Here is a 57,671-nt window from a genome sequence, read left to right as displayed (position 1 = left end):
TCGGCGGCAGCGTCACCGCGCCGTGGCCAGATACCGCGTTTGGCGCGGTTGGTTCGGCCATGCCGCGCACGGAGTTCGATGCGTTGTTGCTCAACCACGCGTTGGGCAACGAGTCGGTGCGGTTGCATCACGCTGCGGCTTCTGGGGTGGAGTTTTCCGATGGCGGTATCAGCACCGTTGTGCTTGACGACGGCACCCGCCTGCACCCGAAGCACGTGATCGTCGCCGATGGAGTTCGATCCACCTTTGGCAAGTTATTGGGTCGGGTCTGGCATAAGGAACAGGTCTATGGCATTGCCGCGCGGTCGTATTGCGCCACCCCGCTGTCGACGGAGCCGTGGATTCATTCCCACCTGGAGCTGCGCGACGAGTCGGGGGTTATTCAGCCTGGGTACGGCTGGATTTTCCCGCTGGGAAACGGCACTGCGAATGTCGGTTGTGGGGCGTTGAGCACCACCGCTCGGCCCGCGAAGATTAATACCAAGAAGCTACTGCACCATTACGCGGCGATGACACGTAACGACTGGGACTTTGGCCAGCCGGAGAAAGTCACGTCGGCGCTGCTGCCGATGGGTGGTTCGGTTAGCAATGTCGCAGGTAAAAATTGGATGCTCATTGGGGATGCGGCTGCGTGTGTGAACCCGTTAAACGGTGAGGGCATTGACTACGCGCTGGAGACGGCGCAGTTGGCCGTCGAAAAGCTCGCGGAGAGCAAGGACTACAGTTTGCTATGGCCTGCGACGTTACGCCACCACTACGGTGCCGCGTTCGTGTTGGCGCGTACCGCTGGCCGGTTATTGACCTACCCGAAGTTTTTAGCGACGCTCGGGCCGCTGGGGCTGCGTAAGCCCTTCGGCGCGGTGGTGATGCCTGCGGCGGCGCGGCTGATGGGCAATCTGGTCACTGATGCCGACCGGGATCTTATTGCATGGTTGTGGCGCAGAACCGGTGAGTCTTTGGCGCACCGCAGCGATTCCGCGCCGCTGTGGGGTGTTTCTTAGCGCGGTTTCGTGGCGGAATGCAGCGCCACGATGCCACCGGATAGGTTTTGCCAACCGCACTCCTGCCAACCGTTGTCGTTGATGATACGTGCCAGGGATTCCTGGTTCGGCCAGGCGCGAATCGTATCCGCTAAGTATTCGTAGCTTTCGGGGTTGGAGGACACCACCTTGGCGATCGCCGGGAGCGCCCGCATGAGGTATTCCATGTAAATGGTGCGAAACACCGGAATGACTGGGGTGGAAAACTCCGCGACAGTCAGCCGACCCCCCGGCTTGGTCACCCGCGCCATTTCCCGCAACCCGGCGGCGCAGTCGTGGATATTTCGCAGCCCATAGGAAATGGTCACCGCGTCAAACGTGTTATCGGCGAACGGTAATTGCATGCCGTCGCCGCAGACTTTAGGGACGTCTCGTTCCCGCCCGGCGGCCAACATACCGAGGGAGAAATCACAGGCCACGCACCACGCGCCGGAGGTTGCCAGCTCCACCGTCGATACGGCGGTGCCTGCGGCTAAGTCGAGGACTTTATCGCCTGGCTGCAGGTTCAGCCGTTCCCGGGTGCGTTTGCGCCACATACGATCTTGGCCGAAGCTCAAGATCGTATTGGTGATGTCGTATTTTGCGCCCACAGAGTCGAACATGCGGGCAACGTCGTGCGGGTTTTTCTCCATTGATGCCTTAGCCACAGGCAACAGTCTAACCGCAGTTTTATTGTTCGAGTTAGTTCCCGCTTCGGGCTAGCCGATGGCATTCAGTGCCGCCCGCGCCGCAACTACCTGGTCGCACTGCGTCAATAATTCCCCGCACAGCCTGTCCCAACCATTGTTCAGGACGCTTGCCCGCGCGGCCGCGCAGATGTCCGGATAGCTGGGGTTATCCCGGAGATTATTGATCGTGGTAATGATCTGATTGCCAAATTCTTTGGGGTCAATAAGAATGCCGGTTTCGTTAGTCCTGATAAGGTCCACCGGCCCGCCTGCCGACGTGGCAATCACCGGTACCCCCGAGGCCAGGGCCTCTTGGATGGTTTGGCCGAAGGTCTCGTGTTCGCCGGGGTGGACGAACACATCGAAGCTGGCGTAGGCGCGCGCTAATTCCTCCCCGCGGAGGGTTCCGGTAAACACCGCCTGCGGCAGCAGTTGCCGCAGGCGCTCACGCATCGGGCCGTCGCCAACGATCACCACTTGCATTTGTGGGTCAGAATCTACTGCGACCAGCCGGTGTAGGTTCTTTTCTTTCGCTAGCCTGCCGACGTATCCGACGATCGTCTTGTCCGGTGCACCCCAGGCGCGGCGCTGCGTTTCCTGCCGATTGGCTGGCCGGAATAGTTCCGTATCCACACCCCGCCCCCACTGCCGCACATTGGTGATGTTGTGGTGTGTTAAGGCCGCGATACTTGCGGTCGACGGGGCGACGGTGCAATCAGCCGCATTATGGATCATCCGAATCCACCACCAGACGATCGGCACCATAGCGCCCAGACGGTACGTGGTAGCGAAACCCGCCACGTCGGTTTGAAACGCCGCGACGCACGGAATGCGCAGCGACCGGGCAGCCGCTACTCCCGCCGCGCCCACGACAAACGGGCTGGCGCAGTAGACCACATCCGGCTGAAACTGGTCGATGGCGGTATAGATAGCAGTTGTGGGGATTCCCACCCGAAACGATGCGATTCCCGGAATCCGGATGGATCGGAGCCGAATCACCGGGAAACCATAGACACTATTGCTGTCCGAAGACGAATAACCAGGGGCAATGACCACAACATCGTGGCCGTGCGCGCGGCAAAATTCCAGCAATCGCGCAACCGAATTGCTCACCCCATTGACCTGCGGTTCAAACGACTCCGCAACGATAGCTATCCGCATCGTGATTACGTTCGGTTTCGGGGCGCAATGGTAATCGTGCGAGTACGCGGGGCCTTCGGCTGGGGCTTAATCCGGCGCACCAAAAAGACTCCGATGGCAGCCACCAGATTGATCACCGCAACCACCGATAACGTCGGAATGATCGCAAGCGTCCACTCCCGGCCCTGCACCTTGACCAGGTTCGGATTAGAACGAGCATATGTCACCCACACCCGTTGCCCCGCCCCCAACCCGGTGGGATACAACAAGCCAGATTCCGGGGAATGTACCCGACCTTGGTCGTCTTGAAATTCCACGATGGCCTTGATTTTCGTCACTGATGTCACCCGCGCCAACGCCCGGCCGGGGTCTTTATCGATCAGATAATCGTTAAGCCCGGCACCGGCCAACATGGCGCCGCTGCCCAGCATGGCGGTGACGTAGAGCAGAATCACCGCCTGCGCCACGCGCCGCTTCATGCGGTCGGCGCTGTAAATCGGGATGCGTTGGATCATCGTGGACATGGTTTAAATGGCGTTCTTCGCTTTCAATGCCTCGTGTAGTTGGCGTCGGGTATCCCGGTTGGTTACCGCCTCAATGACAGTAAACCCACCAGAATCGATAGTATCCAACAACGCGTCCACCAGTTCGGGCAACGTCTCCGCCCGGCGGTACTCGTGCCCGAATCCCGCACACACCGATTCGATGTCCACAGCATGAGGCGTGCCAAACGCCTGCTCAAAGCTCGGCTTGTACTCGGCGGCACCGATCTCCAGCGTTTCAAAAATGCCGCCACCGTTATCGTTGGCCACCACGATGGTGAGGTTTTCCGGCTGCGGCGAATCCAGCAACGACACCAACCCACCAATATCGTGTATGAAGGTCACATCACCCATAAGCGCCACCGTGCGCGGCGCACGCACCTGATCTGGATAGGCCGCTTGGGTTGCCAACGCCACCCCGATCGCTTGGGAGATATTGCCGTCAATTCCAGCCACCCCACGCGGCGTGACCGTATCCACCCCGTCGAACGGCAACCCCACCAACGAGCAATCCCTCACCGGATTCGACGGTCCGATAAACAACGCATCGCCGGTGCCTAACGTATCCGCCACCGCCGCAGCCACATGCAGGCCGGTAAACCCGAATTCCGGGTCGGCGAGAACTTCCCGAACCGTAGCCGCCGCCATATCGGAGGCCGCCGTACAGATCTTGAGCCATTCCGAAGTGGGTTGCCCCGTAGTCTTGACCCGGCTGCCAACCCGGACCTGCTTATGGAACGGGTTGGTAACAGTTTCCGTCCGGGTCACCACCACCACCGACACATCCGGATCGGCCACCAGTTTCATCACATCCCGGTGCAACGTCGGGTGCCCAACTACGATCACCTGCTCCACCTTGGTATCCACCACGAAACCCGCGCCCGAGACCTGCGTTTTAGCAAACACTGGGGCCGCTAACGGATGCACCGGATAGTAGGGGGTGGGCGCAGACGGCTCAGCGATGGTCGGAACGTCCTCTAACCCAGGAACCGCCCAGGCCTCATCACCAGCGATGACCAAGGTACGCACACCCAAATCGATATCCACCACCCCGTGGTCCACCAGGTTGACTGGCGGGAGCTGAGCGTCGCGCTGAACCGGCTCCGGTACCGGCGGAAGCCCCGCCACCAACGGCTCGGCGAACCGTGCGTTCACATGAACCACCGGGGTCGTGAAGGCGTCGACAAGCGCCGAAAGGTCCACGACGGTAGCAATATCAATGGTAGGAACCGTCAGCAATCCGCGCTGCTCGATTGTCTGATTCGCGCCCGTGCCCACCAAATCCGCAGGCCGATCCGCCGAAATGATCGCCAACGGAACATGCGCATACCGCGCCTCCGTCACCGCCGGCAGGCAATTCGCCACCGCCGTGCCGGAGGTAGTAACCACGCCCACATGCCGACCGCTCACCCGCGCCATACCCAAGGCCGCGAAGGCTGCCGAGCGTTCATCGATCCGGCTATGCACCTTGATATCGGGGCGGGCGATCAGCGCCAAGGACAACGGCGAATTTCGCGAACCGGGGCAAATAACAACATCGGTGATATGCCGGGCTAATTCTTCAGCTAAGGCCACGGCCAAAGCCGCAGCCGAATTTTGAGCAAAGGTCATGATTTACAATTCTAGTGTCACTAACAATTCCAGTCGGCGTGCCCGACTGGGCTAATTTTGAGGGCTTACCAGCAAAAACGATCTGTCCGCCAGCTAAACCCGCGCCGGAAGCGATAGCAATAACATTAACCGCTGGCACAAACTGGGACACATTTATACAGTCAGCCCCGCCGTTATGACAGCTCATTCGAGGATTCAGCCGACACGTCGATATAGAGTCAGCCGGAACCGCGACACAGATATTTCGGCACCGCATGCGGCTAGGCGAAGTCGTACCCGGCGGGGCACCCGCAAACCGGAACTCAACCTACGGCTCCGGCCACCGCGTTCGAGGGCAATTTCCCTGTGATGAGCATGACAAACCGGCGAAAACCGCCTTAGGGAGAAATAAACGCAATAGAATATTAGCGAATTTGATGTTTGCGAAATTAAGGCGCGTAATTAACCGATTCAGAATTATCTATATAGGAATATTTACTGAAAGATTTATCACAATTACGCAATTTAATACCAATCCTAAATGCTGCAAAAGTGCGACATAATTACATGAATGTAATTCATTTTGAATCGGTTTTACAATGCGTTTTTAATGAAGATAAACCTCCAAATACCCAAACAGCACACCCAAAAAGCCCCGTTTCCCAGCAAAAACCTTAAAGTATCATGAGTGATATTGCGGAGGCTCGCCACCCCAATCCACCGCAAAAACTCGCCACAATCACCCACCCCGGTTCCCGCGAAACGCGCCGTTGCGCACAACAAAAGCCGCCAGCGTGGACACACCCCACCACTGACGGCAACCAAAGTTGAGGCCTTTAAACCTCTTCCAACCAATCGTGCAATGCCTTCGCAATAGCCTGCGCCTGGTGCACCGCCATACCCAATTGCGTGTTGCGGGCAAAAAGCCCCAACACCAAATGCCCGACCGGCGGGTGCTCAATCCGAGCCATGCCCAAAAACTCGTTATCGGGCAGTTCCACAGCAACAACGGTTTCCCGCAGTTCACTCTTCAACGGGTCGATGACCTGCGCCTGCGCCAAAGAAACTGCCAACATAGAGGAGTTCAACGCGGCCATGCGGGAAGCATCGTCGGTGGAATTAAAGCCGATGGAACACACGTGGATACCATCACCGGTACCCAAAATGATGGAGTAAATCCCGGGATATTGGTTGCGCAACCGAGACAACAACGGCAACGCTGCCGCCGCAATATCGTTGGTGCCAAAATCGCGGCCACGCACGCGGCGGTGTCGTGCAAGAATCTCGTCAGTCATTAGCTACTCCTGATCGCCAGCTCGACAACGCGGGCTACATCATCTTTTCTACGTGGGTCTGCCGTAACAACAGGTACTACAGGAAGAATAGGAGCACCGGTGAAAATTCCAGGAACCGCCCCCTCTATGGGGGTGGAACTGGAGCCATCTCCTAATCCATTATCAGCCTTGGCTAATAATTCCGTCAGTAAAGATTTGGTTTTGGCCATAACTGCGCCCGCGTCCCCTTCCAGGAAATTCAGCGCAATACACAGCCGACCCCGCTTAAGAGCATTACCGACCGCAGGCAACCACTGCTCGAGCTGTTCCTCCAACAACGACTCATCGCCGTAGAGCCACAACACAACCCCGGCTTCTGGGTTTTTCAACGCCACCCGAGTCGACTCAAACCGATCCTGCCCGGCGGTGCCAAACAAACCAATTTCCGTCTTCTCATCCGGCTTCCAAATCCCGTAGTCAATGCCCACTGTAGTGGTAGTTTTCCACCGCGAGACGAATTCACCTTCGGCCGCAGCCTTCGCCTCAGTGGTGATAGGAAGCACGGTCGACAGGGTTTCCACCGAGGTAGTTTTACCCACCCCGACTGGCCCCACGAAGATCACCTCAGTGGTGGTGGGGGAACCAATGATCGCATCCTGCGGAATGCAGTGATATGGATCAAGATCAACAACATCTAATTCTTCGATCTTGCCGTGGCGTCGTTTACGATAGGTATTTGGAAGCATGCTCTTAATGATATTCCTAAAGGAAAATTGATTTAAGCCAATGACTTAAGTATTGATTAAAAGGACTTAGTTGTCTAATCTGATAATTGGTCGGGTTAACCCGACGGCCGTAACGGCTTACTTAAATGTAAAACAATCGGCCGTGAAATAGCATTGAATTGGAATAGGAACTGGCTAATATGTCCCAGCAAGAGCATCTAAACAACTTTCTGAATAATCTCGCAGAAGACATCGACGGCTTCATCGGCGCATCCGTTGTCGACCTCGCCACCGGCATGTCTCTGGCTTCTACCTCCCGGTTGGCCAACTTCGATCTCGACGTTGCTGCCGCCTACAACAGCGAGATGGTGAAAGCTAAGAATAAGACCATCCAGGCGCTTGGCATCCAGTCCTCGCTACAGGATATGCTGCTTACCCTTACCGATCAGCTGCACCTTATCCGCCTGATCAACGACGACCTTTTCGTCTACGTTGCAGTCCAGGCAGGTCAGACTAATCTTGCACTGCTGCGGACCACCGTTAACGCCAACGTCAACAAGTACAATCTGGCCTGAACTTCAACGGAACGGGCAGAACCCCCCAACGAGGTTACCGAGGAAAGCCCTTCCGCACCGATAGAAGAATCCCCCTCGGCACCAACCGAATCCCCCAGCGAAACTCCGGAACCCACCGTTGCCGCTGGGGTAACCCTGGCTCCGCAGACAAGTACCGGCGATATTTTGCCGCCGGTTACGGCTGTCGAGCCAGATGATGGTTCCGCACCCGCCACCGATGCCGATACGGCGGCGGAAGAACTTGATCCCGGCGATCATTCTCAGCGGAAATTCTGGCAACGGATCTTCGGAAATCCGCCGCAATCAACGTGAAGTACTCCCCCCACGATGGGATTTTTTAAGGAGTGCTTCGCGTTTTTGTTTTATCCCTGATGCTCAGCCGCGTCCCGGTTACTGTTTAGTACCTCCCAGGCATCAGCCAACCGCGCCAGCCAATGATCCCGGCGCGCAGGCTCGGCGGCGAATTCCGCCAACCTGTCCATATCAGGGGCTAGCGGTTCGGTGCTCAGGTGACCGTCGATAAGCTTGCGTTGCGGCGTAATATCCGCCACGAAAAGTCGCTGCGTCGCCAAACCTGCCGGGGCGGGCGGGACATCTAAATCTTCATCATCGACATGTGCAGGCAACGCCGCCACCGCAGCCAATCCGGCGTTCATCCCCACCCCGGTTTCCAGCGCACTGGAGACCGTGATATCCAGGCCTTTTGACCGCATGAATTGCGCAACTTCCAGAACCTTCGACGGCCCACCCAACGGCGCGGCTTTCACCACCGCAACGTCGGCGGCCCCGTGATTGGCAACCGCAAACGGATCTTCCGCCCGGCGAATCGACTCATCGGCGGCCACCCGCACGAATAAGCCCGCCCGCACCAGTTTGGTGCGCAGTTCCGCAAGTTCCGCCACCGTCGCGCAGGGCTGTTCCATGTAGTCCAATGGTCCCAGGGCTTCGGCTGCGGCCAAGGCTTCGTCGACGCTCCACCCCTTGTTCGCATCCACCCGAATCTTCGCCCCTGGCAGATACGCCCGGATAGCCTCGACCCGGGCTATATCGTCGATCAATTGCTGGCCGGGTTCCGCCACTTTCACTTTCACCGTGGTGCACCCCGGGTAGTGGGCTAGCACCTCATCAACTTGCCACGGCTTGACCGCAGGGACGGTTGCGTTAACCTCAATCTGCTCCCGCACTGCTGGCGGTGGCCCCGCATACGCCATTTCCAATCCGCAGCGCAGCCAAGTGGCGGCTTCTACCGCATCGTATTCCAAGAACGGCGAGAATTCGCCCCAGCCACACGGTCCGTTAAACACCAACGCTTCGCGTTCCCGCACCCCCCGGAATCGAACGCGCAGCGGCAAACTCACAACGTGGGCTTGTTCTTGAATATCGGCAAGCGGTGGAATGTTCATCTACCTAACTATAGAAGAAATCGACCACCCCCGACCGTGATATTGCTAATAAACCGCCAGTAAACAGCCAAACATTCCAGCCCAACGCCCTGGCTATTCGCCAGCCACCTGCCCGCCTCGCCACCCACCCTCGTTGCCCCTTCGCCGCCACATCACAGCCACCGCGCAGTACACTAAGTAACCATTATGAGTACAGAACCTACCCGCACCTACAGCACCGTAAATCCGTTTAAACCCGAGCTTTGGCGCACGGTTACCGGATTCGAAGACCTCACCGACATTACGTATCACCGCCACGTGGGCGCGGGCCGGGAAAACGGCATCGTTCGCATCGCCTTTAACCGCCCAGAGGTGCGTAACGCCTTCCGGCCGCACACCGTGGATGAGCTTTACCGCGCCCTTGACCACGCCCGGTGCACCCCGGATGTTGGCACCGTGCTTATCACCGGCAATGGGCCCGCCGAAAAAGATGGCGGCTGGGCGTTTTGTTCCGGCGGGGATCAACGAATCCGGGGCCGGTCGGGCTACCGCTACGCGGATGGCGAAACCGCCGATACCGTTGACGAAGTGCGCACCAAGGCCGAAGGTGGGCGGCTGCATATTTTGGAAGTGCAGCGGCTGATTCGCACCATGCCCAAGGTGGTCATCGCCGTTGTGAATGGTTGGGCCGCCGGTGGCGGGCATTCCTTGCACGTGGTGTGCGACATGACCATTGCGTCCCTCCAGGAGGCGCGGTTTAAGCAAACCGATGCTGATGTCGGTTCTTTTGACGCGGGCTACGGTTCGGCGTACCTGGCAAAGATGGTGGGCCAGAAATTCGCCCGGGAGATTTTCTTCCTGGGCCGCACCTATGATGCCGAGACGATGCAGCGGATGGGCGCGGTCAATATCGTCGCCGATCACGGCGATCTGGAAGACGAAGCCATCCAGGTAGCGCGGGAGATCAACGGCAAATCCCCGACCGCGCAGCGGATGTTGAAGTTCGCGTTTAATCTCACCGACGATGGGTTGATGGGTCAGCAGGTTTTCGCGGGCGAGGCTACTCGCTTGGCGTATATGACCGATGAGGCGGTGGAGGGGAAGAATTCCTTCCTGGAAAAACGCGATCCCGACTGGTCCCAGTTTCCTTACTACTACTAGGCTGCTGCTCACGGGTCACCGATCTGGGGTACCCACAGGTGGGCGTCGATAAGCAAAACGCCCGGTAAACGATACACTAATGGGCTATGGCGCTTCGTCTGCTTGAACCCTTCCCCGTCGCGGCGGCAAACCCGTATCCGTTTCTTGATGCCTTGGAAGAATCCATCGCCTCGCAACGCACGTTATTGCCGGTGCCTGCCGACGATCCGACCCGCGCCCGCATCTTGCATAACCACATGCGGGCGGGTGAGGAGATCAGCCCGGATATTGCGGTAGTGGTCGCTACCTCCGGTTCCACCGGAACCCCAAAAGGCGCCCAGTTAACCCCGGCGAATCTGGTGGCTTCCGCCGATGCTACCCATCACTTTCTGGGCGGGGCTGGCGCGTGGCTGTTGGCGTTGCCCGCCCACCATATTGCGGGCATTCAAGTGCTGGTGCGCAGCCTGGTCGCGGGAATCGACCCGATGGTCATCGATGTCTCCCGGGGCTTTGACATCAACGATTTCGCCCAGGCGGCAACGACGCTTCGCGCCGAATCGTCGCGCTGTTACACCTCGCTCACCCCATTGCAGTTGCTCAAGGGCATGGACACGTTGCAGGGGATCGAGGCGCTGCGGCTTTTCGACGCCATACTGGTCGGCGGCGGCCCACTGCGCAGTGACGATCGCCGTGCCGCGCGGGAATTGGGAATCTCGGTGGTTTCCACCTACGGTTCTTCCGAAACAGCTGGCGGCTGCGTCTATAACGGCCGTCCGCTAGCCGGGGTCACTGTCCGCGTCGAGGACGAACGTATCCTCATTGCCGGGCCCATGGTGGCGGCGGGGTACCGGAATTTCCCCGAGCACGAAGCCTTTTCGCGTCCTGGGTTTTATCTCACCTCAGACACCGGATACATCGACGACGGGTTACTCACCGTCACCGGCCGGATCGACACGATCATTGACTCCGGCGGGTTAAAAATACACCCAGAAGTGCTCGAACAAACCCTCTTAGACGTACCCGGGGTGGAAAACGTCTGCGTCGTCGGTATGCCGGATGCCCGGCTTGGTCAGGCCATAGTCGCCGCCTATGTCGGCACCACATCCCCGCACGACATCATCGCCGCCCTTGACGAACTTCCCCGGTGGCAGCTACCAAAACAACTCAAGCGAGTACCGGAACTTCCGCTCATCGGGCCGGGGAAAGTCGATAGGCTGAAAGTCGCGGAGATTTTCCACGCACGCTAGGGCGCGGGGTTTCTATGGAACAATACCGACTCGGTTTGGTTTTCTTCCATTCCGGCAGAACAATATAGGCTGTGCCGAATGACTCTGTGACCCCGAAACCGACCTTCGCCCATTGGTTAGAAGGTGCCCGCCCCCACACCTGGGCCAATGCTTTCGCCCCCGTCATCGTGGGCACCGGTGCCGCCGCCCACGCTGGTGGCGCCAACCTGTGGCGGGCGCTGGCCGCAGCCGTTGTGAGCTGGGCGCTGATTTGTGGGGTCAATTACGCCAACGATTATTCCGACGGCATTCGGGGCACCGACGATAGCCGCAGCGGCCCGCTGCGACTGGTGGGTTCCGGGATAGCCCAACCACAACACGTGAAATACGCGGCGTTTGGGTTTTTTGCCTTGGCCGCCGTCGTGGGTTTTGCCCTAGCCGCGGTGTCGTCGTGGTGGTTGGTGGCTCTTGGTGCCTTATGTATCGCTGCGGCGTGGTTTTATACCGGGGGCAGCCGCCCATACGGCTACCACGGACTCGGGGAAATCGCGATCTTTATCTTCTTCGGCCTGGTCGCCGTGCTCGGCACGCAATTCACCCAGGCTGGGGAAATCACCTGGGTGGGTCTCCTGTGCGCCATCGCGATCGGTGCGCTGTCTGCCAGCGTCAATTTGGTCAATAACCTCCGCGATATTCCCACCGACTCCGTCGCCGGCAAGATCACCTTGGCGGTACGGCTGGGTGATGGTTGGACCCGGCGGCTCTACCTGATTCTGGCCGCTACCCCGCTGTGGGTCAGCCTATGTCTTGCCGCTACCACCCCCTATGCCCTGGCGGGGCTTTTGATCGCACCGATCCAATGGATTGCGTCCAGGCCAGTGCGCCACGGTGCGCTGGGGCGCGATTTGATTCCGGTGCTGGGAACCACCGGGCGGGCGATGGCGGTATGGTCGATCATCACCGCCGTGGCGCTGGGGATTGGTGCGTTAGCGGGATGATAATTCCGACTTGACCCACTGCTTATATGCTTTGCGTTGTGTATCCCAATCGGCAACCGCCTCGGTGGCGCGAATACGCAGGGATTTGAATACGAAAACCGATAGCGGCAAGGCGACGATAAGCGCCAACATCGCAGAAATATAGATAGGCACCGGCGCGCCGATAGCCAAGGCAAGAAGTTGGATACACACAGTCAACGCAATAAACAACCCCAACCGGGCCGCCCCGTACAGCAGGACGCTGGTGCGTGCTTGTTTAGCTAGCTCCGGATTGCGTTGTGGCGGTTGCGTGACCGCTTCTTCCGGCACTTCTGGAAGTTGTTGTTCGTCAGACACACCTTTGACCCTAATCGACTGTCACAATTTGAGCTAGTTTTCCCCAGCCTGGCGCCAAGGTTGCCCCAATGGGTTAGATTGTCTCTAGACTTAAACCAACCTAGTCACTTGATGATGAACCGACAGTTGCACAGACAAGGAGTATTTGGTCGACGTGGGACGATTGATCCTTCTTCTTTTACTAATTCTCGCAGCATATATTGTGTGGCGGGCATTCGGGCCCCACACATGGAACCGCAATATAAACCGTGCGAACCAACCGCCACAAATGATCAAGGGGCCGGACGACGACGAGAATTTCCTGTGGGAGTTGGAAAAGAAACAATTCAAACAACGCCGCGCACAGGAGGAAGCTTTTCGGCAGGAAGAGGAACGGATTAAGCGGGCGCAGCAACGCTACGAGAAGAAACCGGAAGGTGGCGACGAACCCGAATCACCGGAAGAGCCGCCGACGTCGACAAGCTGAAGCGTAAAAAGACAACCCCGAATAAAACATCAGACAAGAGTTTACTTAGCTTACGCTTGCCTATATAGTTGGAGGCATGCGTTCGACACCAGCTGTGAACCTGCCGCCCAGCAAGCAACCAGCTCTTTCTTCCGCTGAGCTGGTTGATTCTCAACGCGCGGCGCAGCTTTTCAAAGTACTTGCCGACGCCACCCGGTTACAGATCCTCTACATCATCGCCCACAACACGGAGCGAGAAATCTGCGCCATCGACCTCTCAAGCGCACTGAATGTTTCGGCACCAACCGTCACCCACCACATGAAAAAACTCGTGGACGTCAACCTGGTACAACGCCGCAAACAAGGCAAATGGGCGTATTACGCAATCGTCCCTAAAGAATTCGCGCGGGTGCACGCCCTCATCGCCTCCCTGTAAAGCGACAACAGCACGCACCCGCGCGGTAAAAACGTAACCGTTAGTTCAAACCGGCATAGGAATGCAGGCCGGAAACCACCAGGTTGATAAAGAACAAATTGAAGATCATGGTGGCAAGCGCCAAGATATTCACCCACGCCGCTTTCGCATTACGCCACCCCGCCGTCGCGCGGGCATGAAGATAAATAGCGTACAAAATCCAGGTGATAAACGACACCGTTTCCTTCGGATCCCAGCCCCAGAACCGGCCCCACGCGGCTTCCGCCCAGATCGCACCCAAAACGATTCCCAAACCAAACAGCGGAACTGTAATAATCGCCGTGCGATACGCAATGCCATCAAGCACCTTTGCCGACGGCAGCGGCTTAGCCACCTTGCCGAAGAACCCCGATTCTTTGCCCACCGGCTGCCACATCCGCAGCAAGTACAGCAGGGATGCCACGCCCGAAATCATGCCGATCGACGCCCCAACCGACACCGAGCTCACGTGGATAGCCCGCCAATAGGACTGCAGCGCAGGAACAACCGGCGCCGAATCCACATAGAGCTTCGTGCCGCCGAAGAACAACAACGCCAAAATCGGCGACAGCACCCACGGCCACAGCACCCGCAGCTCCCTACGCTGCAGGTAAAACGCCGCAACAATCATGGTGAACATGCAGATTTCCGTGATGTACTCATACAGATTGCCAAACGGGAACCGGCCCGCCGACAGCCCACGCAACACCACCGAAGCAACATGGATGATGATGCCAAGCCACACCACCGACTGCGTCATGCCTGCGAATTTCTCCGCCGCCGCATGCTTATCGGCAATGCGGGCATCCAGCTCCGCCTCGCTTGTCGACGCCCCCACCGAAGCAGGCGCATCCACTTTTTCGGGAACCTCGGCCCCCGCCCCTACCGCAACCAATTGTTCCGCGGCGACGTGTTCTTTTTCGCGTTCCAAATCAATGAGCCCTTGGCGCTTGATGTAGAACATAATGGAAAGCGCCAGCGCCAAGGAGTAAATGATGAACGCACTGAAGAATGCGTAATCCGAAAAGGCCGCTAGCGTATTATTCACGTTCATTAAAAATGAAACCTCATAATTTCTTGGTTTTTACATGCACTTTTGAAAGTGAATCAGGCTTTGATCCACGATACCGCCTTTTCCGGGATAACCCAAGATCTAGCCAGCTATTCACAGGAAGCCACGGCAACCACTACACGCTTTAGCGGGGATAACCCCTATCTGGTTACAGACCAAGTTCCAGTTTCAGCCAGCCAGTTAGCGATAAAACCAAGCCGGATATCAAAATTCCGTGCCATATAGAACTACGCCACGGGACCATGAGGGATACACACAACAGGACACCCATTAACTGTGCGGATCAATGAATAATTAACCCAATGCACGCCGCATCAACGGCGATCAAAAAGATTCACATAACGCGATCCCTGCAGCTAAATAACGAAAAGTGGGGTTTCTACAAGTCAGGATCAGTCACCTATCAGCATCATGATAAAAGGGTTAGCTGCTGATTCTGGCAAGACCTATTCATCCCGTAGTTTTCATAATCCGGGGATACCCCTATAATTTAAAGCGAAGTGGCGGCGTTGAAACACACGTACCGCGCTAATTCCGGTGGCTGGTTTACTTTATGTAGACCGGCCACTGAGCTTTAAGTGCCAATGCTCATTGCGTATTTTGATGAATTCGGGGGTTAAGGGACAAATTAGCGCAGAAGCCAGGAATTCCCGAACGCATATATCAACGACTAATTACCACATATGGCTATTAAGCGTAAGTATGTTTCTTTATTCCCCGCGATGTCACGCAGCCATAAAATATCGTGAGTGGGATCCTCGAAGCTCTTCTTCATTTGCAGCAGCAATGACAACAACTTCTACCTGTTCCTCATCAATTTGGCGCTCTCGGAGAATTCGAGCCCTCGTCGCCTCACTCAAAGAATCAAATAGTTGCACCGTTACGTTGCCACCCATGCGATGGTATTCAATCAAAAATGCGCTCATTTTAGTCAACCACCTTGTAATCTTTCTTTTAGTGTATATGCGCTTGGTTACGATGCATAGCCAGTTGCCTTACTATACCATCTACCTTTTCATAGATAAACAGCAGTTTGCCCCGATTTTCATAAGCAGAGTTTCGCGCTTCACTGTCGTATATTAAATCCGAAAGCTGTTGGGCCATCTCAGCCGAAGTTCTTATTTCTTCAGATAACTCTTCAACCTGAAGATAACGAATCTCCCTGCCAAATATATCACCCATGAGCTCATATAAGTTCGCCCATTTAGCCTGTAAAGCTGTCCGAACTTGTAACTCTGCATTGCCCGCTTCGCAAAATATGCGCAGATGAATAGCCCGATAGCCACGATGTGGGTCTTCTCGTAGGTCTCGAATATCTACCTTCTTTGCCCCTAATTCAAGGAAAACTTCTTTAAAGTACGTTGCTATATCTGATTGCTCTTGAAGATTCATATCGCAGTCAAAACGTAACCCGGTAATGTCCTGAATATTTTCCAGCGGAGTTGTGCCCATACGGCGTAATTTCTCTATAGTCGTCAGTCTGGTTTTAACGCGCCCAGTTAGAAAGTATTGCCGCGTACCAGGTTTTATTTCGCTTACGTTTGCTGCGTCAAAATTTAACGATGCGGCTCTAGCCATCATTATGCCGAGCAATGCTTCAAGAAAGCACGAATGATGACCAATGAACGTTTCCCAAAGCTCAACATCATACTCTTCACCATCCCGCATCTTTTTACCTAATTTGTGAATTGAACTCTTAGACCACGAAGGCTTATTGGTGATCAGCATCTACTGCTCGACTTCCTTTGTTATAAACCTGAGATACACCAAGATTTTTGGCAAAAGATTCGAAAACTAGTATAAAACCACGTCAATACTCAGTTTCACCTTTTCAGTTTTGAAAAGAGACGGGTACCATCGCATCTGTTTTATTAGAAGTTAAGGCAGCACTCTCCCCCACCACTACGCGGGTTATTCTTCGTCGTCATCGGGCTCTGGCAGGTCGAGGAGAATCCGGTGGATTTCTTCGTATTCTTCGCCCCAGCCTGCCCGGTCGGTGCGGGCTAATCCAGCGGTTTCGATGTAGGTTTCGGTCTCGGAGATCGGCTTGATACGAACCCAGATGCGGCGGCGTTTGACCACGAGCGAACCGACCAGGCTGAGTAAGGAAAGCGCGGTGAAGCCCAGCACCCAGATTTGGGTGGGGTCATAGGAGATCTGGTAGTTGGCGAATTCTTCCGCGCCGTCGAAGCGGATGGTGGTGCCGTCGTCAAGCGTGACTGATTCGCCGACAAGTAGGTTCACACGACTAATTTTTTGTAATTGGCCGGTGTGAATGAGGGTGGGGTCAATATTAAAGATCGATTGGCTGGTACCGGCATCCAGGCCGTGATCGCCCCGGTAGACGTCGATAGCGACTGCCGGGTCACGCATGGCCGGGTAGGAGGAGGACAATAACTCATTGTTTTCCCCGCTCCAGGCGGCGGTGGGTGCGAATAGTCCTTGGATAGTTAGCTGATTCTGGCGTCGGTCGAATAGCTCCGGGTAGAGCCCGGCGGGCGGGTCGAAGCGCATGACGCCTGACGACAGGAAGAAGGTAAGATCATCGGGCCGGAATTGCACGGTTTGGCTGCGGGTGGTTCCGTCCGGCCAGGTGATGGTGAAGGTAGGGGCGAAGCCGTGACCTTGGAGGTAGACCCGGTCGCCCGCGATTCGAAGCGGATGGTTGACCCGAAGCGTGTAGTTGTCCCAGGTGGTTGGGTCAGAATTAATGGCATCGCCGATCGCATAGGACACCTCCGATTGGAAGCTTTCGGCTTGGCCGTTGGGCAGGTAATCGGCGGAGAAGTTGTGCGCGTCGATGCAGTAGGTGTTCAGCCCGGTGCCGTCGAAAAGCAATCCGGCGCGGAAGGAGTCGAAGTTGGCGGTGGCGGTGTTACAGAATTGCGAATTGACCTCAGGCTTATCGCTGGCGATGACGATGACTTGCCCTTCGTAATACACCAGGCGGCCAATCGCGATTGCGGCGAGCATCCCTACCAATCCCAGGTGGAACAGCAGGTTGAACAATTCCCGCAGATAGCCCTTTTCGGCGGCGAAGGAACGCAGCCCGGCGCGGTCCTCGGACGGTTGATAGCTGGCGAGGTTCCAGCCGCTGAAAGTGGCGGCGATGGTTTTTTCCACTTCGGCGATGGGTTTATTAACGGTGCCGCTGCCGTGGTGCGGGAGCCGGTTGAGGTTTTTCGGTGCCCGAACCGGCGGGGTTTTTAGTGCTTTGTAGTGGTCCCAGCTGCGCGGCAAGATGCAGCCGATGAGCGAGACGAAAAGCAGTACGGTGATTGCGTTGAACCAGGTGGAGCTGAATACGTCGAAGAATTGTAGTTTGTCGTAGATTTCGGCGAGTTTGCCGTTGTTTTCGATGTAGTCGGCGACGTTGTCGGCATTCAGCGCGCGTTGCGGCAGCAGGGCGCCGGGGATGGCGCCGAGTGCGAGTAGGAACAGCAGAACGAGTGCGGTGCGCATGCTGGTGAGCCAGTGCCAGGCTTTTTTCGGCGCTGCGATGAGATAGTTCACGGTTTGTTCCTTAAGCGGTTTTGCTTTTCGACGTCCCCCGGTGCGCGGTTAGATCGCCGGGGTTCCAAAGTCTAGGGTAATGAGTCGTATCCAGTTGATGAAGTCGGCCCATATTCCAGTAACCAGTGCCAGGCCGACGAGGACGAGGGCGATTCCGCCGATGATCTGGAGGGTGCGGGAATGCTTGCGGAGGAAGTCGATTCCGGTCAGTGCGGCGGCGGAGCCGAAGGCGACCAGGAGGAAGGGCAACCCTAGGCCAAGGCAGTACCCGATGATGAGGATCGCACCCCGGGCGGCGGTTGTGCCTTCGGTGCCCGCCGAGATGGAGATGATCGCAGCGAGGGTGGGCCCTAAGCAGGGGGTCCAGCCGAGTGCGAATACGCCGCCGAGCAGTGGGGCACCAAGCCAGGTGGACCATTTTTGCGGGGAAAATCGGGTGGTGGTTTGCAAAAGTGGTATCGCCCCCATGAATACCAATCCCATGATGATCGTGATGATGCCGCCGACCAGGGTCAGGGTCTCGCTGCTTAGGGCGAGCGCGCTGATTGCCCCGAAGGCGGTGACGGTGGCGAGGAGGAATACTACGGTGAATCCGGCGATGAATAGCAGGGCGGCACCGGCGACCCGCCACCGGCTGCGGCGGGCGACGATGACTCCGTGTGTATCGTCGGTTATGGTTTCGCCGCCGACGACGCCGGCCAGGTAGCTTAAATAGCCAGGCACCAGCGGTACAACGCAGGGGCTGGCGAAGGAAACTAAGCCTGCCACCGCTGCGGCGAAAAAGCCCAACAGCAGTGGGCCGCTGGTGATGGCGGTGACGAAGGTGTCACTGATGTTTGCGCTTATGTCCCACACGATCAGGCGTTCACCTTAGTTGCTTTCTATGGTCTTGATGGTTTCGAGGAGTTCCGCTGCGGTGATTTCCTTGAGGAACACCGCGGCCGGCCGGTGTTGTTTGTCCAGCACGACGGTGGTGGGGATGACCGCTGCGGGCAGGCCGCCTAATTGTGCGGCTAGTTTGAACGGCGGATCGTAGATGCTTGGGTAGGTTAAACCGTTATCCACCATGAAGTCGTGGGCGATGGCCTTTGTGTCCCGCACGTTAATACCGATGACGCTGCCGCCGGTTTTCTCCAGATATTCGTGGACTTCTTGGAGGTCGTCCACTTCGGTGCGGCAGGGTCCACACCACTGGCCCCAGGCGTTGAGTACGACGATTTTCCCGTCGTACTCAGACAGCGAAATGGTCTCGGTGTCGGAGGCTAACGATGGCCCGCTGACATCACCGATGACGCCGCGTTCGTCCTCCGGGTAGGTGATAACGGTTTCGCCGCCTGGTGAATGGAATTGGAAAGTGCCGCCGACGGCGACGGCGTTTTTACCGGCGGTGTCGTCCGCGCTGCATCCGGTTACGGCAACCGTGATGAGCAGTGCCGCTGCGGTGGCTGCGAGGTGGGGTCGTCGAAAAGCCATAGTGTATCTAGAACCTTTTAAATATCCTGCGCTGGTTCGCTATAGCGGTAATCTACTAAATCTGCGCCGTCGAAGACCAATGACGTCACGCTGGCGAGGTCGCACACCCGGGTAGCTGGGTTGTGCGCCAGGCTTTTACCCAGCACCGTGCGCTGCACGCAGACGATCGGCAATTGGTGCGACACCAATACCGCCTCCCGGCCAGCAACCTGGGTGCGGACGTCCGCGATGGCGGCCATCATGCGGTCGGCAATGTCGATGTAATACTCGCCCCAGCTGGGCAACGCGGGATTCCACATGAGTGGCCAGCGCACCGGGTTCCATAGTTGGGAACGCCACGAGCGCACCCGGAGCCCCTCGAAGCGATTGCCTGCTTCCAGCAAGCGGTCGTCGATGACGACCTCGCAGCCGGTGACCTCGGCGATGGGGGCAGCGGTTTCTTGGGCACGTTCCAGCGGCGAGCTTTTCACCAGTGCCACGTCGTGGCCGATGAAGGCCTGGGCGGTTTTTGCCGCCATAGATTCGCCCCGAGCCGACAAATGATAGTCCGGGATACGCCCATATAAAATCCGGTCGGGGTTATAGACCTCGCCGTGGCGAACCAGGTGAATGATGGTGGTGCTCATGGAACCTTCCAGAAAACGAAAAATAGTACGTCAACGAATTTACCGTGGTTTAGGCAAAAACCCCGCTTTTTCGGGCTTTGGTGAGATGGGCGATTAACCGGTTGGGTTCGCGGTCGCCCGGGCTGCCGCCTGGGCCGCTGGTTGCAGCGCTTTTTCAATGCGGTCGAAATCATCGTCGCTAAGCGCTGCGGAGACGAACCAGGTTTCAAATACGCTCGGCGGCGCATAGACCCCATGATCGAGCAGGGCGTGGAAAAACGGCGCGTAGCGGAAGGTGTCGGCCGCTTTCATGTCGGCGAAATTATAGCCAGCCTCCGGCGCGAACCGGATGGAGAACATGGTTGTCGCCCGTTGGATGTGGTGCGCCACCCCGTGCTGGGAAAGCGCGTCGTGGATAAGGCCCGCCACCGTGTCAGCGTTTGCACGCACCACGTCGTAGACATCTTCGGTGGCAAGCTCCAGCGATTTCTTACCCGCAGCCATCGCCACCGGATTGCCGGATAGGGTGCCCGCTTGATACACCGGCCCGGCCGGGGCGAGGTACTCCATGATGTCTTTGCGCCCACCGAAGGCCGCCGCGGGCAACCCGCCGGACATGACCTTACCGAAGGTGGTTAAGTCGCCCGCCACGTGGTCTATTCCGTACCAGCCGGAATAGGAGGTACGGAACCCGGTCATGACCTCATCGAGGATAAGTAACGCGCCGTTCGCGTGGCAGACCGTCTTGAGCGCGGCGTTGAACCCATCGCGGGGGGCGACCGCGCCCATATTGCCGGCGGCGGCCTCGGCGATAACCGCGGCGATCTGACCGGGGTGATCCGCAAATGCCTGTTTAACGGCGTCAAGGTCGTTGTAGGGCACCACGATAGTATCGGCGGCGCTGGCACCGGTGACACCCGGTGAATCCGGCAGCGCGAAGGTGGCCACCCCGGAGCCTGCGGCCGCAAGCAGCGCATCAACGTGACCGTGGTAGCAGCCGTCGAATTTGATGATCTTGGGCCGACCCGTGAAACCGCGCGCTAGCCGCACCGCCGACATGGTGGCCTCCGTGCCGGAATTGACCATGCGGATTTCCTCCACGCTGGTGCGAGCGATAATCAGCTCCGCCAGTTCGATTTCCGCCTCGGTGGGTGCGCCGAAGGACAGACCACGAGACATGGCTTCCGATACCGCCGCCAGTATCTCCGGGTGGGCGTTTCCCAGAATCATCGGCCCCCAGGAATTCACCAGGTCGACGTATTCATTGCCGTCGACATCGGTCAGCCGGGAACCGGACGCCCTTGCGATAAACCGGGCTGTTCCGCCCACCGAACCAAACGCCCGCACCGGGGAATTGACCCCACCGGGTATGCTGGCTTTCGCCCGCACCATTAATTCCGCCGAACGGGCACTATTCGACGAGGTTAAAGCGTCGTTATAGGTGGTATCAGTCATGAGAAAATCACTCGCTTTTCGTGAGATAAGTTAGCTTGTGGGGTCACCGGCACCGGATACAACACTGCGGGCGGTCGCACGGGCGTGTTCGATCACCGCCGGAACCCCTACCCCGGCGCACCACGCACCGGTCACCGATACGCCCGGTGTGTGGTCAATGACCGATGTTACGGCGGCAACGGTATCGAGGTGGGATTGGGAAAATACCGGCAACCCGCCGAACCAGCGCTGCACGTAGATTTCGTCCAACCCGGCGGCGCGGCCGTCGAAACCAGTGATCGTGTGCAAATCGTCCAGGGCGCGGTCGACCAGAAAATCCTCGTCGGCGCGGGTTATGGCGTCGTCGCCGAACCTGCCGAAGGAAGCCCGCACCAATCCCCCGCCGCGTGCGCCAAGGTGCGGCCATTTCTTCGAAGCAAAGGTAAAGGCTTTAGCGGTGATGTCTTTCTCATCGGCGGCCACCAGTATTCCGGAATAATCCGGCAACCCGGTGGCATCGGCGAACTTCATGCCAACGACCACGCTGGAGGCCAATTGGATGGATTTCAGGGGCGCGACGGCATCCGGGGCGATTGTTTTCAACAGCATCGCGGTTGTTGGCGCCGGGGTGGCGAAAATGACGTGGTCATACTCGCCGTCACCCGCCCCGGTCAGCGAGAACCCATTCGGGGTTCGAGTCACCGCAGAAATGAATGCGTCGATGTGTATCCGGGCTTGGGATTGTTCCGCCAGGGTTTCATACAATTCGGCATAACCATTGGCAAAGGTCGAAAACACCTGCGGGTTATAGCCTTTGGCCCGCGTTTTGCGGGCGGTCACCAGCCCGTTCACCGCAGCGGATAATGTCACAGGCTTATCGGCGGCGGCTAATGCGTCGAGCGCCTGCGCCACCTGCGGCAGGGTTGCCCTAAGCCCCAGGTCATCCGCCGTTGCGGAATACACCCCGCCTTGTAATGCGGAGACAATCCGGTCGGCCACCTGGTCGCCGAATCGCTGCCGGACTAATTCACCAACGGTCAGGTCGGTTTCGCCCGCCACCCACTCAAGCGGCGGCGCGGCAGCTTCGGCGGTGATGCGATCGGCGGTGGCGGCGTCGACAAGCGAGGCGACTGCCGCAGCATCGTTTGGGATCCCCATCACCGTGTCTTTGGGTAATTCGTGGCATGCGCCGCCGGAGTAGATCTGTGACGGCAAACCGGAAGGTGCCACCAGGCTTTCGCCTAAGCCCAGTTCGGTAAAAAACTCCGTCGCGTCCGTACGGTACGCAAGGTAGGCTTCCGCACCCATGTCGGTGGGCCCTGCCGTAAACGCAACGGTATAGAGCTTGCCGCCGATCCGGTCGGTGGCCTCAAAAACATCTACCTTCGCATCGGGATTTAAGGCATGAATCTGCCAAGCTGCGGTAAGTCCCGCCAGCCCCGCACCAATGATGGCTATTCGCATAATTCCTCTTGTGTGTAAACCGCGCCAATAAAGAGTCTTAAGTGTAGTCTTTCCCCGGTCAGTATTCGTGGATCATCGCCACCGCGCGAGTAATCGCATCAGGATCGGTTTCCGGCAATACCCCATGCCCCAGATTGAAAATATGCCCGACCGCGTTACCCTCGGCAATGGCGGCATCCGCTTCGCCGCAAATGCGCGATATTTCCGCCCGCATCACATCATCACCGGCAAACAACATGGCGGGATCGAGATTCCCCTGCAGCACCTTAGGGCCGGAAACGGCCGCGATTCGGCGAGCCGCCGTATCCAACGGCACCCGCCAATCCACGCCCATAACCTCGGAACCAGCTGTGCTCATCGCCGGTAAAAGCTCGCCGGTTCCCACCCCGAAGTGAATCCGGGGGATGCCGGAAGCCACCACCGCGCTCAGAATCTGGCTGGAATACGGCAGGACGAACTCCTGGTAATCGCGCGTGGTTAAACACCCCGCCCAGGAATCGAATAATTGCATCGCATCGATCCCGGCATCGATCTGGACCTGCAAAAACCTAATGATGCTGTGCGTTAATTTCGACATGAGGGCATGCCAAAGCTTCGGGTCGGCGTGCATCATGGCCTTGGTTTTCTCATGATTGCGCGACGGGCCCCCCTCAACTAAATAGCTGGCCAAGGTAAACGGCGCGCCCGCAAACCCGATCAACGATTGGTGCTCAGTCAGCTCCGCCAGAATAATCTCAATGCCCTTGGCCACCTCCGGCACATCGTCGTTTAAGATCGGCAAGCCCGCCACATCGCTGGCGTCCCGGATAGGCTGCGCCATTACTGGGCCGCGACCAGGAACAATATCCACAGCCACCCCCGCCGCCTTAAGGGGAACAACGATGTCCGAGAACAAGATCGCTGCATCCACGTCGTGCCTTCTTACGGGCTGCAGGGTGATCTCCGCCAATAATTCCGGCATAAAACACGAGTCCAACATGTCCACCCCTCGGCGCACCTGACGGTATTCCGGTAGGGAACGCCCAGCTTGGCGCATAAACCACACGGGTCGCCGGGGTGGCCGGATACTCCCCTGTTCCGGGGTGGCAGCCGCAACCATATTAAGCGGTGCTTGTGGCAATAATCGGCGGTTGGGGCTAGGGCTGATGGTTATGTGGTGGAAATCAGACGAAGAAAACATAGCCAAAAGTATGCCGGGTTATCCAACTTTTGGAAAGCAAGCTCAACCTTTGTTACACCCTGTACCGCACTCCCCCACTACACCCGACGGGCCACGCCATCCAGGCGGGCGTCGACAAGCACGAGTCGTACACCATTTGTCGCAGCTACGAGTGCGCTCACAAATGCCACTTGAGAAAGTTCTGCCTAACAAAACATCAGTGCTGAATGTGGGGTCGGATAAGACAAATCCACAGCTAGCCGGGTCATGAGCGCAGAATCCTTGTGCCGACTCGACCTTTGCGTGGTGTGGCAGTTCAATTCGTGGCGTGAAAGGCGAATAGGTCGAGTTGGAACTTGGCTACGGCACTAGCCACTGTTTCACAATGGGATATGCAAAACCAGGCTTTGGCATAACTACTGCAAAAAGCTACGCCCACACAGTAAAAAACCAGTTCATTACACTAGATGCTCGCTGTATCCCCCAGACCAATTCACAGGTGGGCGTCGACGGCAGCAGGCAGAACCCACTGCCTTTGGCTACAAGCAAGCTCGCGAATACCGCTTTTAGAAGGTCCTCGACAACCGGGAACGGAATTCGATCACCAATGATGAGGCCAACATCAACACCGTGGCCAGCATCGGGTGCAGAATACCCAAGCAGGCGGCGACGATCGCCACACCGTTATATACCCAGGCAAGGAGGAAATTCGTATTAATCAATCGGGCCATGCGGCGCGCGCCGGAGAACAGCCACGGGATCGGGCTGGTCTTATTGTCCAGGAGCACAACGTCGGCGGCGGTTCCTTCCAAGGCGGCGGGACTAGACAGGCTGGACATGGCGCCCACCATCACCCCGATATCGGCCACCCGGAAACAATGCTCCACCGACTCGTCACCCACCATCGCCACGATCGACCCGTGATTATGCACGCTACGAACAGTCTGTTCCTTCTGCCCCGGCTGGATACCAGCCAAAACGTGGGAGACCCCCACCGTGTCCCCATACCTACGAGCCACCGGATAGGTATCCCGGCTGAGCATCATCGTCTCAATGCCCATCGATTCCAATTCGTCCACCGACTGGGTGGCATCCGCCTTTGCCTCATCGTGCAGGGTGATAACGCCACGGTCTTTGCCTTTCCACCGCACCACCAACGGGGTGCCGCCGGATACCGCGGCAGCCGCCAGGCGGCCTTGGAGGTCGGATAGGTTACGGGGCCGCCAGAGTTTCGCCTCGACGTTGCGCATTTCTACATGCCCATCTGAGTCGGCCACCGGGATTTCCACCATGCCGGTGAAGCTGCCCAGCTCGTCTATTTCCACGTGGCTGACTTCGATCCAGCCGGGGATGGAAGTATCGGAAGAGGCGTCGCGGGATTCCCGGGCGGCACGCACCAAGGCGCGTGAGACCGGGTGATCCGATTCCAGGGTCAGCGCCCCGGCCACCCGCAGCACCAGGTCAGGGTTTTCGCCGCGATCGGCGGTGACGGTTTCCACCGTCATTTCCCCTTCGCTGAGCGCACCTACCCGGTTGAAGATGATCGCATCCACTCGGTCTAATTGCCGAACGGTGGCGGCGTCGCGCAGCAAAACGCCTTTCCGGGCGGCGTTTTCAATGCCGTGGCGCATCGCCACCGATGCCGAAACCGCCAGCGCCACCGGCGCAACGCAGCCCAATACCGCCAGGCTGGTGGCGAATGCTTGGTTGATATTGCCCGTAAACAGCGCCCACACGGCAAAATCCATGGCGGCGATAATCAACGCCATTGGCACCAGGAACGAAGCGGTTTTCGTGGCGAGCGCATCAAGATGGTGTTGCTGCATCGACGATAGCCACACCCACCGGCTGACGGCCGCTAACCAGGTTCGGTGCCCGGTGGACACCACCCGAATTTTGAGCGCTTTGTCGCCGTTGATACACCCGGCGTACACCTTGGCGTTGACTTTTGCCGTGATGTTTCCGATCCCCAGCGCGGTGGCATTTAACACTGATGACCCGCCGATGACCACGCCATCAACCGGGATGATGCTCAGCGGCGGGACGATGATGTCGTCGCCGACGTTGAGTTTCTGAATGGGCACTTCCTTTTCGGATATTTGCCCGGTCTTCCTGATTTTTGATACCAAGGTGGCGGTGCTGTTCGGCGCTGGTTTGTAGGCAGCTAATTGATCCACCAGATTGGTGCGCGCCTTGCGGCTAAAGATCCGGCCTGCCACCAAGAAAACCGTCATGACGCAGGCGACGTCGAAAAACAGCGCCCCGTCCTCGAAGGACACCGGGTCGATACCAACCAGTTCTGATTCCGCCCGGTACCCCCTATCGCCGACAGGTGTGGCGATCATCAACGCGACTGACCAAATATATGCCAAGAGGATCGCCAGCGAGCTTGCACCGTCGAGCGCTGACATTCCGCGCCGCAATCCGCCAATAAGCGCCCGGTGGAAGGGGTAGGCGCCGTAGGTGACCACTGGCAATGCCAACGCGGCAATCACCCACTGCCACCAGTCGAACTGCGCCTGTGGGATATAGCTGATAACAACCACCGGCAGACTAAACAAAACAGTGATAATCAGCCGCCGTTTGGTCAAAAGATTACGGGCGGTAAAAAGCACATCGGTAGGTTCGGTGTGTTCGACTTTCGCTTCCGCGCCGTCCAAAAAGCCTGCTTTGCGCGCTATTTCCAGGGCGCGGTCTTCTTCCATCACCTGCCTGCGGGCGGAGGTACGGGTGGCCGAATACCGCCGCCTGCGGTGGCGTTGCCGGGAGCGGTTGTAGCGCCCTTCTTCCACATCGGCCCACGCCATGCGACGCCTAAGCGAGGAATCGGTCAGGGTGGCGTCGATATCGAATCGCCGGAAGACTTCCTCGATGACGGAAATGTCGATCGTGCGTCGCGCGGTGATCCACGCCATCTTGGAGGTGTAGACGATGCGGGCGTCGACGCCGGGTAATTCATTCAGCGCCTCTTCCAGCTCGCCTACTGCGGCTGCACTTTCCAGGCCGTCGAGTTCGAAGGCAAAGGAGGTGCGCCCGATATGGATGGCCTCCGCTGCGGCTTCGTCCGGATCCTGGTGTGGGTTGATGGCCAGGTTAATGCCAGCGCTTTTCGCGGCGTCCTTGGCTGCAGTAATCGCATTGGTTACCAGGTTATTTGTGGCTTCGATATTCGCTTTGGGCATAGCTCCCCCGCCCGGAACGGCGTTATGTGCAGGTGGTATTTCGGGTTGCGTGGCTGGGGTTACGTTTGCGGTTGAATCACCAGCACCCCGGGTGGTGTCCTGGGCCATATTGTAAGGTTCTCCTCGCCTATTCCTGCCGCTTATCGACGCCGCCTCGGTGGCGTTTTCGATGATGGTGCGCCCAGTGGTGTCTCCCCTACCCAGGTTAAAGACTCTTCCCGTCCGGCGAAAATCACTGCTGCTGCAGCGATGACACCGGTCAAGATTTGTATGCTGCCGTCAAAAGCGAACAGCTGAACCGGCACCGAACTGACCGGTTCGGTGAAGAACACCAAAATCAGTCGAATGGAAAAATACAGACCGAAATACCCCAAAACCCGGCGCGCCACCGTGGCGTTACCTCCTGGCTTGTTGAAGCTGCGCACGAGAAACGCAACCCCCACCAGGATCAATAACGCGATCAGCCCCACTGCGAAAACAGTTACGGTGAAGAAGGTGCGGACCAGGTCGTCGCTGGGGATGGGCTGGTTACCGGCGCTTTTGAGGGCTTCTTTGTACATTGCGGCTCGTTGATCGCGGCTGTAGAACCCCATGACTATGTTGGCGATCTGGTGAATTCCTTCGCACGCGATAATCAGCGCCCAGAGTTTTACCGCCAGGTTGACCGAGGCGGGTTTGGGCGTTGACTGGCCTTGTGCGGATTGTGTTGTGGGTAGGGTCACCGAGCTGTCGTTTCCTTACACTGCGTCGTGGGTGTTTTTCTTCTGAGCCTAACAAACAATAGTTCGTTACTTGTGGTTGGTGGCAAGGTGCCGGGCGGCATCGAGGGCGAAATAGGTGAGAATATGGTTCGCCCCGGCGCGTTTAATGGAGATGAGCGATTCCATCATAGTGGCTTCCAAATCCAGCCAGCCGGCGCGGGCGGCGGCGTGCAGCATGGCGTATTCGCCGGAGACTTGATAGGCGGCAACGGGGACGGTAGAGGTGTGTGCCACCTGCGTGAGTACGTCGAGATACGGCATGGCGGGTTTAACCATGACAAAATCTGCGCCTTCGTCGATGTCTAATTGGACTTCCAGCAGGGATTCCCGGATGTTGGCTGGGTTTTGCTGGTAGGTGCGCCGGTCGCCGTCGAGGGAGGAGCCGACCGCGTCGCGGAACGGGCCGTAAAAGGCGGATGCGTATTTGGCGGAGTACGCCATGATGGCGACGTCGTGGTGCCCGGCTTCGTCTAATGCGCTGCGGATGGCGCGGATTTGGCCGTCCATCATGCCCGATGGGCTCACAATATGCGCCCCGGCGTCGGCTTGGGCGCAGGCCATTTTTTGGTAGTAGCCGATGGTGGCGTCGTTGTCGACCACAGTTTCGCCGCGTGCGGTGGTAGTGAGTACCCCGCAGTGGCCATGGTCGGTGAATTCGTCGAGGCAGGTATCGGCCATGATGAGGATATCGTCGCCGAAGGTTTCCCGCAGCTTCCGGATCGCCCGGTTAAGAATCCCGTCCGGCCGCCAAGCGTGGCTTCCTTCCGCGTCTTTGTCTTCAGGTTTCGGCACCCCGAAAAGATCGACGCACCGGATGCCAGCGTCGATGGCGTCGGCGACGATACTGTTCAGCGAATCGAGGGTGTGTTGGTATTGGCCGGGCATGGAGGAAATCTCGCGGGGGCTTGCGATCCCATCGGCGATAAACAGCGGGTAGATGAAGTCGCTGGCGTGGAGTCGGGTTTCGGCGACCATATCGCGGATGGCAGACGTGGCGCGCAGCCTGCGGGGGCGGCGTAGTGGGGGCTGAAAACTCATGGGGGTGCTTCCTTTCCGTATGGCTGTCACTTTAGCCAATTAGCAGGTGCTTTTCGACGTCTACCGGTTACGCGCCGCCGTGGCCAGGGCGTCGATAAGCGCTGGTACTTCGGCGATCTCCGGCACGATGTCCACCCGCACCCCGCATTCAGCACACGCCGCCGCGGCCATCGGCCCGATGCACGCGATGATGGTGTCAGGATGAGGTTTCCCGGTCGCCGCCACCAGGTTCCGAATGGTAGAGCCACTGGTGACACAGATCGCATCGATCGCGCCGCCGCGTACCGCCGCGATGACCTCCGGCGGCGGGGGTGGCGCGGCCACGGTGCGATAGGCGATCACATCTGTCACCTGCCACCCGCGTGCCGCGATACCGGTGGCCACCACGTCGGTGGCGATGTCCGCCCGGGGCAGCAATACGCGCCGACCGTCCCCGGCACCGCCGAAATCCGCCGTGGGGAAAACGGCGACGACACCCGTCGCGTTTTGCTCGGTCACCGGCGGGCTCAGCGCTGGTTGCAGCCCCAGGTCCCGCGCAGCCTGCGCGGTTTTTCGCCCCACCACCGCCACCTGGGTAGCGCGATTAATCTGCGCTATAAGCTCACTTGGGCTTGCTTGTTGGTTCTCAGCCGCCTGCTCAACGTAGCGCTTCAGCGCCGCCACCGCATTGCTGCTGGTTAGAATCAGCCACTCAAATTCCCCGGCAATGAGATCGGAGACGGCCTGCTGCATCGGCGTTTCATCGATCGGCGGCGCGATCTCAATGGTGGGAACCACTACCGCCGTCGCACCAGCGGCTTCCAACAGCGCAACCATCTGCTGCGCTTGGTGCCGCGCCCGGGGAACCACCACCTGCCAACCCGACAGCGGTTTATCCATCCGGGTGGGATCTGCCGGTGACCCCGTGTGTGGGTTGTACATTGACCAACTCCTGGTTACCCGCCGTCAGCCCACAATGGCCGCTGCGCCTTGGTCCACCAACGCCTGCGCCACCGCTTCACCTACGGCGACCGACTGATCCGGCAACCCGGTTTCCGTTGCGGTCAGCACCACCTGGCCGTCCAACGAGACCACCGCGCCGGTCACATGCAGCTGGCCAGCGTCAATCGTCGAAAAGGCGGCGACGGGGGCGCTGCACCCAGCTTCCAGCCGATTAAGAACCACCCGTTCTGCCATCGCGCATGTCATCGCTTCCGGATCAGCAATCGACTCGATGGCGGCGCGTGCCAGATCATCATCTGCCCGGCACTCCACCGCCAACGCACCCTGCGCCGGTGCGGGAACAAACACAGTCGGGTCAAAAACCTCCGAGGCCGCCTCCGCGCGGCCCACCCGACTAAGCCCCGCATACGCCAACACCACCGCGTCCAGCTCGCCGGATGTCACCTTTGCCATGCGGGTGTCAATATTCCCCCGCAGCGGACGGGTGACAATATCCGGACGCAACGCCTTTAACTGCGCGATGCGGCGCGGCGCGCCGGTTCCGATCACCGCGCCGGGTGGCAACTGCGCCAATGTCATTCCGTCACGGGCGATGAGGCAGTCGCGCATATCGGCGCGCTTGGGAACAATGAGTGTGAATCGGGGGTCTGCTGCGGTGGGCAGATCTTTAAAGGAGTGCACCGCTATGTCACATTCCCTGTTCATGAGCGCATCCCGCAGCGCCTGGGTGAACACCCCCACTCCGATGCGCTCTACTGGCGCCATATTTACATCCCCCACCGTGGTGACGATATGCAGCTGCGCCTTATATCCATTCGCGGCGAGCGCATCCCGCACGTGCCCGGACTGGGTGGTGGCCAGTAAACTGCCGCGGGTGCCGATAGCGAGTTGGGACATGGGAAACTACACTCCTTGGGTTTCGTGCTGCGGCCGTAGCGTCTCGATGCTGGTATTGGCGGCCGTCGTGGTTTCTGCGGCCAGACTCGCAGCATCGGGCAACTCGCTAAGCTCCACCCGGACCGATTGGTTCTCGCCGGTCAAGCCGAATAGTTCTTGCAGGGCGGATTCGTAGCTGACCACGCCGGATTCAGCGGCGAGTTTCTTCACCCGCACCGTCGGCTGGTGCAAGAGCTTATCCACCACCCGGCGCACGGTGTTTGCCACCTCCGCGAACTCTGCGTCGGCCATGTCGGGGGTGCGGCCTTGCAGCCGCATGAGCTCGGTATCGATCAGTTCTGCCGCGTGGCGTCGTAACGCGGTCACCGCCGGGGCCACATCCTTGACTCGCTGGGCTGAGCTGTATTCCGCCAGTTCTTCGGCGACGATCCGCAACGCCGCCCCGTCGCTGCCTTGGTCTTCGCGTCGAATAGCGTGCAGTCGTTCAATATTTACCAAGGTCGCCATAGTCCCCTCCGTCACAGCATCATCGATGTCGCGTGGCATCGACAAATCAATCAACATAAGCGAATGCCCTGCTGGAATGTCAGGGCGGGTGATCGTGAAATTCTGGGCACCGGTCGCCGAAACCGCGATGTCCACCTCAGCCAACGCCGACCGCCGATCCGCGAAATCCACCACCCGGGCGGCAACCCCCGCCTCGCGTGCGTGTTCTGCCAAGCGTTCGGCGCGCTCACGGGTGCGGTTTGCGACAACCAGTTCGTCGATGCCCAACCGGCCCAATTGCGTGGCCGCCAACGAAGCCATTGCGCCTGCCCCTAAAACTAGCGCGGTACGTCCCGCGAATGGCCGCCGGGAATCTACCTGCCCTAGCTGGGCAATCGCCTCGTCGAAGGCGAAGGACACCATGGACACGCCTGCGGTATCAATGTCTGTTTCGGTATGCACCCGCTTCCCGGTGTGTAGTGCTGCCTGCACCAGGCTGTGCAGCTTTGGCCCCACCGTGCCGGCGTCGGTGGCTTGCTGGTAGGCGGTACGTACCTGGCCGATGATTTGTTGCTCCCCCACCACCATCGAATCCATGCCTGCGGCCACTACCATGAGGTGTTCCGCCGCCGCATCTGCGTAACGCACATATAAACACCCCCGTAGAGTTTCCACCGAAACCCCGCTCTTGCGATGCAAAACATCCACCACATCCGACACTCCGGTGTGGAAACTTGAGGTGGTGCAATACACCTCAAACCGATTGCAGGTTGAGACAATCATCGCCTCGGAAAGCGAAGGCCGATTGATCAATTCGGCCGCCGTGTGGGTCTTCGCATCCCCATCCATGCTCAGCTTCTCCAGCAGTGCCACTGGGGCTGAGCGGTGGGACATACCCACTACCAAAACACTCACGCCGTTTTCACCGCTTTCCGTCTTAAAAACCGCCGGTCAACACCCAACCGGCAGCGATCTAAGACCTCATGTTGGATCACTACATTCCACCCATATCCAGGTACCTGATTGAAGATTAACAGCCCAGCCTCAAACTTTTGGTTGAAAATTGGACGTTACTCTGATTCATATCACCGTAGCCGGGGGTAGGTGAGTTCACAACAAAGCATTGGCTAACTCGGCGTTATCAACCTCCCAACATGCGAATTCTTCCCCATCGATCACCACGACCGGCACCCGGTCGCCAAATTCCACCTGCAATTGCGGATCTTCGTCTACATCGCATACCCGAAATTCCACCCCCGCTTGGGCGATCACGTCTTTAATCTGCTCCCGCACCCGGTCACAAGAACCGCAGGTTTTCCGCACCATCAATTCCACCATTTCCGCCACATCGTCCTCCTTCGTTCAGCAATCACGTCAGGGCTGTTCCCCATGACCAAAATCGCCGTAATGCCACGTGAGCCGCCGCTTCTGACACGACCTAAGTAGTGGTAGCCCGACCGCTAAAGCACCGACTAGAATCACGGACTACCATGAATAAAGGCTACCGGTTTCAAGTCACCTGCCCTAACGCACAACACGTTTCACCCGTGCCGCAGGAACGTTAACCGCTAGTCATTATCCGCGCATTATGAGAAAGGTTTCGTCGTCAACGTGTCTGAACGTGAACCCACCTGGCATGAACGGCCAGAGGACTTCCTGGCGAGCTGGAGCAGCACCCGAGGAAACCTACGACGATTCTTCGAAGAACGCGCCCTACCACCCATCGACGACAGCACCCAGCAGAAAGCCGGTGAAGCTGCCGCCGCCATGGCCGCCAGTGAGCTTTTCGGCCTCGACCTTAAAGATTTCACCGCCGGGCTTGACTCCGTTTCCGGCTCGTATGAGGCCGCCGACTCCACCCACCTGAACATCCCGTCATCGAATATTCCGAGCTCCGGCGCAGCCGCGTTCTTCGACGTGGACAACACGTTGATCCAAGGGTCCTCACTCATCGTTTTCGCGTTGGGGCTAGCCCGACGTCGGTATATTTCGCTTGGCGATATCATCCCGGTCGCCTGGAAGCAGCTAAAATTCCGGGTCACCGGCGCTGAAAACGCCGAAGACGTCGCCGAGGGCCGGGAACAAGCCTTGGAATTCATCAAAGGCCGCAGCGTTGCCGAACTCGTCGACCTGTGCGAAGAGATCGTCGATACCCACATGAGTGACAAACTGTGGCCCGGCACCAAGCAACTGGCCGACAAACACATCGCGGCGGGTGACCAAGTTTGGCTCGTGTCCGCCACCCCGGTCCAACTCGGCCAGATCCTGGCGAAACGGCTCGGCTTCACCGGTGCCCTTGGAACCGTCGCTGAGGTCAAAGACGGGCTGTTCACCGGCCGCCTGGTGGGCGACATCCTGCACGGCCCCGGTAAACGTCACGCGGTCGCCGCCTTAGCAACGATGGAAAAACTCGACCTTTCGCGCTGCACCGCCTATTCAGATTCCATCAATGACATCCCAATGCTTTCTATGGTGGGCACCGCTGTTGCCATTAACCCGGATCGGCAGCTGAGCAAAGAGGCCAAACGCCGGGGCTGGGAAATCCACGACTACCGCAGCCTGCGCAAAGCAATCCGCACGTTCGGACTTCCAGCACTGGCCACTGCCGTGTTTAGCTGGAAAGCTTTTCGACGCTCCCCCAACGAGTCAGCGTAACGGGCGGTCCTGGGCGTAACTGCCGAATTACCACGTTTAGTGATGGTATTAAAATAAAAAACCCGCCTCCGAAGAGGACGGGGGAATTATGGAAGGGGATTTTACTGCATACATCGAGATAGGTCAAATTCCTTTCCAAGCATTAGGTATTTTACTCTTCCCCAATCGGTTGGGCGCTGGAATAACACGGAGCCTTTCGAACAAAATCGACTACGTATTCTGCTAAACCACGAGGCGAGTACCACTTCCACTGGATTGAACTACCTTTAAATAAATTTCTCCCTCCGTAGTAAACATTGAACCCATCGAAATAAACGCCTACTCGCGTGGCCATTTCTTACCTTCACCCTCTGTCATAAAACTTGCTCCTAGAATAGATCAACAAGAAATGACGGAGGAAAGCTTTTGGCAATATTGCAGCCAATAACACAATCAAAAGCGTGGCTAGGTACTTCTCAGCTAACCACGCTTGGAAACCAGCTAGGACTTGCCCCTCGTAAAACGCCAAAACATCTTTTTAGCGATAGAAAAATCCCGAACATACAACAACCGCCACCCTCTTGCGCAATGGTGTTGAGTGAGGGTGGCGGTTGTTGTAAAAGCTATTATTTGCCGAGTTTACGACGCTGAACTCGGGTGCGGCGCAGCAGCTTGCGGTGCTTTTTCTTGGACATGCGCTTACGGCGCTTCTTAATGACAGAACCCATACCGGTTTCCCTCGCTTACCTAATTGAAAGATGTACGTACTTCTTCCCTGTCAGCTGCCCGCACGGACTTGAACTTATAACAGACAATCGACAAAGCCATTGCCCACCACGCAGTCGAAGTGCACTTTCGCCCGCGAAGCAGCCGCCACGAAAACGTAGCAAACTAGCCGTGCGTGGGCGTGGTGCTGACACGAATGGGTCTAATCATACCGAGCGTGGTTGCTGGGAACAAAACATACCCCAACTTCCGTCACTTGAGCCTCACATTGAAAACAGCACCATCGTCGTGAGCCCCTTTGGCAAGTAAGAGGCGCACGACGAAGGTGCTGTTGACCGGTTAAACAGTGGTAAACGGTGATACCTAGCCGACTTCGCCTACTTCGTAGTAGGAAGAGTCGAGGTATTCGTTAACCGCCTTCTCATGCACGCGGAAACTACGTCCCACGCGCACCGCAGGTAGCTCACCGGAGTGAACTAACCGATATACGGTCATTTTGGAGACGCGCATGATTTCCGCGACCTCCGCAACGGTTAAGAAGGTTCCGTTATCTTCTCTAGCCATATTTATCTAACCCTTCAGCAGGTGGCGCGCTGCGGGCTTCCCCTCCCGCAGTATGGTCACGCACGTGCTGAATTGAGCTTAGCGTGAAACATGTGACTGGTGCGACCTAGTGTGCAAAAAATAACTCTCAGAAAAAGAAAATTACCCCTGTTGTTTCACGAAAGCGCAGGAAATAGAATAGTATTCCGGTTTCGGGTAGGGGTATAAAAAATTTCGAATTTGTTGGTGATTTAAACCACAAATCCGAAATTCTGCCATCAACATGTCGTTATTTTTAGCCGTTTTCTTTTGAACCCAATTCCTTGGAACGGCGCGCACAAGCCTCCGTGGCGTTGTAGACAGCAGCCCGGATGCCGCTTTCTTCCAGGACCCGAAGCGCGGCGATTGTGGAGCCACCAGGAGAGGAAACGTCAGTCCGTAGCGCCTGTGGGTGCTTGCCGGTCTCTTTAAGCATCGCAGCAGCGCCATAGAAGGCGTTAACGGCCAGCAGGCGGGACGCCTCGCTACTTAAGCCTAAATTCACCCCTGCGTCGATCATCGCCTCCGTAAAGAGGAAGAGATAGGCCGGGGAGGAACCCGATAGTGCAGTCACCGCGTCCATATCCGATTCGGATACCACGCACACCGAACCGACCATGTCGAGTAGTTCGACAACCTTGTCCAGATGCTCATCTTTCACAAACCGTCCTGATGCGACGGCACACATGCCTTTCCCAACCAACATGGGGGTATTGGGCATGACCCGAATGACGGAGGATCCGGCGGCTAATACCTCTTCGATAGCAGCGGTGGTAATACCCGCCGCCATGGAGACGACAGTGGTTGCGTCGTTGTTATCTATTACCTCAGCGATTTCGTCGACCACTTTCAACACGGCTTGCGGTTTAACGCAGACAAATACCACGTCTACGCCGTCAACCGCTGGGCCGTTCTCGTCGAAGGTCACCACTTCGTATTTTTCCCGCAGATACTGTGATCGATTCGCAGATCGATTGGTCACGTGAATGTTTTTCGGGTTGGTTCCGCCCGCGATCAGCCCGGCGATTAACGCCTCGCCGATTTTTCCGCCACCGATTACTGCAATAGAACTCATGTGGATAACCTTGCCAAAAACGCTGCGTTGTTGCACTTCGAACACTGCGACGGCCGTAACTATTAATCAAATCGCAACAATAAAAACCACGCCACTAGCCGTTCCACCTGGTCGGTTTGGGAAGGGAAAATACCAGGTGAGGCTAGTGGCGTGTTAGTTACAAGCGTCGGCTACCAACCGACAATGATGAGCGGACCGAATGTCATTACCAAGCCGACCAAACCTGTTAGTGCCATCGAAAGCCCATCGCGGGAGGTCCGCATCACACGAACAATCGTCACCAAGGCGATGGTGACTGCTAGGCCCAGGGCCGCAACGATCTTTTTATCCATCGACGCCCAAAGGTATTGGAATCCGATGAATAGTGCGGCGCCGACGAGGATACCGGCGATTGCCATGCCGATCACCGAGATCATCGACATTTTCTCCAGTGGTTCTTCTTCCTCGCCGATCATCGTGGCTGCGGCGCGGCTAGGGACCGCCGGGGAATCGGCTTCGTCCCGAGCGTCGGTTACGGCGTCGTCGCCTTCGTATTCTTCGACGTATTCGTCGGTGTATTCCGTCGCGTATCCGTCGTCGAGGTATTGCTCATCGTACGTCGACTCAGACTCATAGCCGGTTTCTGGATACTCGGCGTATTCATCGTCCTCGTAGAACTCGTCGTACTGGCCGTCTTGTGGTTCGGCGAAGTCATCGTCGTAGTATTCCGTATCCTCCGTACCGTCAACCACGTAGTCGTCGTGCTGCGCGGCACCAGCCACGGTTGCCGCAGGCATAACTTCCGTCTTCGGGTAGTCGGTAACTGCGCCGGAATCATCCAGCCCTGGTTCGCCAAGTTCCAGCTCTTCTAGTTCGTGTTCATCCAGACCCGGCTCATCGAATCCGTGTTCATCACGATCCGCTTGTCCTTGTTCCATGGCTTGGGCGACGGCGTCGTCAAGCGGCGATGGCGCTGGGGTTTCTTCTTGGAAAACCACGGTTGGGTTCTTCGCCAGGTCGGCGACTGGCGCTTCAAAGAACTGCTCGGAGGTGACGACCGGGAACGATCCGGTGGTCAACCGCACCGGGTCGTCTTCGCTAACGACGGACAGCACGATGGTTTCGTCGCTGCTCGGCACAGGTTTGGTCACACCTGTCGTGGCGACGTCTGGTTCCGCCTCGGATTCTTCACCCACCACCACGTAGGTGACCGCTGGTGATTCAGGTTCTGCTTCTTCCGGTGTCGGCTCAGCCGCAACGGGATCCGCCATTGCTGGTTTCATGGCGGGTTTCATCACCGGTTTCAGCGTCGGCTTCGGCACCGGGGCGTCGCTGGCTGCCGCTGGTGCCGCTGGGGTTGGTTGCGAGGTCGGGATGGGTTCATCGAAGTCTTGTGGTGATTCATTATCGATGATGGACCACTGAGTGGTTTGCTCCAGGTCGGCTGCGGTATTACTGCCGAAGGTTGCACTGCGGGTCGGCGGTTCCGGGGTCGGAGTTGCCGCGGGGGTTGGTGTCGCCTGGTGCGATTGGGGTGCAGCGTAACCTGCTTCGGCACCGAAGTCAGCTTCATCGGTTTTTGCTGTTTCCGGCGCGGTCGACGGCACTGTTGACGGTGGGGTGGGCTCGGCATCAAGCGGCTGGTTAGAGTGCTTGGCTTCGGCGGGTTTCGCATCCACTTTCGGGATACGCCCGGTCAGCTCAGCGACGGTAACGCCACCATCTTCGATGCTACGGCGGCGGCGCGTTCGCTGGTTGCTACTTGCGCCTTCCTTGCCAGCTTTGGCCAGCAATTCCGCAACGGTGAGTTGCTTGTCGGTCATCGTCTATGCCTTCCCAATTTCTCGTTCAGGGTCAAGCCCCTGCTCGATTCGCCGGAAAATTACGCCTTCGCGTAATGCCCACGGACAAATCTCAAGTTTTTCAATATTCAGCGCACGCATTGCCGCTTCCGCGACAAGCGCTCCTGCAACGATCTGGTGGGATCTGCTCGCAGATACGCCTTCTAGCTCCGCACGATCGGCCGCTGTCATGCGCGTGATAAACGCAATTAGCTGCCGTAATCCGGGGGCGGTCAACTCCCGGGTTACATGCAACCCAGCGGACGACGGTGCAGCACCCGTCAATCTGGCCAACGTTCGGAACGTCTTAGATGTTCCGACCGCGATGCGGGCGTTGCCATGTGCCCGCATGGTTTGAGCAGGCTCTACCAACTCAGCGTCGATAAAGTCGCGCAAAAGATTGACGGTTTTACGTTCTGGCGGGTCAGTGTCAAACCAGTTGTGCGTTAGTCGTGCTGCCCCTAAGTCTAGGGAAAAGGCACAGTCAGGTTCTTCATTGACACCCGTCGTCATTTCAAGAGAACCACCACCGATGTCTAAATTGGTGATCCGACCCGCCGACCAGCCGTACCAACGTCGAACAGCGAGGAATGTGAGCCGTGCCTCGTCTTTGCCGGAGAGTATTTCTAGCCGCACTCCGGTTTCTTTTTCGACGTGATCCAAAACCGCCTCAGCATTGACGGCAGAACGAACCGCCGAAGTGGCAAACGGTTTAAGCTCAACGCAGCCTAAACGCTCTGCCAGTTCTGCGGCCTCGGCGACGAAATCGGTGAGTTTTTTGATTCCTTTGTCGTCGATGGCGCCGTCTTTGTCCAAGTACTCAACTAGTTTGAGGGTAGTTTTCCAATCACTCATGGGTGTTGGCGGTCCACCTGGTCGCGCATCGACGGCTACCAGGTGGACCGTGTTGCTACCCACGTCTAAAACACCTAATCTCACACGTTTAAGGTTAGACGGTCTACGGTATTTAAGTGTGAACCGCCCCAATAACACGCCCGTGTCGCTCGGATTTCCGTCAATTTCGCCTGCCGCTCGCTCGATTCGTTCCGGCGCGGAATTGCCGCCCGACTTCCCCAGGCAGTGGTTCGAGTTTATGAACCCCGACGATGAAACCCACGTGTTCAGCATCGACGTAACCTGGTTGGAGTCGCATTATTCCTGCCAGTTTGGCACCAGCGCTTGCCGGGGCATCGTGGCGGATAATGCGGCGGTGGGGTGCTGCAATCACGGTGCGTTTTTATGCGACGAGACCGACCGTGACCAGCTTTTCGACGCAGTACGGCGGATGCCTGCCGCCTACTGGCAGTTCCGTCCGGCGCGCGTCGACGACTACCTGCTGGCCTGTGACCAGGACAATGACATTTCATTGGAGCCGTGGCTGGTGTGGGACGAATTGGATAATGACGAGGGCGAACCGGAACCAGCCTTGAAAACCGCCCTGGTAGACGGCGCATGTATCTTTGCCAACCGACCCGGCTGGCCCACCGGCACCGGGTGTGCCATTCATCAGTGGGCGTTGGATCACGGTGAGGAGTTGACGATAGTCAAGCCGGAAGTATGCTGGCAATTGCCGCTGCGCCGCATCGAAGCCTATGAAGAGCGCGCCGACGGCGTGGAAATCCTGCGCACCACCATCACCGAATACGACCGCCGCGGCTGGGGCAACGGTGGCGAAGATTTCGATTGGTACTGCACAACAGCACCCGATTGCCACACCAATACCCAACCGGTGTGGCAAAGCTGCGAGGCGGAATTGCGCGCGTTGCTTGGCGACGCCGCCTACGACATCCTCGCCAATCATCTCACCGCGCGTGCGAACGCCCGGCGCGCTTTGTCCGCAACCGCCGCGCAACCAGATACCGAGCAATCGGGTAGCGCACAACCTGATTTTTTCGTGACCCACCCGGCTACCGCTGCGGCTCGGCGTCGAAAAGCTTAGGCCTCAAACTTATAGCCCAATCCCCGCACCGTTATCAGGTGTGTGGGTGCGGACGGCTCCCGCTCAATTTTGGACCGCAGCCGCTTGATGTGCACATCCAGCGTTTTAGTATCGCCGTCGTAATCCGCGCCCCACACCCGATCGAGTAATTGCCCTCGGGTAAGCACCCGGCCTGCGTTACGCATCAGGTACTCCAACAGGTCGAACTCTTTCAGCGGCATTGCCACGGGTTGCGCGTCAACCGTGACTATGTGTCGATCCACATCCATCTCCACCCGGCCGCCGGTCAGCAAGCGGCCTTCACCTTCGTCGACGATCGGCCCGTCGCCGCCGCGACGCAGCACCGCACGAATCCGGGCAATCAATTCCCGCGACGAATATGGCTTGGTTACATAATCGTCCGCGCCTAATTCCAAGCCGACAACCTTATCTAATTCCGTGTCCCGAGCCGTCACCATGATCACTGGCACCTGTGAGGTTTCCCGCAATTTTTTACACACGTTGGTGCCAGACATTCCCGGGAGCATCAAGTCCAGCAGAACAATGTCGATCGGGTGCGCCGCAAATTCCACCAATGCCTGCGGCCCGTCCGCCGCATGGATGACCGAAAATCCCTCTTTACGCAGCAAAAACGCCAGTGGGTCAGCCAAGGATTCTTCATCTTCGACCAACAATATGGTTGTCGTCATTGCTGCTTATCCTTTCGACGAACCCGCATCCCGGGAGTGCGAAACAGTTCCGATTTCAAATTTTGCCTTACAACCTTGTCCGCCGCAGCCAAACCCTCATCATCTGGGTGATAAATCGGCAACTCCAAGGAAAACGTCGAACCGGTACCTGGCTGCGACCACAATTTAATATCGCCGCCGTGATTAGCCGCGACGTGTTTCACAATCGCCAAGCCCAAGCCGGTGCCGCCGGTCGAACGCGACCGGGCCTTGTCCACCCTAAAGAACCGTTCAAACACTCGCTGTTGATGCTCCGGCGCTATCCCGATCCCGTGGTCAGTGACCCGGATTAACACCACATCATCGCCCACGATGGTGGTCGTTACCGCCACTTCCACCCCATTGGGCGAATAATTAATGGCATTGGAAACCAGATTGGAAACAGCCGTAACCAGTAGATTCCTGTCGCCTAAAACCTGCACCCCACAGGATGGTGATTGGGTGAGGCTAATGTCGGCGCTTTCGGCCGCCAGCCGATTCCGATTCACCGACTCCTCGACAACATCATCGACAAATACCGGCTCCATGTCCGGCAATGCTTCCGCCCCCTGGAGTTTAGATAAGGAAATAAGCTCGGCGATCATCTCCCCCAACCGATGCGCTTCCTTATATAACCGTTGCCCGAAATACGCCACTTGTTCGGGATCGTCCGAGGCTTCCGTCAAGGCTTCTGCCAGTAACGCCATTCCACCAACTGGTGTTTTCAATTCGTGCGAAACATTCGCCACGAAATCGCGGCGCGCTGATTCCATCCGCACGTTCTCCGACTCATCGGTGGAGTAGATGATGGCGAAACGATCATCAACCAGGGTCAGTGGCTTTACCACGGCACGCACCGACCGCACCCGCGACCCGGTTTGCCTGCGGGTGTCGAAGGCTATGGATCGTTCTTCTTTATCCCCGAATACCGCGGTGGCGATGTCCCACACATCAGTGTTCACCGTGCGTTCATACACCACGCCCATCTCGTGGGCTTGGGCATTCGATAACACCACCTGCCCCGACCTATCGACCACCGTGATCCCGGTCGGTGAGCCTTGGACCGCTAAATGCAAAATCTGCGGCACGGTGGTGATGTTGTTCTCCGTCAATGCTGCGGCCTGTCGGTGCCGCCGCACCCGGGCTTTTAGCCATGAAAATGCAGCTAGGGCGAGGCCGGTTACGACCACGCCCACAATAAACGCTGGAATGTGCGAAGTCACAAACTACCTCGCAGGTCCTTGACTATTTGCCGCCCTGTGCCGCTACCGCTGCCGCACCAGCTGCTGCTGCCTCGGGGTCCAAATAGGTGCCGCCCGGATTAAGGACTTTGCCGTCTGCATCCAGTTCGTACACCAGTGGAATACCGGTTGGGATATTCAGCTCGGCAATATCGGCATCGGAGATTCCGTCAAGGTGCTTGACCAATGCCCGCAGTGAATTGCCATGTGCTGCCACCAAAACGGTCTCGCCGTTTTTAACCCGTGGCAGGATTTCTTCCTCGAAGTATGGAACGAACCGAATCACAACGTCCTTCAGGCATTCGGTCTGTGGCACCTTCGGCAGGTCTGCGTAGCGCACATCGTTTGCCTGGGAATACTCGTTGTCGTCCTCGATTGCTGGTGGTGGGGTGTCGTAGGAGCGACGCCATGCCATGAACTGATCGTCGCCGTACTTTTCCTTCGTTTCCGCCTTATTCAGCCCCTGCAATGCACCGTAGTGGCGTTCGTTCAGCCGCCAGTCGCGGATCACTGGGATCCAGTGGCGATCTGCCTCATTCAGTGCGATGTTTGCGGTGCGAATTGCCCGGCGCAGCAACGAGGTGTACACAACCTCAGGCAGAATCCCTGCTTCGCGCAGCAATTGCCCACCCCGCTTGGCTTCGGCTTCGCCCTTCTCGGTCAGGTTGACGTCGACCCAACCGGTGAACTGATTAGACGCATTCCACTCACTCTGTCCATGACGGAGGAGGATTAGTTTTCCATTAGCCATACCCACCAGTGTGCCACGGTTTTTCGCACCATGCGCGGCAGAATCAACCACGACTAAAAATTGTGGAGTTTCTAACACTTTTAAGTTTCTTCGACCACATAGCATCGGTGCCTGGTTTTCGCACAAACAGCCCAATCGCGCCCCGCACGCCATTAGCCTAAGAACGGCACTTTTGCTTTTCGACGATCCCCTCACCCCGAAACGAAACGCCTTCAGCATAAGTTGCCGCGATCATTATTCCTTGCCTACACGACACCACAATCACCACGAGGCGAGAATCTGCTACGCAAACGACCCCGTCCCAAGCATCATTAACCGATAATCTACCCCAATAATTAGCAATTGCTTATAAAGTTACACCTATCTGGAGGTGGTTCCGCCGATTTTTCTGTGAAAACTTCACAGAAAAGTTTCATATCGCGCGCAATTATTAGCATGAGGGCAGCAGAAGAAAAACCGATTTCTACCGTCTTATGACACGAAAGGAGTGTTCTTCGATGTACACATCCCCCAACTTCAGAGCACCTGGGGTGCCGGTAGCCTCCGCAGGCGGTCGCCCCAGCATGATTGCACGCGTTTGCGCAATCCTTGCATCAATCACGCTGGCTTTAGGCCTCGTTCCCGCGGCCGTAGCCGAAGAACAAACATGGGGCATTTGGGTTGCCGGAACCCAGGTCACCGCAGCAAACAAAGACGATGTGTTTAGAAACAACACAGTTCGTTTCGATCCGGACAGCGCCACGCTTTATCTCAATAGCGCAAGGCTTCTCAATGCCCAAGATATCGAAGACGAAAATGGCAGAATTCCTGAGGGGAAATGGGACCAGGTCCCAACAATCAGTATCACTGAAAAGAATCTCACCCTGCACATCACTGGTAACAACCGGATCCTAAACAAACCAACTAGCCCCGGTTCCGGGATACTGTCCCACAAAGCTGGCCCTGATTCAACGCTGACATTCACTGGTGATGGCTCTATTACTTTTTTCCGCCTGCCGCGCGGAAAGCCTTACGAGTATTTCCATGTCCCTGTTTACAAAGGCGTATATACCGAGGGGCAAACAAAGTTTGCTGGGCCGAATGTGTTAATTGAAGACAGTGGGTTATCAAGCCCGCGGGGGATCACCGTTGAGGCAGGAGACGTTGTCGCACACTACCCAAGCGGGTACCGAAGCGCTACTGGCGTATCCGTCTGGGATGGAGATCTCCGCATTTCTGGTGGGTCACTTACCGGCATTGCGGGCAGCAAAAGCAATTCGGGATATTCAGGTGATAGCTACGCAGGTGTTTCTGCAGTTCCGGACCGTATATTCATCACTGGTGGAAAACTTATAGCTATAAGTACGGAAATCGCATTCCGCCCAACAGTAACGTTCCCAGAGACGTATAAGGTGCTGGTGAACGAGAAAAATACTGCCGAGGGCGCAAAACCATGGGACCGGACAACGCCGCTCGGCGATAAAGGTTCACCGTACAAATTTGTTCAGGTCGAGCTAGCAGACTCCCCGCAGCCACCTGATGCTCCAACGACTGAGCCAGCAACATCAGCCCCAACATCAATCGCTACGGAAACATCGACCACCTCCCAGAATCCGACACCGACGGAGACCTCAACGCCTCAAGCGCCTGGCCCGGGCGATGGCCTCGTGGGGTTCTTACGGTCACTAACCTCAAAAATTATCGAGTTCCCATTGCTGAAGAACTTGCTGTCATTCTTGTGGAAGTAATCTATCTCTAACCCTTGCGAAATACCGCAAGGGTTTTTCATTACCCCCAAAGTCACAACCATCACGGATGTGCTTGTCGTAATCTGCGCAAAACACACCCGTTTGGCGGTGAAAAGGACTGTATTTTTGTGATTCTTGGCTGGACAGATTTTTGCTTGGGGGTGGTCATTACGATGGGGCTTATCAAGAGTTTTGTTCTTTTACCACCATATTTGAAAGGAGCGTCAGCTATGTATACCGCCCACGCCACCACGTTCCGTCGACAAGCTCTGCCCCAGTCACGTGCCGCGATCGCGGCGGTTTTCGCGATGCTTACGGTTATAGCTCTGGCCGTTAGCACCATTTTCGTTCCCGCAACGGCCCAAATTTCGGCATTCGATATTTGGGTGGGCGCGAGGCGGGTTGATACCAGCAATATGCACGATGTCACGGGTGACGGAACCGTCCGTTTTAACCCCAACACCGCTACGTTGGAGCTTAACGACGCCACCATCACCGATCATCGTGAGGAAGGATTGGATATAGCAGGTATATGGGCAACAATCCCGAACCTGACAATCAACGTACAGGGCAAGAACACTATTACGACCACACCCGCACATCATTTTGCAAAAGGAATTCTGCATTTGCCCCCACCGAATGCTGGCTCCACGTTGAAGTTTACTGGCACCGGCACATTAGATATCACGGTTACCGAATCCACGGCGGGAACCCCACAGCAATACTTGGGCGGTTCCGGAATTGACGCCTACGGTAGCATCGTCTTTGCTGGTCCCGACGTTAATGTCACAAACAAGTACCAGCATGTTTACACCGGAACCGGCATTCACGCGGTGGAAGGGCTGACTGTCGAATCAGGCGATATAACCGGCTACACCTATTTCGGTCCTCGTCACGCGGCTGGTGTCGAAGTGGAAACTGGGACGTTAAAGATGTCCGGCGGCACACTCACCGCAATTGCTGGATATCTGGAAAAACCGCCGTCCAGTTATCCCGGCGCACTAGCGGGCGTGCGGGTAAATCCCGGAAACTTGGTAATCGAACAAGGCCAGCTTACCGCCATTGGCACGAAGCTTGCGTTCAGCGAGAACATCACCCCACCTGCGAACTTCCCGATCTGGGTCAACGAAGCAACCAGCGCCGATGGTGCCCACGACTGGGACAAGGCAACGCCACTGGGCGCAATCGGATCGCCATATAAGTTCGTGCAGATCGGTAGCCACGGTGCTGCACCTACCACCACGCCAACCACGTCCATGACACCAACGACAGCACCCACGTCAACCCCCACGGCAACCACTACCCCACCGACTACCAGCCCCACCCCGCCACCGCAGTCGGGCAGCGGCAGTTCCGCACTATTCGATTTCCTGCGAACGATTATTGCCAGGTTGTTACAATTCCCGCTGCTAAAAGCACTTTTCGGGTTTCTTTTCAGTAGCCAGCCTTAAAAGGAACGTCTGATCGTTACGGCGCGGGCGACCCGCTTACCGGCGCGCGTCACCACACCGCCTGCACCGTAACGATTGTGCACAATAATTATCGGAAATCACAACGTTCCATTCAGCCCGCTCTCATTGCGCGATAATCAATTTCGCGCACATCACCACAACTAATACGAGCACCGCGTACCGCAAAAATCGGGTCCCACCTGCGAGTACTGTTCGGGCACCCAGTTGCGCACCAATGATATTGGCAACGGCAAGAATGAGCCCCAACTGCCACATGATGTGCCCGCCCATTCCAAAGACAATCAGGGCACCTAGATTGGTCGCGGTATTGACTACCTTAGCCAACACCGTGGATTGCAGAAGATCGCCTGTGAGAGTGGCGGTAAACAGCATGATGAGGAACATTCCGGTACCTGGGCCGAAAATGCCGTCGTAAAACGCGATGACACCGGCTAGCCCCAACGCAACGCGCGGGCGGGCGGCAACCGGTGTAGTTGCTTGCCCAAAATCGCGGCGGAAGGTGAGAAAAATTCCGACCGAAACCAAAAGAACAATCACCACCGGCCGCATGACGTCTGTGGAAAGACTACTCGCAAGCAGTGCCCCACACCCGGAGCAACCAAGCGCAAGGAAAACGTAACGCCACAGGTGTTCCGGTCGCCCCAGCTTCTTTATCAAAACGATGGCTGCGGATAAAGTGCCGGAAACTGCGGCGAGTTTATTGGTGGCCAAAGCTGCGGTGGGGACATACCCGGCGCTCAGCAACAGCGGGATAAGAATAAGCCCGCCGCCACCGATAACGGCGTCGACCCAGCCCGCAATAAGCGCCCCGGCCACCAATAAACCCATCAGAATTACACCGCTTCGTCCAATACAACCGCCCGAAGAATATCCATCGGGATGGACCCTTGCTTCAGCGCTTTTTCGTGGAATTCCGGCGCGGTCATGCCCTTGGCGTCGGCAGCCGCCCGCATGTCCTGCCACAACCGTTGCCCCAACGCATAGCTGGGGGCTTGACCCGGCCAACCGAAATACCGATTCAGCTCAAAGTCGAGGTTAGCGTCGCTCATCGCGACATGCCCGCGCAGGAATTTCTTGGCGTATTCAAAGTCCCATACCCCACCCTCGGGGGTTTGTTTCTCCAGGTGAACGCCGATATCCAAGACAACCCGGGCGGCGCGCAACCGTTGGGCGTCGTAAAGCCCCATGCGGAAACCGGGATCGTCAAGGTAACCTAGCTCCGCCATTAATGCTTCCGAATACAGCGCCCAGCCCTCGCCGTGACCGGAGTTCCAGCACGCTATTCGACGCCACAGGTTGAGGTTATCGCGCTCCGCAATGGCCACACCCAGCTGCAGGTGATGCCCCGGAACGCCCTCATGGTACACGGTGGTCAATTCCTGCCACGTATGGAAAGTATCCTCCCCCGGCGGCACCGACCACCACATCCGACCCGGGCGGGAAAAGTCCTCGGTGGGTGGGGTGTAGAAAATCCCGCCGGTACCGGCCGGATCAATGCAACATTCAATTGTGCGCATTTGTTCTGGAATGGTGAAGTGAGTTCCCGCCAAATCGGAAACCGCCTCATCCGCCTTCGACTGCATCCATTCTTTCAGCGCCTCGACACCGTGCAATGTGTAGCGCTCGTCGGCATCAAGCCGGGCCATCGCCTCAGCCACGTCCACACCAGGACCGTACAACTTATTCGCGCACTCTTGCTGCTGGGCAATGATCTGCTCAAGCCGCTGCTGGCCCCATTCATAGGCCTCATCCAAATCAACCTTCGCGCCGACAAACTCCTGGCTAAACAGCTCGTAACGCTGCCTGCCAACGGCGTCTTTATCGCCAGCCTGCGGCACAAGTTCATCCGCGAGCCACTGGCTAAGCTGGGCAAACGCCTGCTTTGCCGCGGCAACGTCCGCCTCGCGGCCCAAACCATCAAGGGTGGTGCCGTCCACCAAATCCGCAATTTGCTTCCGCACCTGCGCAATCTGCCGCCGCGCCGCAACGTGTCCCTCACTTGCCGCAAACCGCAACGACTCCTGGTAGCCCGCCACGGCGGCCGGGACCTTGGCAAGACGCTCCGGGCGGTGATCTTCCGGCATTTGCAACAAGGAATCCCGAATCTCCTGCACTGGCGATGCGATGTTATTGAGCGACCGGTAGCTTTCGCCCTGCTCATGCAGCTTCAGCTCCAACCCCAACCGATCCCGCATGACCGCCTTGGTTACCGCATCACCGTCGAGCGTGTCGACCTGTTCCAGCATTTGCTTCGTGCGGCTTGCCACCGCATCATGGTGGCCGGGGCTAAAGTCCTCCAATTCTTGATCGTGCCCGGCGATCCCCCAGGCCGTCGCCGCCGTCGGCATGAGTGCCGCCATATCATGAACGTATTTTTCCGCCGCCGCGTCCAACGGCGATTGGCTGATGCCACAAGAAGTCGATTCTGTCATGCACACATTCTAAGGCATGTAGTTTGTGGGGTTTCAGCATAAGTTTTTTGCTTTTCGACGCCCCACCGTAACGGGATTCATAGGCCGCAACCGAAAACCGGCCATGAACTAAGCGTTAAAGAAAAGTCGCTAAGTGTACGCTGTTCTAAAATATAAATAATTATGCATAATATCCTTGCTGACCATAGGACGATTATGTATTTTTGAGCCAAGACACCAACCCGAGAAGGATTAAGCTGGGTTCCCGAATGGGAGTAGAGCTGTGAAGCTTGAGAATTCCTTTGCTCCAAGGGTTGGTGTTTTTAGTTATTAGTCTTGTTAGTTTTTAGCTTTTCCCGGAGCTTGTCTCAACAACATGGGATAGCTGAATTTGGTTAAGAACCTTTGAAAAATAAGATTTCGCACCAAAGATACACACATGAAATTCTTCCGTGACGCTATAGCCACAAATCCATACGGTTATCCCACCACTCTAGTGTTCCACCCGGTTACAAAAATCTCTTCCCCAGCCGCAATAGATTAGTCATGACTGCCGCATAGGTTTCGCGGGGTAGGTTTTTGGGGCCGGAGATCGGCAGAACCCGCTGTTCAGCGATGGTGCGGGGTTCGGTGTATTTCAACAATCCAGCATCGCTATGCCGTCGCCCGGTTCCGGAGGCTTTCCAACCGCCCATCGGGGCGTCGACGGAGCCGAACGCGGCGGCGAAACCTTCGTTGATATTCACCGTGCCAACCTCCAGCTGCGCGGCGATCTGCCAGCGGTTATGCCCCGCACAGACGGCGGCGTTGAGTCCGTATTCGGAATCGTTAGCCCGCTCAATAACCTCCGCGTCGGAGTTATAGGTTTCGATGTAGACGACCGGCCCGAAAACTTCTTCCCGGTAGAGCCGGGCGGCCTCGGGGACGTCGACAAGCACGATGGGGGAGATAAACGCCGGGCCTAAGTCGGGTCGCCGCCCACCGATTAGTTTTTTCGCGCCTTGGGCAACGGCGTCGTCGACAAGTGCCATGACGTTATCCGCCTGCGTCGCGGAGATCATGGAGCCGATGTTTTCTTCCCAGCCGCCGCCACCGATCGTGAGGTTTTCGACCGCCGCGACGAGCTTGTCGACGTACTGTTCCGCCACATCTTCATGCACATAAATTCGTTCGATGGAGATGCATAATTGGCCGGTATTGGAGAAACACCCCGCGATGGTGGTGCGCACCGCCGCGTCGATATTTGCATCGGCGGTAATAATCATGGGATTTTTGCCGCCTAGCTCCGCCGAAAACCCAATCAGCCGCTCCCCCGCGATAGCGCCGAGCTTACGGCCCGTTTCGGTGGAACCAGTAAACATAAGGAAATCAGCGTGGTTGGCTATCGTTTCGCCCACCACCGCCCCGGGTCCAGTTATCACTTGGTACAGATCCTCCGGAAGTCCTGCTTCCCTGGCGATCTGTGCGCCAGCCAATGCGGTGAGTGGGGTTTGCGAATCCGGTTTTAACACAACTGCATTGCCCGCAATCAAAGCGGGAATCGCATCGGACAACGTGAGGGTTAACGGGTAATTCCATGGGGAAATAATCCCTACCACGCCTTTCGGCGCATGCTGCACGATGGTTTTTGTCAATACCGGCAACGCACCCTTTACGTGCTGCGGCCGCAATAGTTTCGGGGCTTTCTTGGCGTAGTACCGGGCATTAATGGCCACATCAAGAACCTCGTCGAATGCCGAAGCGCGGTTCTTTCCGGTTTCCAGCTGGATGGTATCTAAGATTTCCGCCTGGTTGGCCAGCACCACATCGTGCATCCGCATGATAATTTTCGCGCGTTCGGCCACGCTGCGTTTCGCCCAGGTACGTTGAACCCGGCGCGCCCGGTCAAACGCCTCCCGCGTCTCAGCCTCACTGTGGGAAATGACCGTATCGATCACTTCGCCAGTTCGGGGGTTAATGACTTCGATGAGGTCGCTGCGGTTGTCGGTGTGGTGCGTCGTGCTCATAGTGTCCAAGCGTAGCTAGTAGCAGAAAACTGCGCAGAGATTTAAGGTTGAACAAGTGTAAAAGTATTACAACTGTAAGAGTTTTATCGGGTCATAGCTCGTTTGGGTTAACAGGTTTTTCCAGGGCTAAAGCCGCAACGTGGGAGTCTTTCACTGAATGAACCAAAAGCCCGATTGCGGAGAACCACTGACTTGACGAGATTTTTCTCAACAATGGAGCACCAACCGCTGTCGTCTGGAGACTTTCTACAACCAACACCCCTACTTTATCCGTGCTGATTCTCAGCAGAAATGCGCCTAGACTGCGAGATTTCATCCGCATAGAAGCAGCCGTTTCTTTCGGAATATCCCATTCCTGCACCATAGATTCAATCCACTGGCGTTCTCCTTTTCCAGGGACAGTCATCTTAGCCGTACCGGTATTCCCCCCCTCTGCAATCGCGCCTTCATTATCCGGGTAGAAGGTCCGGCCTGGCTCTTCATATCGAGCATCACCAGCGATTCTTGCTACGGGAATGAAACGACGGAAATCTGCATCATGGCAGTAAACTGTGATGCGCATATGTTTTAGGAGGTTCTCATTATCCGCGATTTCGCATTCTTCAGCCAATCGTTTGAGAGCAACTTTTAAGACCTTTTCAACATCCTTCTCGTATTGCCTACACTGGGTATTTAACCGCGCATTTCTTTTTTCCAATTCTTTAAGACTGGCTGATCGACGTAGATCCGCCCATCCGGCGACAATTGCTAGCACCAAAACAACACAGAAAAGTGCGTGTCGGATAAGAAAACCTTGGACTTTAAGATCCGGAAATGCTGACACAAACAATCCCACTAACGAGATAAAACCAAAAGCTATTTTTGGCCAATACTCAACAAAGAAGTCAACAAGATCATGAAAACGACGTCCGCGTTGCGCGACTGTTTTCCTGTGGGCTAGTTTCATACTGCAAGACTGAGCATCCGACTGGATTCGTGGATTTGTTCACTAACAATCGACTCGGCAGCAGAAAAAACTCCACCCAAAACCGAGTTTCCCATTTTCTCGGCCGCCACGAAATCATCTGCTTCAAACGATAGAACTACTTCGATACGATTGGAAGCCACAATTGGACGAACAAAAGACTCAATATCAGGATACGATTCGTCTAAAAATTCCTGGATTTTTTCACTAGCAAAAACCGCAATATGTCCAGGAACAATAGCAAAAGCACGAATTTTAAAACGTTCCATTTTTCGCCTTTCACCGTCACTTCAAAAAATACAAATAACATCCAACAGACTTGACATCTTGAATTAGCAGTTTACCACCAAAAATATCTCATAAACTGTAAATTTCACCGTCATGGTCGCTACGCGGCTATTCCCACTGCCCTACAATCAAACACATGCATCAATCCCGAGAAGAGATCTATCAAGCCATTGAGGCGGTTGGGGTGGAGGAATTCACCAAACGCGCAGACATTATTATCAAGCACACTAAAGAATGCTTGTGGTTTACAGTATGTGACTCCCAGCCAGAAACCATTCCTGTTGGTGCAAGCCGCATCGGTGGCGACCCGGATCTCCCGGAGGACTTCACGTGGCCCACCACTGCGGACGGCCAGCCGTTGGCGTTCTTATTCCAAATCAACACTGCCCCACTCGAACCGGGAATGATTACGGTCTTTGCGGGCAGGGAAATAACCATGGGCGACATTCCCCACCATGTAGAGTTCATCGCGCCCGACACCCCGCTGGTGCGCACCCCACAACCAGGCAACCTCAACAAACCGTCTTTCTTTGAAGATGATTCAGAACTAGGCCGATCCTTTTTCGAAGTCCCGCTCCTCCTAGAATCACACCAGGCACTGGACATTCCGCGCTGGTCCTCCAACGCCTACCTGGATGTAATCGGCGAGGACTATGAGCTGGAGGAAGAATACGAGGAACTCGGTTTCGAAAGCGACGGACCTGACGGCACCCTTATCCAATTCCGAGGTAGTCACGTTTCCTATAGCTGCAGCGATGCAGGGGAAGATGCATGCCAGCATCACGGTTTAGCCAAAAGTGAAGCCGCTAACTGGGTCAACTTGGTTACCCTCTCTAGCTACGGCGGCTTGTGTATTTGGGATGCTGGCGTGTTTCAAATCGTGCAATACCAAGGCAAGGAGAAAACCGGCCTGACCCACGCGGCGGTGCAGTCAAGCTAGAAGCTCGCCATAAGTGCAGGTGGCAGCGATCAGTAGCGCATTATTGTGCCACCCCGCATTGCCAATTTTTGCCTATTCACCGCCACACACTAGCTGGCTAGTTTTAAGCTGGGAGGCATGAATTCGATTTTTATTTCTGGTGCAGCCAACGGTATTGGCAAGGCGATAGCGTTGCGTTTCTTAGAGTCCGGCTGGCTGGTGGGCGCCTATGATATTGCGCCTGTTGAATATGACCACCCGAATCTTGTTTCTGGTTACCTTGATGTCACTGACGCTAAGTCCTGGGATGCCGCTTTGGCGGATTTTGGCACGCACACTGGCGGGTTGATTACGGTTGTGGTCAATAATGCGGGGATTATTGCCGCAGGTAATTTGAGTGATATTTCCCCCGATCAGGTCACCTCCCAGGTGCAGGTGAATTGCGCCGGGGTGACGTTGGGCGCGCAGGCGGCCAAACGATATTTACGGGCAGGCTCAACGGTGGTGAATCTGGCTTCCGCCTCAGCAATTTATGGGCAGCCGGGTATTGCGGTGTATTCCGCAAGTAAGTTTTATGTGGCGGGGTTGACCGAGGCGCTTAATTTGGAGTGGCGCACTGATCGGATTCGGGTGGTGGCGATCTGGCCGCTATGGGTAAAGACGGCGTTATCCGATAATGATGCGGCCTCAGTAAAACGGCTGGGGGTTCGGATTACCCCGGAACAGGTGGCCGAAACCGTGTGGCAGGCCACCCATCCGAAGTCCCGTTGGCAACGGGGAAAGGTCCATTACGGGGTTTCTATGGCCGATAAAGTGTTTTACATTGCGCGCAAGCTTTCCCCGGTTCGACTTGCCCGGGTTGTTGCTCGGCTGGTTGCAGGCTAGGCATAAACGCGGCTCAGGCCGCTTTTACTACAGGGTGTGGAATAGCGAATCGGACGCAGCTTTATCCCCAAATGCGCTTCCATGCGCCTGCCGATCAGGGCAGTCATCAATTTTCATGGCGAGCGCATCGGAATAAATAGAGGCCAGTTTGGCAGCGGACGATGCCCAGGAGAAATTCGCAGCGTGGCTCACGGCATCTTCGCTCATCCGCAGCCGCGTGGCGTCGTCGTCAAGCAATTGCCCCAGTGCGTCCGCCCAATCGACCGGATCGTGGCTGTCAACTAGCATTCCGGTGTCGCCTTCCGCCACCGCGATCGGCAGGCCGCCGACCCGAGCCGCGATGACCGGTGTGCCTGATGCTTGGGCTTCCATCGCCACCAACCCGAAGGATTCGTTGTAACTGGGCACGGCGACAATATCGGCCGCCCGATAGATGGTAACCAGTTCCTCCGGCGGGCGCGGCTCCAAGAACCGAATCCGGTGCGCAGCCCCCACGCTTTCCGCCAGCCGACGGTAGTTTTCCATCCGCGCGGAGGCCCCCGACGCCCCGCCGCAGATCAGCGCGTAGAGGTTGCGATCCGGGTCGCGCCGCAGCATCTCCCCGGTCGCTTTGATAAGCACCTGCGGCCCCTTAAATTCCTGCAATCTACCCACGAACGCCACGACTTTTGCGTGCATGGGGATACCCAATTCGCGGCGAGCCCGTTCGGTATTGCGTTCCGTACCGGGCGTGAACAGATCGGTGTCAGTGCCGGGTGACATCACCATGATTTTCTCCGGCAATCCGTCGTAGTGATGCACCAGGTCGTTGGTTTCCTCATGGGTGTTGACAACCAGCACGTCGGCGTTGTCGACCAATTGCTGTTCGCAGATTCGGCGCGCCTCGGATTCGGCGGTGTCGGTGGGGGCGCGATGGTGGTTTTTCACCGCCGCCAACGTGTGCGCGGTGTGGACTAACGGAATCTCCCAAATATCGCGCAACAACCAACCAACCTGCCCGGAAAGCCAATAGTGGCTATGGATAAGGTCATATTCCAACCGGTTGCATTTAACGAATTGGATCACCCCGCCAGCAAAGGCCGCCAATTGGGTGGCCAGCTCTTCCTTGGCTAGACCTTCGTATGGGCCCGCGACAATATTGATCACCTTTAAATTCGGCGCGACTTCCACCACGGTTCCCTGGCTGGGGCGGGTAGCGCGGGTGAAAATATCCACCTTGATGCCTTGTTTGGCCAGGTGCGTGGCGACGTTGAGGATATAAACGTTCATTCCGCCCGCATCACCGATACCGGGTTGTTCCAACGGGGAGGTATGCATAGAGATCATTGCCACGCGCATGAGAGGAGGTTTCCTTAGAAGATGAGAGAATAAGGTGTCTGCGGTTACCACCTATCCTAAGCAATTGCTCAGCGGCTGTGGTTACGGCTTGTCGCTTTTCGACGCATCACGCGCCCCGAATCACCGCCAACGTCACCATTACTGTGCGTCTTGTGCTACCGCCAAACGGTGAGGAAACCCTCACATTCTGCGGTATGCTTGGACATTAACGAACTAACTTACCGTGGCGTAGGGACAGGTAACACCGCACAACCTCCATCCCAGCCGCGCCCTACCGAAAGGTGAAATATGTCGGCATTTGAGACCAAAGCCTGGTTGAATTACTACGGCGAATGGACGCCGCATAGCTTGGACTACGAAGACACCACGCTTCTCGACGTCTACGACAACAACCTCGCAATCAACGCCGACAAATCCGCCACCTATTTCTTTGGCCGCAGCCAGACATACGGCGATCTGGACAAACAAGTCCGTTCCGCCGCCGCCGGTCTCCGCGCCCTGGGGGTTCGCCCCGGCGACCGGGTCGCCATCATTTTGCCCAACTGCCCGCAGCACGTTGCGGCCTATTTCGCCGTGTTAAAACTGGGTGCCATCGTGGTGGAACACAATCCGCTGTATACCGCACACGAATTAGAAGGGCCGTTTAAAGACCATGCGGCCCGGGTCGCCATCGTGTGGGATAAAGCTGCCGCCACCTTGGAGAAGCTGCGCCGCACTACCCCGCTGGAGACCATCGTGTCGGTCAATATGATCGATGCGATGCCGAAATCCAAGCAGATTTTGCTGAGCCTGCCGTTGCCGATGATCGCCAAGAAGCGGGAAGCACTCACCGCACCGGCACCGCATTCCATTCCGTGGGACGCGCTGACCGGCAGCGCATTGGGCGGCACCGGCGACGACATCGCTTCCGATATTTCCGTCTCCAAAGATTCGGTTGCAGTTATCCTCTACACCTCCGGCACCACCGGGGCACCCAAGGGAGCGCAACTTACCCACGGCGGGTTATTCGCCAACCTGTTGCAGGGTAAAGCCTGGGTGAAAGGACTCGGTGACCAAGACGAACGCATGTTGGCCGCGTTGCCGTTTTTCCATGCCTATGGCCTGACCATCGTGCTTAATCTCGCGGTCTATGTGGGTGCCGAAATGGAACTATTGCCCGCACCGCAAATCCCGCTGGTCATGCAGATCATGAAGAAGCGCACTCCTACCTGGGTACCTGGGGTACCCACCCTGTATCAGAAGATTGTGGAAGCAGCGCAAAAGGAAGGGATCTCCATTTCCGGGATCCGCAATTCCTTCTCAGGCGCTTCCACCTTGCCGGTGCAGACCGTGGAACAGTGGGAGAAACTCACCGGGGGCCTGCTGGTGGAAGGCTATGGTCTGACCGAAACCTCCCCCATCATCGTCGGCAACCCCATGAATTCCAATCGTCGACCTGGCTATGTCGGCATCCCATTCCCAGATACTGAAGTGCGGATCGGTAATCCAGAGAACCTAGATGAGACCATGCCGGACGGTTCCGAAGGCGAAGTATTGGTGCGCGGCCCGCAGGTTTTCGCAGGCTACCTCAATAACCCGGAGGCCACCGCTAATTCCTTCCACAAGGATTGGTACCGCACCGGCGACGTGGGTGTCATGGAAGAAGACGGTTTTATCCGGCTGGTAGCCCGGATCAAGGAAGTCATCATCACCGGCGGCTTCAATGTCTACCCGTTGGAAGTGGAAGAAGTACTGCAAACTCACCCCGATGTTGATGATTGCGCGGTTGTGGGTCTGCCTCGGGAAGACGGATCGGAATCGGTCGTCGCCGCCATCACGCTTATGGAAGGCGCAGCGCTCGATCCGGAAGGACTCAAAGCATTCTGCCGGGAACGTCTCACCCGCTATAAGGTGCCCCGCACCTTCTACCACTTCGAGGATCTCCCCCGCGATCAAATGGGCAAAATCCGGCGGCGGGAAGTCCAAGAACAGCTGGTGAAGAAGCGTTGCTAATCGTCTGAGGTACGCCTGTTTGCTCTATACACACGAAGGATCACGTTCATGACGCTGCCTACCACGGAGTTTTATGTCGATCGCGCCGCCCGCGAGCTGCAAGTGGTTTTCCCACCCGACTACCGCCGGTTCCTGTTGGAACGAAATGGCGGTGAAGTACAGCCAGTCTTCGCCGAAAACGACGAGGACTTCGACCCGTTTATCTTCTTCCCTGTTTTCGATGATTCCGACCGCCGCCACGCCACGAAAACCGCAGACCACCTGGTAGCCAACCACAGGTCGGCTACAGAATGGGTGGACTTTCCGGAAGCTGCGCTGGCAATCGGTGAAGAAGACGGCACCGGAAATTACTTCGTCTTACTTGATACCGGCGCAGGGTTAACAGACACCATCTACCACTGGGATCACGAATCCGGCGAGGTTGTAAAATTCGCCGATTCCATCACCGCCTTTGAGCAATTGACAGAAATCCCCATCAATTGGTGGTGACCTCCTTTTTGAGGCTTTTCACTGGCGAATTCCGACCAGCATTTTTCTGCTTCTTACAGTGAAAGGCCCCATCACCATTGCTTTTCGACGCCTTTTCTAACCCGTCGGTTATGCTGCTTTGGTTGTGTGGTTGGTGAGGATTCT

The 57,671-nt window shown here is 57.0% G+C and carries 56 protein-coding genes (1 of these 56 running past the window's edge); 17 read left to right on the top strand and 39 right to left on the bottom strand.

Features of this window, described 5'->3' with window-relative positions; all coding sequences use genetic code 11:
* Positions 1-1,001 carry the 3' portion of a geranylgeranyl reductase family protein gene (locus Q4D85_RS09515; protein WP_303199971.1) on the top strand. Its footprint begins 310 nt before the window's first position, so the window shows 1,001 of its 1,311 coding nt (coding positions 311-1,311); its start codon lies beyond the left edge, outside the window; its stop codon occupies positions 999-1,001.
* On the opposite strand, the gene Q4D85_RS09510 is transcribed toward Q4D85_RS09515, so the two are convergent.
* From Q4D85_RS09510 to menD, 4 genes are read right to left on the bottom strand one after another with little or no spacing between them, the layout of a single operon-like run.
* Entirely contained in the window at positions 998-1,687 is a 690-nt protein-coding gene (locus Q4D85_RS09510) for a demethylmenaquinone methyltransferase (protein ID WP_303199969.1), read from the bottom strand. The genes Q4D85_RS09515 and Q4D85_RS09510 overlap by 4 nt on opposite strands.
* A gap of 51 nt (positions 1,688-1,738) precedes the next feature.
* The gene (locus Q4D85_RS09505) at positions 1,739-2,869 is read right to left on the bottom strand and encodes a glycosyltransferase family 1 protein (protein WP_303199968.1); all 1,131 of its coding nucleotides are present in this window, start codon (positions 2,867-2,869) and stop codon (positions 1,739-1,741) included.
* A 5-nt stretch (positions 2,870-2,874) separates the two neighbouring features.
* Positions 2,875-3,363 carry a DUF3592 domain-containing protein gene (locus Q4D85_RS09500; RefSeq protein WP_303199967.1) on the bottom strand — a complete coding sequence of 163 codons (489 nt, stop codon included), beginning with the start codon at positions 3,361-3,363 and terminating at the stop codon, positions 2,875-2,877.
* A 12-nt stretch (positions 3,364-3,375) separates the two neighbouring features.
* Positions 3,376-5,001, bottom strand: a complete 1,626-nt coding sequence (menD, locus tag Q4D85_RS09495; protein ID WP_303199966.1) for a 2-succinyl-5-enolpyruvyl-6-hydroxy-3-cyclohexene-1-carboxylic-acid synthase — start codon at positions 4,999-5,001, stop codon at positions 3,376-3,378.
* Positions 5,002-5,664: 663 nt separating this feature from the next.
* On the opposite strand from menD, the gene Q4D85_RS09490 reads away from it, so the two are divergent.
* Positions 5,665-5,811: a hypothetical protein gene (locus Q4D85_RS09490; protein WP_303199964.1), complete on the top strand. Its 147-nt coding sequence runs from the start codon at positions 5,665-5,667 to the stop codon at positions 5,809-5,811.
* Positions 5,812-5,816: 5 nt separating this feature from the next.
* On the opposite strand, the gene Q4D85_RS09485 is transcribed toward Q4D85_RS09490, so the two are convergent.
* Both Q4D85_RS09485 and Q4D85_RS09480 read right to left on the bottom strand, forming a co-directional pair.
* Positions 5,817-6,275: a hypothetical protein gene (locus Q4D85_RS09485; RefSeq protein WP_047261080.1), complete on the bottom strand. Its 459-nt coding sequence runs from the start codon at positions 6,273-6,275 to the stop codon at positions 5,817-5,819.
* Positions 6,275-7,000, bottom strand: coding sequence for a hypothetical protein (locus tag Q4D85_RS09480; RefSeq protein WP_303199963.1), 726 nt, complete (start codon positions 6,998-7,000; stop codon positions 6,275-6,277). Before Q4D85_RS09480 ends, Q4D85_RS09485 begins: the two co-directional genes overlap by 1 nt.
* Positions 7,001-7,179: 179 nt before the next feature.
* On the opposite strand from Q4D85_RS09480, the gene Q4D85_RS09475 reads away from it, so the two are divergent.
* Complete coding sequence (locus Q4D85_RS09475) at positions 7,180-7,554, top strand: hypothetical protein (RefSeq protein WP_303199962.1); 375 nt, start codon at positions 7,180-7,182, stop codon at positions 7,552-7,554.
* 165 nt (positions 7,555-7,719) lie between these two features.
* Entirely contained in the window at positions 7,720-7,866 is a 147-nt protein-coding gene (locus tag Q4D85_RS09470) for a hypothetical protein (protein ID WP_303199961.1), read from the top strand.
* Between the two features lie 50 nt (positions 7,867-7,916).
* Here the strand turns inward: Q4D85_RS09470 and Q4D85_RS09465 are convergent, their stop codons facing one another.
* Positions 7,917-8,957 (bottom strand): o-succinylbenzoate synthase, encoded by a 1,041-nt coding sequence (locus Q4D85_RS09465; protein ID WP_303199960.1) that lies wholly within the window; start codon positions 8,955-8,957, stop codon positions 7,917-7,919.
* A gap of 186 nt (positions 8,958-9,143) precedes the next feature.
* On the opposite strand from Q4D85_RS09465, the gene Q4D85_RS09460 reads away from it, so the two are divergent.
* From Q4D85_RS09460 to Q4D85_RS09450, 3 genes are all read left to right on the top strand, one after another.
* Positions 9,144-10,097 (top strand): 1,4-dihydroxy-2-naphthoyl-CoA synthase, encoded by a 954-nt coding sequence (locus Q4D85_RS09460; protein WP_303199959.1) that lies wholly within the window; start codon positions 9,144-9,146, stop codon positions 10,095-10,097.
* A gap of 86 nt (positions 10,098-10,183) precedes the next feature.
* Complete coding sequence (gene menE / locus Q4D85_RS09455; protein ID WP_303199957.1) at positions 10,184-11,323, top strand: o-succinylbenzoate--CoA ligase; 1,140 nt, start codon at positions 10,184-10,186, stop codon at positions 11,321-11,323.
* A gap of 71 nt (positions 11,324-11,394) precedes the next feature.
* The gene (locus Q4D85_RS09450; RefSeq protein ID WP_303199956.1) at positions 11,395-12,300 is read left to right on the top strand and encodes a 1,4-dihydroxy-2-naphthoate polyprenyltransferase; all 906 of its coding nucleotides are present in this window, start codon (positions 11,395-11,397) and stop codon (positions 12,298-12,300) included.
* On the opposite strand, the gene Q4D85_RS09445 is transcribed toward Q4D85_RS09450, so the two are convergent.
* Positions 12,289-12,636 carry a DUF4229 domain-containing protein gene (locus Q4D85_RS09445; protein WP_303199955.1) on the bottom strand — a complete coding sequence of 116 codons (348 nt, stop codon included), beginning with the start codon at positions 12,634-12,636 and terminating at the stop codon, positions 12,289-12,291. The genes Q4D85_RS09450 and Q4D85_RS09445 overlap by 12 nt on opposite strands.
* A gap of 154 nt (positions 12,637-12,790) precedes the next feature.
* On the opposite strand from Q4D85_RS09445, the gene Q4D85_RS09440 reads away from it, so the two are divergent.
* Positions 12,791-13,102 (top strand): hypothetical protein, encoded by a 312-nt coding sequence (locus Q4D85_RS09440; protein ID WP_303199954.1) that lies wholly within the window; start codon positions 12,791-12,793, stop codon positions 13,100-13,102.
* A gap of 76 nt (positions 13,103-13,178) precedes the next feature.
* Entirely contained in the window at positions 13,179-13,517 is a 339-nt protein-coding gene (locus tag Q4D85_RS09435) for a helix-turn-helix transcriptional regulator (protein WP_047261070.1), read from the top strand.
* Positions 13,518-13,557: 40 nt separating this feature from the next.
* Here Q4D85_RS09435 and ccsB read toward each other — a convergent pair whose 3' ends face one another.
* The 17 genes from ccsB to Q4D85_RS09350 form a co-directional block, all read right to left on the bottom strand.
* Entirely contained in the window at positions 13,558-14,589 is a 1,032-nt protein-coding gene (ccsB, locus tag Q4D85_RS09430) for a c-type cytochrome biogenesis protein CcsB (RefSeq protein ID WP_303199953.1), read from the bottom strand.
* A 743-nt stretch (positions 14,590-15,332) separates the two neighbouring features.
* Positions 15,333-15,533, bottom strand: a complete 201-nt coding sequence (locus Q4D85_RS09425; protein WP_047261068.1) for a hypothetical protein — start codon at positions 15,531-15,533, stop codon at positions 15,333-15,335.
* Between the two features lie 28 nt (positions 15,534-15,561).
* A complete protein-coding gene (locus tag Q4D85_RS09420) occupies positions 15,562-16,335 on the bottom strand; it encodes a hypothetical protein (RefSeq protein ID WP_303199951.1) in 774 nt (257 codons plus the stop codon).
* A gap of 183 nt (positions 16,336-16,518) precedes the next feature.
* Entirely contained in the window at positions 16,519-18,069 is a 1,551-nt protein-coding gene (locus tag Q4D85_RS09415) for a cytochrome c biogenesis protein ResB (RefSeq protein ID WP_303199980.1), read from the bottom strand.
* 99 nt (positions 18,070-18,168) lie between these two features.
* A complete protein-coding gene (locus Q4D85_RS09410) occupies positions 18,169-18,978 on the bottom strand; it encodes a cytochrome c biogenesis CcdA family protein (RefSeq protein WP_303199978.1) in 810 nt (269 codons plus the stop codon).
* 12 nt (positions 18,979-18,990) lie between these two features.
* Complete coding sequence (locus Q4D85_RS09405) at positions 18,991-19,593, bottom strand: TlpA disulfide reductase family protein (RefSeq protein WP_303199949.1); 603 nt, start codon at positions 19,591-19,593, stop codon at positions 18,991-18,993.
* A gap of 17 nt (positions 19,594-19,610) precedes the next feature.
* A complete protein-coding gene (locus Q4D85_RS09400) occupies positions 19,611-20,219 on the bottom strand; it encodes a histidine phosphatase family protein (protein WP_303199947.1) in 609 nt (202 codons plus the stop codon).
* Positions 20,220-20,312: 93 nt separating this feature from the next.
* Complete coding sequence (gene hemL / locus Q4D85_RS09395; protein WP_303199946.1) at positions 20,313-21,653, bottom strand: glutamate-1-semialdehyde 2,1-aminomutase; 1,341 nt, start codon at positions 21,651-21,653, stop codon at positions 20,313-20,315.
* A 30-nt stretch (positions 21,654-21,683) separates the two neighbouring features.
* Complete coding sequence (locus Q4D85_RS09390) at positions 21,684-23,096, bottom strand: protoporphyrinogen oxidase (protein ID WP_303199945.1); 1,413 nt, start codon at positions 23,094-23,096, stop codon at positions 21,684-21,686.
* Between the two features lie 58 nt (positions 23,097-23,154).
* On the bottom strand, positions 23,155-24,195 hold the full coding sequence (gene hemE, locus Q4D85_RS09385; protein ID WP_303199977.1) for a uroporphyrinogen decarboxylase: 1,041 nt from the start codon (positions 24,193-24,195) through the stop codon (positions 23,155-23,157).
* A gap of 626 nt (positions 24,196-24,821) precedes the next feature.
* Complete coding sequence (locus Q4D85_RS09380; RefSeq protein WP_303199976.1) at positions 24,822-27,437, bottom strand: cation-translocating P-type ATPase; 2,616 nt, start codon at positions 27,435-27,437, stop codon at positions 24,822-24,824.
* Positions 27,438-27,577: 140 nt separating this feature from the next.
* Positions 27,578-28,159, bottom strand: coding sequence for a hypothetical protein (locus tag Q4D85_RS09375; protein ID WP_303199944.1), 582 nt, complete (start codon positions 28,157-28,159; stop codon positions 27,578-27,580).
* 66 nt (positions 28,160-28,225) lie between these two features.
* Positions 28,226-29,236: a porphobilinogen synthase gene (hemB, locus tag Q4D85_RS09370; RefSeq protein WP_303199943.1), complete on the bottom strand. Its 1,011-nt coding sequence runs from the start codon at positions 29,234-29,236 to the stop codon at positions 28,226-28,228.
* 60 nt (positions 29,237-29,296) lie between these two features.
* A complete protein-coding gene (locus Q4D85_RS09365) occupies positions 29,297-30,157 on the bottom strand; it encodes a uroporphyrinogen-III synthase (protein WP_303199941.1) in 861 nt (286 codons plus the stop codon).
* A 24-nt stretch (positions 30,158-30,181) separates the two neighbouring features.
* Positions 30,182-31,075 (bottom strand): hydroxymethylbilane synthase, encoded by an 894-nt coding sequence (gene hemC, locus Q4D85_RS09360; RefSeq protein WP_303199939.1) that lies wholly within the window; start codon positions 31,073-31,075, stop codon positions 30,182-30,184.
* 6 nt (positions 31,076-31,081) lie between these two features.
* Positions 31,082-32,476, bottom strand: a complete 1,395-nt coding sequence (locus tag Q4D85_RS09355; RefSeq protein WP_303199937.1) for a glutamyl-tRNA reductase — start codon at positions 32,474-32,476, stop codon at positions 31,082-31,084.
* 195 nt (positions 32,477-32,671) lie between these two features.
* Positions 32,672-32,899, bottom strand: a complete 228-nt coding sequence (locus Q4D85_RS09350) for a glutaredoxin family protein (RefSeq protein WP_303199975.1) — start codon at positions 32,897-32,899, stop codon at positions 32,672-32,674.
* Between the two features lie 273 nt (positions 32,900-33,172).
* Here Q4D85_RS09350 and Q4D85_RS09345 point away from each other — a divergent pair, with 273 nt between their 5' ends.
* Positions 33,173-34,216 carry an HAD-IB family hydrolase gene (locus Q4D85_RS09345; RefSeq protein ID WP_303199935.1) on the top strand — a complete coding sequence of 348 codons (1,044 nt, stop codon included), beginning with the start codon at positions 33,173-33,175 and terminating at the stop codon, positions 34,214-34,216.
* A gap of 605 nt (positions 34,217-34,821) precedes the next feature.
* On the opposite strand, the gene Q4D85_RS09340 is transcribed toward Q4D85_RS09345, so the two are convergent.
* From Q4D85_RS09340 to Q4D85_RS09320, 5 genes are all read right to left on the bottom strand, one after another.
* Positions 34,822-34,923, bottom strand: a complete 102-nt coding sequence (locus tag Q4D85_RS09340) for an AURKAIP1/COX24 domain-containing protein (RefSeq protein ID WP_003402602.1) — start codon at positions 34,921-34,923, stop codon at positions 34,822-34,824.
* 361 nt (positions 34,924-35,284) lie between these two features.
* Positions 35,285-35,485 (bottom strand): helix-turn-helix domain-containing protein, encoded by a 201-nt coding sequence (locus Q4D85_RS09335; RefSeq protein WP_047261056.1) that lies wholly within the window; start codon positions 35,483-35,485, stop codon positions 35,285-35,287.
* Between the two features lie 274 nt (positions 35,486-35,759).
* Positions 35,760-36,578: a pyrroline-5-carboxylate reductase gene (gene proC, locus Q4D85_RS09330; protein WP_303199933.1), complete on the bottom strand. Its 819-nt coding sequence runs from the start codon at positions 36,576-36,578 to the stop codon at positions 35,760-35,762.
* Between the two features lie 170 nt (positions 36,579-36,748).
* Positions 36,749-38,380 (bottom strand): hypothetical protein, encoded by a 1,632-nt coding sequence (locus tag Q4D85_RS09325; RefSeq protein ID WP_303199931.1) that lies wholly within the window; start codon positions 38,378-38,380, stop codon positions 36,749-36,751.
* A gap of 3 nt (positions 38,381-38,383) precedes the next feature.
* On the bottom strand, positions 38,384-39,337 hold the full coding sequence (locus tag Q4D85_RS09320; RefSeq protein ID WP_303199929.1) for a Ppx/GppA phosphatase family protein: 954 nt from the start codon (positions 39,335-39,337) through the stop codon (positions 38,384-38,386).
* A gap of 34 nt (positions 39,338-39,371) precedes the next feature.
* On the opposite strand from Q4D85_RS09320, the gene Q4D85_RS09315 reads away from it, so the two are divergent.
* Complete coding sequence (locus tag Q4D85_RS09315; protein ID WP_303199926.1) at positions 39,372-40,337, top strand: hypothetical protein; 966 nt, start codon at positions 39,372-39,374, stop codon at positions 40,335-40,337.
* On the opposite strand, the gene Q4D85_RS09310 is transcribed toward Q4D85_RS09315, so the two are convergent.
* The 3 genes from Q4D85_RS09310 to Q4D85_RS09300 are packed head-to-tail and all read right to left on the bottom strand — an operon-like array spanning position 40,334 to position 43,036.
* A complete protein-coding gene (locus Q4D85_RS09310; RefSeq protein ID WP_303199924.1) occupies positions 40,334-41,026 on the bottom strand; it encodes a winged helix-turn-helix domain-containing protein in 693 nt (230 codons plus the stop codon). The two genes, Q4D85_RS09315 and Q4D85_RS09310, sit on opposite strands and share 4 nt — an antisense overlap.
* Positions 41,023-42,267, bottom strand: coding sequence for a cell wall metabolism sensor histidine kinase WalK (locus Q4D85_RS09305; protein WP_303199923.1), 1,245 nt, complete (start codon positions 42,265-42,267; stop codon positions 41,023-41,025). The genes Q4D85_RS09310 and Q4D85_RS09305 overlap by 4 nt, the downstream gene beginning before the upstream one ends.
* A gap of 22 nt (positions 42,268-42,289) precedes the next feature.
* Positions 42,290-43,036, bottom strand: coding sequence for a phosphoglyceromutase (locus Q4D85_RS09300; protein ID WP_303199974.1), 747 nt, complete (start codon positions 43,034-43,036; stop codon positions 42,290-42,292).
* 497 nt (positions 43,037-43,533) lie between these two features.
* Here Q4D85_RS09300 and Q4D85_RS09295 point away from each other — a divergent pair, with 497 nt between their 5' ends.
* Positions 43,534-44,763, top strand: a complete 1,230-nt coding sequence (locus tag Q4D85_RS09295) for a hypothetical protein (protein ID WP_303199921.1) — start codon at positions 43,534-43,536, stop codon at positions 44,761-44,763.
* A gap of 230 nt (positions 44,764-44,993) precedes the next feature.
* Positions 44,994-46,214, top strand: a complete 1,221-nt coding sequence (locus Q4D85_RS09290; RefSeq protein ID WP_303199919.1) for a hypothetical protein — start codon at positions 44,994-44,996, stop codon at positions 46,212-46,214.
* Positions 46,215-46,337: 123 nt separating this feature from the next.
* Here the strand turns inward: Q4D85_RS09290 and Q4D85_RS09285 are convergent, their stop codons facing one another.
* The 5 genes from Q4D85_RS09285 to Q4D85_RS09265 all read right to left on the bottom strand — a co-directional run bounded on the left by Q4D85_RS09285 (position 46,338) and on the right by Q4D85_RS09265 (position 51,885).
* Positions 46,338-47,063: a TSUP family transporter gene (locus Q4D85_RS09285; RefSeq protein ID WP_303199918.1), complete on the bottom strand. Its 726-nt coding sequence runs from the start codon at positions 47,061-47,063 to the stop codon at positions 46,338-46,340.
* A gap of 5 nt (positions 47,064-47,068) precedes the next feature.
* Positions 47,069-48,667 (bottom strand): DUF885 domain-containing protein, encoded by a 1,599-nt coding sequence (locus Q4D85_RS09280; RefSeq protein WP_303199917.1) that lies wholly within the window; start codon positions 48,665-48,667, stop codon positions 47,069-47,071.
* Positions 48,668-49,155: 488 nt separating this feature from the next.
* Positions 49,156-50,652, bottom strand: a complete 1,497-nt coding sequence (locus Q4D85_RS09275) for a succinic semialdehyde dehydrogenase (RefSeq protein WP_303199916.1) — start codon at positions 50,650-50,652, stop codon at positions 49,156-49,158.
* Positions 50,653-50,743: 91 nt separating this feature from the next.
* On the bottom strand, positions 50,744-51,598 hold the full coding sequence (locus tag Q4D85_RS09270) for a hypothetical protein (RefSeq protein WP_303199915.1): 855 nt from the start codon (positions 51,596-51,598) through the stop codon (positions 50,744-50,746).
* Positions 51,595-51,885 (bottom strand): hypothetical protein, encoded by a 291-nt coding sequence (locus tag Q4D85_RS09265; RefSeq protein WP_303199914.1) that lies wholly within the window; start codon positions 51,883-51,885, stop codon positions 51,595-51,597. The genes Q4D85_RS09270 and Q4D85_RS09265 overlap by 4 nt, the downstream gene beginning before the upstream one ends.
* 155 nt (positions 51,886-52,040) lie before the next feature.
* Here Q4D85_RS09265 and Q4D85_RS09260 point away from each other — a divergent pair, with 155 nt between their 5' ends.
* Both Q4D85_RS09260 and Q4D85_RS09255 read left to right on the top strand, forming a co-directional pair.
* Positions 52,041-52,844, top strand: a complete 804-nt coding sequence (locus tag Q4D85_RS09260; protein WP_303199913.1) for a DUF1963 domain-containing protein — start codon at positions 52,041-52,043, stop codon at positions 52,842-52,844.
* Between the two features lie 117 nt (positions 52,845-52,961).
* Complete coding sequence (locus Q4D85_RS09255; protein WP_303199911.1) at positions 52,962-53,708, top strand: SDR family oxidoreductase; 747 nt, start codon at positions 52,962-52,964, stop codon at positions 53,706-53,708.
* 27 nt (positions 53,709-53,735) lie between these two features.
* On the opposite strand, the gene mshA is transcribed toward Q4D85_RS09255, so the two are convergent.
* Positions 53,736-55,046 carry a D-inositol-3-phosphate glycosyltransferase gene (mshA, locus tag Q4D85_RS09250; protein WP_303199910.1) on the bottom strand — a complete coding sequence of 437 codons (1,311 nt, stop codon included), beginning with the start codon at positions 55,044-55,046 and terminating at the stop codon, positions 53,736-53,738.
* A 288-nt stretch (positions 55,047-55,334) separates the two neighbouring features.
* Between mshA and Q4D85_RS09245 the strand changes: the two genes are divergently transcribed.
* On the top strand, positions 55,335-57,038 hold the full coding sequence (locus Q4D85_RS09245) for a long-chain-fatty-acid--CoA ligase (RefSeq protein ID WP_303199908.1): 1,704 nt from the start codon (positions 55,335-55,337) through the stop codon (positions 57,036-57,038).
* A 48-nt stretch (positions 57,039-57,086) separates the two neighbouring features.
* Positions 57,087-57,527, top strand: coding sequence for an SMI1/KNR4 family protein (locus Q4D85_RS09240; RefSeq protein WP_303199905.1), 441 nt, complete (start codon positions 57,087-57,089; stop codon positions 57,525-57,527).
* Positions 57,528-57,671: the final 144 nt, after the last annotated feature.

Source organism: Corynebacterium sp., assembly GCF_030532965.1.
Lineage (GTDB): Bacteria > Actinomycetota > Actinomycetes > Mycobacteriales > Mycobacteriaceae > Corynebacterium.
This window is presented reverse-complemented; position numbering and strand designations above follow the sequence as displayed.

What these genes read in the sequence shown, in the direction of transcription:
- Q4D85_RS09280 (WP_303199917.1), bottom strand. Translation starts at nt 48,667, where the DNA reads ATGACAGAATCGACTTCTTGTGGCATCAGCCAATCGCCGTTGGACGCG.
- Q4D85_RS09285 (WP_303199918.1), bottom strand. Translation starts at nt 47,063, where the DNA reads ATGGGTTTATTGGTGGCCGGGGCGCTTATTGCGGGCTGGGTCGACGCC.
- Q4D85_RS09485 (WP_047261080.1), bottom strand. Translation starts at nt 6,275, where the DNA reads ATGACTGACGAGATTCTTGCACGACACCGCCGCGTGCGTGGCCGCGAT.
- Q4D85_RS09380 (WP_303199976.1), bottom strand. Translation starts at nt 27,437, where the DNA reads ATGCCCAAAGCGAATATCGAAGCCACAAATAACCTGGTAACCAATGCG.
- Q4D85_RS09350 (WP_303199975.1), bottom strand. Translation starts at nt 32,899, where the DNA reads ATGGTGGAATTGATGGTGCGGAAAACCTGCGGTTCTTGTGACCGGGTG.
- hemB (WP_303199943.1), bottom strand. Translation starts at nt 29,236, where the DNA reads ATGAGTTTTCAGCCCCCACTACGCCGCCCCCGCAGGCTGCGCGCCACG.
- Q4D85_RS09290 (WP_303199919.1), top strand. Translation starts at nt 44,994, where the DNA reads ATGTATACCGCCCACGCCACCACGTTCCGTCGACAAGCTCTGCCCCAG.
- Q4D85_RS09265 (WP_303199914.1), bottom strand. Translation starts at nt 51,885, where the DNA reads ATGGAACGTTTTAAAATTCGTGCTTTTGCTATTGTTCCTGGACATATT.
- ccsB (WP_303199953.1), bottom strand. Translation starts at nt 14,589, where the DNA reads ATGAACGTGAATAATACGCTAGCGGCCTTTTCGGATTACGCATTCTTC.
- Q4D85_RS09245 (WP_303199908.1), top strand. Translation starts at nt 55,335, where the DNA reads ATGTCGGCATTTGAGACCAAAGCCTGGTTGAATTACTACGGCGAATGG.
- proC (WP_303199933.1), bottom strand. Translation starts at nt 36,578, where the DNA reads ATGAGTTCTATTGCAGTAATCGGTGGCGGAAAAATCGGCGAGGCGTTA.
- Q4D85_RS09460 (WP_303199959.1), top strand. Translation starts at nt 9,144, where the DNA reads ATGAGTACAGAACCTACCCGCACCTACAGCACCGTAAATCCGTTTAAA.
- hemE (WP_303199977.1), bottom strand. Translation starts at nt 24,195, where the DNA reads ATGGTTGCGGCTGCCACCCCGGAACAGGGGAGTATCCGGCCACCCCGG.
- menD (WP_303199966.1), bottom strand. Translation starts at nt 5,001, where the DNA reads ATGACCTTTGCTCAAAATTCGGCTGCGGCTTTGGCCGTGGCCTTAGCT.
- Q4D85_RS09420 (WP_303199951.1), bottom strand. Translation starts at nt 16,335, where the DNA reads ATGCTGATCACCAATAAGCCTTCGTGGTCTAAGAGTTCAATTCACAAA.
- mshA (WP_303199910.1), bottom strand. Translation starts at nt 55,046, where the DNA reads ATGCGCGTGGCAATGATCTCTATGCATACCTCCCCGTTGGAACAACCC.
- Q4D85_RS09400 (WP_303199947.1), bottom strand. Translation starts at nt 20,219, where the DNA reads ATGAGCACCACCATCATTCACCTGGTTCGCCACGGCGAGGTCTATAAC.
- Q4D85_RS09505 (WP_303199968.1), bottom strand. Translation starts at nt 2,869, where the DNA reads ATGCGGATAGCTATCGTTGCGGAGTCGTTTGAACCGCAGGTCAATGGG.
- Q4D85_RS09325 (WP_303199931.1), bottom strand. Translation starts at nt 38,380, where the DNA reads ATGACCGACAAGCAACTCACCGTTGCGGAATTGCTGGCCAAAGCTGGC.
- Q4D85_RS09415 (WP_303199980.1), bottom strand. Translation starts at nt 18,069, where the DNA reads ATGCGCACCGCACTCGTTCTGCTGTTCCTACTCGCACTCGGCGCCATC.
- Q4D85_RS09480 (WP_303199963.1), bottom strand. Translation starts at nt 7,000, where the DNA reads ATGCTTCCAAATACCTATCGTAAACGACGCCACGGCAAGATCGAAGAA.
- Q4D85_RS09365 (WP_303199941.1), bottom strand. Translation starts at nt 30,157, where the DNA reads ATGTACAACCCACACACGGGGTCACCGGCAGATCCCACCCGGATGGAT.
- Q4D85_RS09270 (WP_303199915.1), bottom strand. Translation starts at nt 51,598, where the DNA reads ATGAAACTAGCCCACAGGAAAACAGTCGCGCAACGCGGACGTCGTTTT.
- Q4D85_RS09425 (WP_047261068.1), bottom strand. Translation starts at nt 15,533, where the DNA reads ATGAGCGCATTTTTGATTGAATACCATCGCATGGGTGGCAACGTAACG.
- Q4D85_RS09240 (WP_303199905.1), top strand. Translation starts at nt 57,087, where the DNA reads ATGACGCTGCCTACCACGGAGTTTTATGTCGATCGCGCCGCCCGCGAG.
- Q4D85_RS09390 (WP_303199945.1), bottom strand. Translation starts at nt 23,096, where the DNA reads ATGCGAATAGCCATCATTGGTGCGGGGCTGGCGGGACTTACCGCAGCT.
- Q4D85_RS09490 (WP_303199964.1), top strand. Translation starts at nt 5,665, where the DNA reads ATGAGTGATATTGCGGAGGCTCGCCACCCCAATCCACCGCAAAAACTC.
- Q4D85_RS09475 (WP_303199962.1), top strand. Translation starts at nt 7,180, where the DNA reads ATGTCCCAGCAAGAGCATCTAAACAACTTTCTGAATAATCTCGCAGAA.
- Q4D85_RS09260 (WP_303199913.1), top strand. Translation starts at nt 52,041, where the DNA reads ATGCATCAATCCCGAGAAGAGATCTATCAAGCCATTGAGGCGGTTGGG.
- Q4D85_RS09275 (WP_303199916.1), bottom strand. Translation starts at nt 50,652, where the DNA reads ATGAGCACGACGCACCACACCGACAACCGCAGCGACCTCATCGAAGTC.
- Q4D85_RS09500 (WP_303199967.1), bottom strand. Translation starts at nt 3,363, where the DNA reads ATGATCCAACGCATCCCGATTTACAGCGCCGACCGCATGAAGCGGCGC.
- Q4D85_RS09465 (WP_303199960.1), bottom strand. Translation starts at nt 8,957, where the DNA reads ATGAACATTCCACCGCTTGCCGATATTCAAGAACAAGCCCACGTTGTG.
- hemC (WP_303199939.1), bottom strand. Translation starts at nt 31,075, where the DNA reads ATGTCCCAACTCGCTATCGGCACCCGCGGCAGTTTACTGGCCACCACC.
- Q4D85_RS09340 (WP_003402602.1), bottom strand. Translation starts at nt 34,923, where the DNA reads ATGGGTTCTGTCATTAAGAAGCGCCGTAAGCGCATGTCCAAGAAAAAG.
- Q4D85_RS09295 (WP_303199921.1), top strand. Translation starts at nt 43,534, where the DNA reads ATGTACACATCCCCCAACTTCAGAGCACCTGGGGTGCCGGTAGCCTCC.
- hemL (WP_303199946.1), bottom strand. Translation starts at nt 21,653, where the DNA reads ATGACTGATACCACCTATAACGACGCTTTAACCTCGTCGAATAGTGCC.
- Q4D85_RS09300 (WP_303199974.1), bottom strand. Translation starts at nt 43,036, where the DNA reads ATGGCTAATGGAAAACTAATCCTCCTCCGTCATGGACAGAGTGAGTGG.
- Q4D85_RS09335 (WP_047261056.1), bottom strand. Translation starts at nt 35,485, where the DNA reads ATGGCTAGAGAAGATAACGGAACCTTCTTAACCGTTGCGGAGGTCGCG.
- Q4D85_RS09255 (WP_303199911.1), top strand. Translation starts at nt 52,962, where the DNA reads ATGAATTCGATTTTTATTTCTGGTGCAGCCAACGGTATTGGCAAGGCG.
- Q4D85_RS09405 (WP_303199949.1), bottom strand. Translation starts at nt 19,593, where the DNA reads ATGGCTTTTCGACGACCCCACCTCGCAGCCACCGCAGCGGCACTGCTC.
- menE (WP_303199957.1), top strand. Translation starts at nt 10,184, where the DNA reads ATGGCGCTTCGTCTGCTTGAACCCTTCCCCGTCGCGGCGGCAAACCCG.
- Q4D85_RS09435 (WP_047261070.1), top strand. Translation starts at nt 13,179, where the DNA reads ATGCGTTCGACACCAGCTGTGAACCTGCCGCCCAGCAAGCAACCAGCT.
- Q4D85_RS09310 (WP_303199924.1), bottom strand. Translation starts at nt 41,026, where the DNA reads ATGACGACAACCATATTGTTGGTCGAAGATGAAGAATCCTTGGCTGAC.